Origin of the sequence: Actinoplanes utahensis, from assembly GCF_016862455.1 — a bacterium.
In the GTDB taxonomy this organism is placed as follows: Bacteria; Actinomycetota; Actinomycetes; order Mycobacteriales; family Micromonosporaceae; genus Actinoplanes; species Actinoplanes utahensis.
This window is the reverse complement of record NZ_BOMZ01000018.1, coordinates 1-56505: the sequence shown is the minus strand read 5'-3', so window position 1 is coordinate 56505 and position 56505 is coordinate 1. Positions and strand designations below refer to the sequence as shown.

The window sequence follows — 56505 nt, the reverse complement described above, 5'->3', positions numbered from 1 at the left end:
TTCTCCACCACGTCGTGCTCGCGGGCGTTGACCGTGTGGGTCGCCCCGAACCCGCGTGCCCACTCCAGTTTCCGGTCGTCGGTGTCGATCGCGATGATCGTGGTGGCGCCGGCCAGGGCAGCCCCGGCCACCGCGCCGTCGCCGACCCCGCCGCAGCCGATCACCGCGACCGAGTCGCCGCGGGTCACCCCGCCGGTGTTGATCGCGGCGCCGATCCCGGCCATCACACCGCAGCCGAGCAGGCCGACCGCGGCGGCCCGGGCCGACGGGTCGACCTTCGTGCACTGGCCGGCGTGCACCAGCGTCTTCTCCACGAACGCGCCGACGCCCAGGGCCGGGGACAGCTCGGTGCCGTCCTCCAGGGTCATCCTCTGGGTGGCGTTGTGGGTGGCGAAGCAGTACCACGGCTTTCCACGCAGGCAGGCCCGGCAGTTGCCGCAGACCGCCCGCCAGTTGAGCACCACGAAGTCGCCGGGCGCCACGTCCGTGACGCCGTCGCCGACCGCCTCGACCACGCCGGCCGCCTCGTGGCCGAGCAGGAACGGGAAGTCGTCGTTGATCCCGCCCTCGCGATAGTGCAGGTCGGTGTGGCAGACCCCGCAGGCCTGCACCTTGACGACCGCCTCGCCCGGCCCCGGGTCGGGCACCACGATGGTGGCCACCTCGACCGGCTTGCCCTTCTCCCGGGCGATCACGCCCCGCACCCGCTGACTCATCCGCGCACACCTCTCCTCGACGAAGACGACCGGTCCAGTGCGGACAACCCTGCCACCTCCACCGGTGAATCCAGGAGGGCTTCGGCGACTTTCGCGAGTTGCCGGGCCTGCGCGCGGGTCAGCCGGTCGAAGATCAGCTGCTGAACGGCCTCGGCGTGGCCGGGCGCCGACTCCACCACCTTGGCCCAGCCCTCGTCGGTGAGCACGGCGATCTGGACCCGCCCGTCGGCGGCGTCGCGCTCCCGCCGCACCCAGCCCTTCTCCTCCAGCCGGGCCACCACGTGGGAGAGCCGGGACAGCGACGCGCAGGCACGTTTCGCCAGCTTGCTCATGGCCAGGCGGCGGTCCGGGCGCTCGGAGAGGGACATCAGCACCAGGTATCCCATGTGGGTGAGACCGGAGTCGCGCTGCAGTTGCGCCTCGAGCGCGGCCGGGACCCGGACGAGCACCTCGACCACCTGCCGCCAGATGTGCTGTTGCTCATCGGTCAACCAGCGCGGCTCGTCCATGCTGGCAGGTTAGTGGCGATCCATGACCGTGGTGAGGACCGGACGGCCGAGATCCCCCGCACGGCATCACGGATAGGTGCTCGATTCGATCGACTTCCGTGAACTTCGCCGGGTAGGCTGTCCCAGGACCTCAACCCCGACACGACGCCGGAACCGGCTGGCTGGGGGGCCTCGGCCGGTTCCGGCGTCGTGTACCTGGGTGACTCGCTCACTGAGCGGGCGGCTCGTCCTTGCCCGCCTCCTCGAGAGCGTCGGCTTCTTCCTTCGTCTTGTGCACGGCGCCGTCGGCGTGCTCCGGCGGGCCGTAAACGGTGTAGAGGACCAGCGGGTTGGGTCCCTCGTTGATGAAGTTGTGCTTGCGGCCGGCCGGCACGACCACCAGGTCGCCCTGCACGACCTTGCGGGTCTGCCCGGAGACGACCGCCTTGCCGATCCCGCTGACGAAGGTGAGGATCTGGTCCACCTCGTGGACCTCCTCACCGATCTCGCCACCCGGCGGGACGGTCATGATGACGAGCTGGGTGTGCTTCCCGGTCCAGAGCACACGGCGGAAGTCGGGGCTCTGCTCAGCGACAGTGGCAATCGTGAAGTGCTCCATGGCTTTGGACCGTACCCAGGTCAGGCCTTTCGCAACCGGCCCGGGACGACAGGCGACGGACGGCCGATGAGATAGCCCTGCACGTAGTCGACGCCCAGCTCGCGCAGCATCCGCAGAGTGGGCTCGTCCTGCACGAACTCGGCGACGGTGTGTATCCCGTACGCCTGGCAGACCTGCACCAGCGCCCGCACCAGCACCTGGTCCTGCGGGTTGTCGACGAGGTCCACCACGTACTCCCCGTCGATCTTGACGAGGTCGATCGGGAAGAGCCGCAGGTAGCGGAAGGACGCGTAGCCGGAGCCGAAGTCGTCCAGCGCCAGGCCGCAGCCGAGGTCACGGACCCGGTCGGCGAATCGCCGCGCCTCGCTCAGGTTGCCGATCAGCGCCGTCTCGGTGATCTCGAAGGTGAGCTGCGCCGGATCCACCCGGTAGCGGTCCAGCAGCTTCTCCACCTCGTTGGTCAGCCGCGGGTCGCCGACCGACCGGCCGGAGAGGTTGACCTGCAGGCAGAGGCCGGGTTGTTCGGCGGCGAGCCGCATGGCCCGCTCCACCACCCAGAGGTCGATGTCGAAGATCGCGTCGAGGCGTTCGGCGGTGTCCAGCACCTGGATCGGCGACTGCGGCCCGTCGGTCTCGTCGAGCACCCGCAGCAACAGCTCGTGCCGGGTCACCCGGTTGGTCTGCAACTCCAGGATCGGCTGCGCGTAGAGGGTGAACCGGTCGGTGCCGAGCGCGTCGGCGACCCGGCTGCGGTAGGAGCCCTGCCGGTCCCGGACCGGCACCGGATGCGCGACCAGGGTCATCGGGCGGTCCGCCTCCCGGGACTGCCGCCAGGCCTGCTCGGCGTCGATCAGCAGGCCGTGGCTGCCGGCCTCGGCGTCGCGCTCGAACCGGACCAGGCCGCCCCACACCCGGACGTGCCCGCTCAGCACGGTGACGAGGGCACGGGCCTGCTCGCGGGCGGCGCGCCAGGTGGTCCGGGCGAGCAGGACGGCGATCTCGTTCGGGCCGACCCGGCCGATCAGGTGCTCCGGGCGGGCGCTCTCCTCGATCAGGTGGGCGGTGTGGTGCAGGAGATCGGCGTTACGCTCCGGGCGTACCCCCTCGGCGGTGTCTCCGGCCTGAACCCGGACCACCAGGAGCGCGCCGCCCGCGCCGCGCAACGCCCGGTCGATCTCGTCGGCGAACCGCGCGCGGGTCAGCAGACCGGTCGCCGGGTCCGGCTCGATCAGGGAGGCCTGCACGGTCTCGCCGCGCCGGGTGAGCCGGGCCGACTCGCGGCGGGCCCGCTCGCGGGCCGAGACGTCGCGGACCGTGCCGCGGATCCCGCACACCGCGCCGTCCGGGCCGTCCATCGGCTCCAGGGTGCAGTCGATGTCGAACCAGCCGCCGTCGGCACGCATCAGCCGGACCGTGGTGTGCACGGTGCGCCGGCTGGTCCAGGCCTCGGTGATGGCGCCCAGCGCCTTGGCGTGGTCGTCGCGGTGCACGTGCCGGGAGAGGATCTGGCGGGTCTTGCCCTTCTCCTCGGCTTCGCGGCCGACCATCGCCGACATCGCGGCGGACCAGACGATCTGATCGCCGGCGGCGGTGTACGTGAACCACGCGGCCCGGTCGTCGGCGGGCTGCCGGGGTTCGGGAAGGCTCTGCGGCGGCGCCGGCGTCCAGCGTTCCCGTTCGTCGGGCACCGTCATCCCCCGCCACCTCCCCCCGTGCGCACGGCCGCTCCCGTCGACGCCACCAAGACCCCTCACCTATTACGACCTGTCACCAGGCCGTGGTAACAGTGGACGTAGGCGTCAAAGTTTTGACGTATCCGCCGGGCAAGGCCGGGAGCAGGGAATTATCGCCCATCCAGAGTAATGAAACAACCGAATGGATGACCTCGTTCCCTTACATTTCCGCCGAAAACCCCGACCCCTTCCATGACAGACTGTCACTACGAGTGTCTGTTACGGAACCTTCCGCAGTCCCCTACCCGCTCCCCGCCGCCCACATGCACCCACCGCGTTCACCGATGCGCGCTGCGTGACTCTCAGGCCGGGCTGATCTGCAGCTCATCGATGCGCTGCCAGACCGGCCGCATCGCCACCTCCGGTTCCCGCGCGAAGACGCTGCCCCGGATCCGCACGAAGACACAGTTGCCGACCCGTTCCAGCACCGCCTGCCGGCGTACGTCGCTCTCCCACTGCTCCGGCCCCTGATAGGCGTCGCCGTCACACTCGATCGCCAGGCGCCTGCCGTCCGGCGCGTTCAGCACGAAATCGATCCGGTAGCCGCCGATCCGGAACTGCGGGATCGGCCGGTACCCCCGGCCCACCAGCGCCTTCAACACCGCACGCTCGAAGTCGGTCTCGCACGGCGCGCCGGTGTCGGCCGCGGCGGCCTCCCCGGGCAGATCGATGGCGTACGCCAGCAGCCGCCCCCGCGCGTCGTCGGCCGGCAGCGCGCCCGGCCGCACCGAGTGGAAGATCCAGAGCTGGTCCCGGGCCCGCGACGCCGCCACGTTGATCCGCCGGTGGTAGTCCCGCTTGGTGAACGCCGCGATCCGCGGATCCCGCTCCGACACCACCATCGAGACCAGCACCACGTCCCGCTCGTCGCCCTGGAACGTGTAGGCGTCGCCGACCCGCAGCCGCCGCGCCTGGATCTCGTCCTCCCCGATCGCCTCGCGGATCTGCTCCAGCAGCCAGGCCGCCTGCCCGCTGCTGCTGAGCAGGCTGATCACGCCGAGGGTCCGGGCGTCGTACCGCGGATCCGCCACGATCTTGGTGATCCGCTCGACGAGCGCCGCGGCCTCCTCCAGGTTCACGTCGCCGTACCCGGCCAGCGGCTGGCGCACCCCGTCCGGGCAGTGCACGGTCTGGATCGGCGGCAGGGCCGGCCGGTCCGCCCGCAACGGCCGGATCCGGCCGTCGTAGTAGTGCCGCGACGAGAACTCGATGATCTGCGGCACACAGCGGAAATGCTCGGTCAGCAGGATCCGCTCCGGGGAACGGCGAACCGCGTGGTCGTACAGCGACGACTCCGGATCGAAGTGCTCGGCCGACGGCACCCCGGTCAGATGCCGCCGGATCAGGCCGTCCACCGAGCCGACGAACCCGAGTTGCGGGCCGATCTGCTGGTCGTCGCCGACCACCACGGCCCGTTCGGCGAGCGAGAGCACCGGCAGCGCGAACAGATCCGCCTGCGACGCCTCGTCGACGATCACCACGTCGAACGTCGCGCCCCCGGCGAACTGCTCGATCGCCCGGTCCACCGACATGACCCACACCGGCACGGCGGTGACCGCCGACTCCATCGCCCGCTGGGCGTGCGCCTGCCAGGCCGCGGCGCCCCGCCCGGTGCCCTTGCCGATCTTGCGGAGCGCAGTGGTCCAGTCGGCCAGCGCGGCCCGGCGCCGGTCGTCGAGCGCCCGGGACACCTCCAGCCACGCCGACGCCACCACCAGCTCACCGGTCAGCCGGCGGATCCGGTCCCGGGCCCGCTCGACCCGCCGGGCCAGCACCGCCGGGTCGACGTCACCGACCACACCGTCGAACCAGGTCTGCGCCCGTCGCCACTCCCACGCCTCCAGACACGCCTGGCCGGAGACCACCGGATGCTCGCCGTTCGCGATGAGCGCCGCCCATTCCGGCGCGGCCACCGCCAGCCGGTGGTAGGCGGCGTCGAACCGCAGCACGTCCGGCTGCAACAGCACCAGCCGGCGCACCTCGGCGATCCGCTCGTCCCAGTCGTCCAGGGTCCGCCACGCCTCGGCCAGCTCCGGCCAGGCCGCTACCCGCTCGGTGACCGCCCGTTCCACCGCCTCGGCCTTGTCCAGGGCGAACATCTCGGTCGCGGCGTCCAGCGCCTCGGCCGCGGCGGCCAGCGCGGCGGCGTCGACGGCCAGTTCGTGCTGCGGCATCAGCGCCGTGATCCGGCGGGCCAGCGGCGGCCACCGGTTCAGATCGAAGTCCAGCGACTGGGTCGCCTCGGCGAGCAGCGCACCGGCCCAGATCTCCGGATCACCCCGGCCGCCCGGCGGCTCCGGGATCGCCAGCCGCTCGACCCACTCGAACCACGACTCGCCGAGCCGGCTCCGCGCCTGCGACCGCTTGACGGCCTTCACCGCGAGATCGACATCAGCGGTGGTACGCAACGGCTCGCCGTCCACCCGCACCTCGTCGGCCAGCCGGTACAGCCCGGACTGCAGCAACCGGCTCAGGCTCTTACCCGCCTCGAACCGCTGCCGGACCTCCGCCAGCCGGGTGAGCAGCAGTTTCGGCTCGGCCAGAATGTGCTCCGGAACCGTGATCCGGTGCCCGGACACCTCCCGGGTCAGCGTCGCCAGCTCGGCGAACAACGTCTCGGTCGCGACCACCTGGTCGTTCCAGAGCGTGCGCCAGTGCGGATCGTCGAGCAGCCGGCCCAACCGGTCGGTCCAGGTGCCCTCCCGCCGGCGGACCCAGGCCACCGCGTCGCGGAGCTCGGTCAACAGCTCGGACATGCCGGGGCGGCGCTCCGCCCGTACCGCCGCGAGATCGACGCCCTGGTCGGTGAGCCGCGACAGGCGCGCCTCCGCCTCCGCCGCCGTCTCCCGGGAAGCCGCGGCAGCGGCGGCATCCGGAAGGTCGGAGATCTCCGGCAACGGCCGCATCGCCGCCGCGCGGTCCTCCGACGTCAGCCGGACCGCGAGTTTCAGCAGGGTGGTGAACTCCTCGATGGTCAACGGCGGCGGACCGGCGACCGGATCCGGGATGCCGCCGTGCGCCGCGGCACGCTCGCGCAACCACGCGCCCACCTCGGCGGGCAGAAGAGCGACACCACCGATCTGGTACGTCTGAGCCTCGCTCTCGGCGATCAGCCGCAGTCCCGCCATCGCGGCGGCGAGCTCCCGCTCCGCCTCCTCCAGGTTCCGGGTCAGCCGATCCACCCGGCGCTCCTCGGCCACCCGGTCCAGCGTCGCCGCCCGGTCCGACAGCTCCCGCGCCGCCAGCTGCAACTGCACCAGCTGATCGGTGGTGCGGCCCAGCACCGCCAGGCAGAGCGGCTGAACCTCCTCCGGCAGGCCGTCGCGCAGCACCCGCAGCGGCTCCTCCTTCTGCGCCACCACCAGAACCCGCTTCCCGTTCGCCATCAGATGACAGATCAGGTTGCGGATCGTGTGCGTCTTGCCCGTGCCGGGCGGCCCCTGCACGGCGACGTTGCGGTGATGGGCCAGGCGGCGGGCGATCGACTCCTGCGCCTCGTTCGTCGGCAGCGGCATGAGCAGCCGCTCCCCCACCCGTTCCCAGGTCTCCGGGCGGTCGTCGGGCATCCGCAGGCGGCTCGGCTCGTGCGCCACCACGGCGGCGAGCGCGCCGACACCACCGGGCGAGCCCTCGGTCAGGCGGTCCCGCATGTTCTCCAGGAAGCCCCGGAGATGGCGCTGCTTCGGGCGGGCGAAGAGCACCCCCACATCTCTTATGTACGCCTCCGCGCCCCTGGCCTCCGCGTCCGGTTTCGCGGCGGCGCCGGTGATCACCGTCCGGTCGAAGCCGAGCCTCGTCAGGGCGCGTTCGAACAGCTCTCGGCGGTCGGCGTCGTTCCACAGGTCGATCTCGAGCGTGCCGCCCGGGCCGGTCAGGCTCGTCAGCTGGGCCAGGTACCGCTCGTCCAGGCCGGTCAGGGCCTCGATCTGCAGACGGGACGGGCCGGCCGGGGAGACCGAGATCAGGGCGCGGTCCGCGTCGTACTCGATCAGGACCGGGGTGGCGACCAGCGGGTACCGCACCCGGTTGCCGTCGACCACGGTCTCCAGCAGGCCGTGGCCCCAGACCAGCTCGGTGGTGGCGGCGGCCATGTCCAGCTGGTGCATCCGGTCGAAGAGGCGGCGGTGCAGCTCACGAGTCTGCTCGGTGGCGGCGGTGAGCTCGGACCACGGCCGCCACACCTCCTCCCGCCAGGCGTCGAACTCCGCGTCACCGGCTTCTTCTCCAGGCGCGCTCGCCGCGCCTTTCCCAGCCGCTGCCTCACCCTTCCCAGCCGCCGCCTCGCCTTTTTCGGCCGCTGCCTCGCCCTTCCCAGCCGCCGCCTCGCCTTTTTCGGCCGCGGTCACCTGGCTTTTTTCGGCCGCGGGCTCCTCGGATGCGGTCACCTCGCCACGCAGGCGGCGGCGCAGGCCGGCGGGGACCGCCACCGGGCCGGGCATCTCGGGGCGGCCGACCCGCAGCCAGGAGGCGCCGTCGGCGGCCGGACCGGCCTGGCAGTCGGCGTGCCGGGGCAGCGCATGCAGCCACTGGGCGTCGGACGGCACGGTCCGCGCCGGGCGGTCCATCTGGGCTCGCACCGCCAGCAGATAGTCGGCGACCGCCACGGCCCGATCCCGGATCGTCGTGGGCGATTCCCGCTGCTCGGCCATCCGCAGAAGTCTAGGCCCTGGTGAGCGGATCATTCTCGGGGCGCGGCCATGGGTCCCAGGGGCGGCGGATCGACTTAAGGAGCCGCTAAGGTGACGCCCGCTTATCTTGAAATCGAGCGTCATTGGGGAAGCACGTGAACCAGGACTGGGCGGAACGCGACGGGAACGGGCATTACTGGCCCGGGCAACCGCCGCTCATTCCGGCGTCGTTCTACCCGACACCGGCTGACCCGCTGGTCAGCCCGAACTACGAGGGCTGGTGGCGGCGCAGCGTCACCCTGGCCGCGCGGATCTGGAAGCCGTCACTGGTCCTGCACGCGATCCTGGTCCTGCCGACCCTCGCCCTGACCGTCCCGGCCGACGCGTACTTCACCGCGGAGAACGAGCGGCTCCAGGCCACCGCGGTTCGCGGCGCCACCACCGCCGGGTTCGCCCCGCTCGTCGAACTGTTCCAGGCGTACCTCGTCCTGCTGGCGGCCCTCCTGGCCAGCGCCCTGGTGTCGGCGATCGCCACGGCGATCGCCGTGCGGCTGGTCGTCCTCGCCGCCACCGGTCAGCCGGTCAGCCTGCGGGCCGCCGCCGGCTACGGGCTCCGCCGCACCCATGCGGTACTCGGCTGGGGCCTCCTCGGCGGGCTGCTGACCGGGGCGTCCGTGCTGCTGTGCGTCCTGCCGGTCTTCTACGTCGCCGCGGTGCTGACCGTCCTGACCGTCGTCGTCACCCTCGAACCGGGGTCCGGGATCGGCCGCTGCTTCGCCATCTTCCACGCCGACTTCGGCACGTCCGTCGCCCGCGTCGCCACCATCTTCGGCATCACCGTGGCCGCCGCGGTCGGCCTCGGCCTGGCCGGCGCGGTCCTGACGACCGCCCTCGGCACGACCGGCGGCCTCGCCGTCGCCACCCTGATGGACGGCGCCTTCACCTTGGCCGCCGGCATCATCCTGCCCCCGATGCTGGTCACCGCATACGCGGACATGCGCGCCCGCCTGGAACCGTTCTCCACCGCGTACCTGGCCCCACCACCCCACTGACACCGCCTGTCACCTCCGGTCCGCCGCACTTCTCAAAACCGCTTCCCGGTACGGGCCACGCAGGTCCCGTGCCTCCCCGCGGCTGCGGCGGGCGTCCCCTCCCGATCGTCCCCCGGTGCCACTCCTGCAGGCCCGTCCCGGTCAACCCCGGCTGGGTGTGTGTGGTTCGGCCGCCATGCCCCGCCCGAACTCCACACGCCGAACCGGGGTCGGGCCCCTCGGACGGGTCCACGGAGACGGGCCGGCCCGAGGGGCCGGCCCGTCTCGTCTCCCCGTCAGGGGAACTGCATGCGTCGTGGGCGGGGGATCACGGGAGGCGGCAACGGCAGATCGTCGAGATGGCTCCAGCTCAGGGTGCCGTTGTCAGTGGACTTGATCTCGCCGAGGCAGGCGCGGAGCAGGCCCAGGTTGGGGGCGCCCGCATAGCCCGCGATGACCACCTCGGGTTTCGGAACGATCCGGGCGATCGCGCCGCAGATCTTCGCGACCTCGCGCTCGTCGACCGCGTCGAGCGGAAGCGGAGACTCGACCGGGGAACGGCGCCACGGCGGGCCGAACCGGCGGAGCAACTCCCGGGCGAGCCGGCCGAACGAACGGCCGACCTCGGCGTCCCGCATGGACATCCGGGCCGACTGCCCGTAGCACCAGGGCACGATCACATGGCCGTTGATCAGCACCAGCTGATAGACCGAGCGCGGCACACTGATGATCTCGGCTCCCGGCAGTGTGCCGAGGAAGAGCACGAGCTCCTCGTACGGCAACGACCATCGGGGATTCCCCAGCACACGTTCCATGGTCTGGGTCATGGCCGGGTGAGCGTGGACCTCGCGATCGATCGCCGTGCTCAATGCTTCCGGCACGCGGGTCCACAGTTCGTCGGCGACCTTGTCGCCGAACTGCTCGATCAGCCAATCGCTCGGACCGACGAGAACGTCTGGACGCATTCCTCACCACCACCGTCCGTGATGCCGACGTCACTGCTGGCTAGAAGAGTTGCACTTCCAATGATCGACTGGAAGGGGCAACAACGAGATCACAAATACAACCATGAATGAATGGGAACTTGTGGATCAATCCATGGCCACAACGATGGGGCGGCGGGCTCTCGGACCGCGAAACATGCAACTTGCGCATCGCGGCCCTCGCGCAACTTGCACGGCCGTTTCGCTATTCGCCGGTACCGGATATTCAACCGGAGAGTTATTTCCAAGTGGTGACACCGAGGCAAACAGCGCAGCACGCAGCGTGATCAACTCCAGTCTCACCTGCGATGCGAGACGCCGAATGATCACCGCCCCACCACCCGGGCCCCACTCCGCAGAGGGCGCAAACAATTGCAGTACGCGCGTCCCGTTTCCAGAACGGCCGCCGAAGCGTCCACAGCTGATCAATGGCCCCGACGGGACAGGTCGGGAGTGTCGGATACCCGTCAGTTCCCGAATGCTGTGCGCGCCCACCCGCGCAAGCGCTCTCCAGCCCACCGCTGGTCACGCCGAGACCCGGAAACCAGACCGCACACCCGCCCGCCGGGCCGACTGTCCAGGGTCCGACAACACGGACAGTCACTGTCCGAGAGGCGAAGATCAATGGGACACCCGATTCGTCCCGTTCACGGCAATCGTCTTCGCTCCCCGTACCAGCAATAATCCAAACCTACGCGACGATAGTTTCCGGGAAATCGCCGAATACCGCTCCAGATCGATTCCGGCCCCACGACCGAAACGTATTCTTCCCGCCGCAATCAATCACCGGAGCCGGCCAGTGACGCCGGCTGGAATCGCGACCACACCCGCCGATGCTCGGCATAGGGAGTGACGCCTTCGGGAAACCAGAGCAGCCCCGTCTCGCGGGCCGCGACACCGACCAGGAAGTCGAAACCGCGCACCAGCGCGACCGGCACCGGTGAGATCCCGGCCAGCTCGGTGAAGAATCCCCGTGCCTCGGCGAGCCGGCGCCCACGGCCGGCGCCGGTCACCCCGAGGTCGAGCACCAGCGGGAAGACGTCCAGGAACGACGGCTCCTCCGGATCGGCCAGGTCGTTGCGGCGCAGCTCGCCGCCCATCGCGCCGCCCTCGGGCGACGGACGGCTCAGATAGGTCTCCCCGCGCTCACCCCGGATCACCGTCATGCCGACCGGGCCGGCGATCTCGGCGGCGAACGCCGGCGGGCTGCTCCGGGACAGGAAGTAGACGTGCTCTAGATCGGACACGACGTCAGCGCCTCCTAAGGCAACTCCAGCATTGTCCCATCGGCCAGGATCACCCGGACATGCTCGGGCATGTCCGAACCGTGCTGCCGGGCCTGGCCCGCGGCCCGGGCGAACCCCTGCCGGGCCACCTCCTCGGTCAGGCCGGACGGCCGCCCGTCGATCACCACGTCACCGCCGCCGTGCTTGCCGACCTGCCCACCCGCGGTCAGGATGTTCGCCCGGACACTGCCGCTGGAGGCGCTCTCCAGGGTCTTGAACTCGGTGACCACCCCGGGATCGTCCGGCCCGGCACGGACCATGGCGTCCGGGTTGGACAGCCCGGTCACGTCGTCGACCCGGCGGCGCGGGTGCACCATCCTCCCCTCGGCGGCGAGCACGTCGGCGATCGCCCGCTCCTTGTCCACGAACAGGCCCTCGGCGTCCTCGACCCCGGACCGGAAGTCACCGCCCAGCGGCCGCCGCTCCGAACCCGCGTCGAAGTCCCGAGCCGGTGCGGCCGCGCTCCTCCCCTCCCGGTCCCCAGCCGGGTCGCTCCCTCTGCCGGTATCCCCACCCGGGTCGCTCCTTCCGCCGTTCTCCCCGCCCGGCCGGCTCGCGGCTCTCCGGGCGCCGTCCACCAGTCCGTTCAGCTCGTCGCTGCGGGAGAGCAGCCGGCGGACGCTGTCGACCAGCGCTTTCAACCAGTCGCTGATCCGCGCTGCCCACGCCGTACAGAGGGTGGTGACCTGCCCGATCACCACTGGCAGCGCCAGCCCGCGGGTGGCGGCGACCTCCGCCGCGTAGACGACCAGCCGGGCCACCACCGTGGCGATCGCGTCCCGGACCATCAACCGGACCGCGCCGACCAGGCCGCCGGCGCCCTCGGCGATCGCCGCCACGACCCCGGCCGCGGCACCGAGCATCCGGAGCTCGGCCTCCCGATCGGCGGCCCACACCCGGTACGCCCCCGCGGCCGCCCCGCTCCAGCCGGCGACCTCCGACCGCACCGCGACGGCCAGCCCGTCCGCCTCAGCCGTCAGCGCCGCGGCCACATCGTTCCAGGTCCGCACATGTGCGGTGATCCGGGCAGCGTCCCCGGCCAGCCAGTCCAGCGCCGCGGCGAACGGCTCCACCTGCTCCAGCAGCCAGGCGATCCCGAACTGCAGCAGACTGCCGAACGGATCCACCGCCAGCACCAGGCCGTCGAGCGCGCCGCCCGCCCCGGCGAGCGTCGCGTCGACCCACTCCCGGCTGCGGACCGCGGTGTGGATCTCCCGCACGTCCTCCAGCACGGCGACCCCGGCCCCCGGGCTCGGCCCGGACCGGACCGGCTCGGCGACCAGCGGGTTGTCCGGGGCCGTCATCGCCGGCCCGGAATGGCCTGGAAGGCGTCGGCGCGGCGCTGGTCGGACGCGGCGTACCCCTCGGCGGTGGCCCGCAGCCGGGCGCCGGTGTCGTCCAGGCTCGCCGCCGCGGCCTCGATCGCGGCGATCAGCGTGTCCTGCAGCGCGCCGAGGACGGTGGGGACCATCGCGCACAACCGGCCGTACGAGTCCGGCCCGGCACGCACCGCCCGCCCGGCCCGGCCGGCCTGGGCGACCCGGTCAGCGGCGGTCTCGACGGTGCCCGCATGCGTCACCAGGTCGGGATGACGGACCCCGACCGGCTCAGCCACGACCACGGCCGTCCGGGAGGAGGCGGGCCGCGTACGTCTCGATGATCGCTCGTCCGGTCGCGGAATCCGCGCCCACCGTCGCCGCCGTCGCGGCGGTGACCGACGCGATCATCGCGGTCCGGGCCGCCCGCAGGGTCGCCACGATCTCCCGGGCGGTGACGGCCGCGGGACGCTGCCGGACGCCCTCGGCCAGGTCGAGGGCGATCAGGTCGCCGCCGGCCGAGACCGTGACGGCGACCAGGCCGTCGGGACTTCGCACGGTCTCACTCAGCCGGGCCAGGCGGATGGAGAGGGCGCGGGCGAGGCCGGCCCGCTCCTCGATGACGCTGCGCCACTCGTCGATCAGTCGCTGTGCCTCACGTAGTTCTCGCCCGTCGAACATCGACATTCCTCCATCGGTGATGGGTTCGCGGCCGAAGGTAGCCAGTGATGCGCGAAGGCGGCGGGCGGCCTGTGGACAACTCGGCGCTGTGGATGACGGCCATCCCTTGCCCCGGTGGTGTCAGGGGTGCGGGATAACGTGCCGGGGTGGGTTCCAACGCGCACGTCAGCCCGGCCGAGGAGGCCGCGACCGTCATCGCCGCCGTCCTGGCCGACCTCGCCGGCGGCGACCATCGCGGGGTGGTGGTCGACTCCCCACCCGGCGCCGGCAAGTCGACCCTGGTGGTGCGCGCGGCCGGCGAGCTGGCCGCGTCCGGCGATCCTCTGATGATCGTCGCGCAGACGAACGAGCAGGTGGACGACCTGATCGATCGTCTGGCCGCCCGCTCGCCGGAGATCACCGTGGGCCGGCTGTCAGCCGTCGACTACGAGCCTTCAGCACGGGTCCGGGCGCATCCCGCCTGCCGGGTGGCGGCGAAGGTGGGTGACCTCGGGTCACCCGCGGTCACCATCGGCACGGCCGCGAAGTGGGCCACCGTCACCGAGGGCACCTGGCCGTGGGCGATCGTCGACGAGGCGTACCAGATGCGCTCCGACGCGTTGCTGCGTGTGGCGCCACGCTTCGAGCGGGCGCTGTTCGTCGGCGACCCCGGCCAGCTCGACCCGTTCTCGACCGTGGAGGTGGACCGGTGGATCGGGCTCTCCTGGGATCCGATGCAGAGCGCGGTGGCCGTGCTGCTGCGGCACAACCCGGATCTGCCGGTGCATCGGCTGCCGGTCTCCTGGCGGCTGCCCGCGTCGGCGGCGCCGGTCGTGGCCGAGGCGTTCTACCCGTTCACCGGGTTCCGGTCGGGCACCGGGCCGGGCGACCGCACCCTCGCCTTCGAGCAGCCCGCCCGCGACGCGCTCGACGCCGTGCTGGACACCGCGGCGGCGACCGGCTGGGGGCTGCACGAGCTGGCCGAGCGGTTCACCGTGCGGACCGACGCGGAGGCCGCCGCCGCCTGCGCCACCCTTGCCGCACGTGCCCTGACCAGGGAGGCGGTCGCCACCTCCGAGTCCGGGACGGGCCCGCTCACCCCGGAGCGGATCGCCATCGGCGCCGCGCACCGCGACCAGGTCGCGGTGATCCGGTCGCTGCTGCCGCCGGAGGCCGCCGAGGTCACCGTCGACACCGCCAACCGGCTGCAGGGCCGGGAGTACGACCTGACCGTGGTGCTGCATCCGCTCTCCGGACGGCGTGACGCCACCGCCTTCCACCTGGAGTCCGGGCGGCTCTGCGTGCTCACCTCACGACACCGGCACGCCTGCGTGATGGTGGCCCGGGCGGGCATCGCCGAACTGCTCGACGCGCATCCGTCCACCGAGCCGATGCACCTCAACGTGCCGGTGCGGTTCCCGGACGGATGGGAGGCGAACCAATCGATGCTCGCTCATCTGTACCGACGGTGACGCTAACGTTGATGAATGAACGACCGGGCATATCACCCGATCCTGCGGCCCCGGCGGGGCGAGCTGACCGCGCTCGCGCACCTGTCGGCCGAGGAGATCGGCCGGGTCACGCCCATCATCGAGCTGGAACCGGCAGCGAGCATCCTGCCGCTGGTGCGGGAGCTGCGGCCGCGGACACCGGAGATCGCCGTCGACTTCGGTCACATCCCCGAGCCGGCGGGCGATCCGGAAGGGCTCGCCGAACGGCTGGCGGGGCTCGGGTTCACGATGATTCCGGTGCTCCGGCCGTACGAGAGCGGATCTCGCCTCCTCGCCCACGGCCATGCCGCACGGATGCATCAACGCCGCGCCCTGCTGCGGTTGCGCCCACATGCGGACGCCGGGAATCCGGCGGAGGCCGACACCGTCATCGACCGGATGCTGCGCGCCGCCAAACTCGATTCCGATGACGTCGACCTGCTGATCGACCTGGCCGAGACGGCCTGCCGGGCGCACGCCACCGAGGTGCTGGAACGGGCGCGGCGGGTGCTGCGGTGGGCGCGGGCCGCGCCGTGGCGCTCGGTGAGCATCGCTTCCGGCGCGATGCCGCCGAACCTCGACGATCTCCCGACGGACCGGCCGGTGCCGGTGGACCGGCTGGACGCACGGGTGTGGGCACGGCTCGGCGCACCCGGCGTCGGATACGCGGACTACGGGGTCACCTCGCCGGTGCGGAGGTACGGGGTTCAGAACCACCGGCAACTGCCGACGCTGCGCTACACCACCGACGACGAGTGGTGGATCTACCGCTGGGCGCGGCGCGGCGGCCGCAGCGACGACCGCTGCCACGACCTGTGCCGGGCCCTGGTGACCTCGCCCCGATGGCCCGCGGCCGGCGCGCGGTTCTCCTGGGGCGACGCCGAGATCGCGAAACGTGCCAGGACCGCGCGGGGCGCCGGGAGTTCCGCCAGCTGGATCGCATGGAGCACCTCGCACCACATCGCGCACGTCGTGCGGAGCCTGCCGGAGCCCTGAAAAGTGTCGTACGGTTGTTCTAATGTCGCTTACGGCTGCCCTGGCGTACGCCCGGCACGGCATCCCCGTCCTGCCGGTGCACACGCCTGACCTGGGTGGCGCCTGTTCCTGCGACAGAGGAGCCCGATGCGAGCGTCCCGGCAAACACCCCCGGCTCCGGCACGGCCTGACCGAGGCGTCGACCGATCCCCATCAGATCCGGCTGTGGTGGACCTTCTGGCCCCGGGCCAACGTGGGGCTGCGCACCGGCGTGGTGATGGATGTGGCCGACGTGGACTCGCCGGAGGGCTGGCGCGGGCTGCGCCACGTGCTCGGCGGCGACACCCCGGCCGGCCCGCAGGTGCGCACCGGCAGTGGCGGGCGGCATCTGTGGTTCCGCCCGACGGGTTACGGCAATCGCGTCCGCCTGCTACCCGGCGTGGACTGGCGCGGAGCGGGGGGCTACGTGCTGGCCCCGCCGTCGAGACACGCCAGCGGCGCGGTCTACCACTGGATCCGGCGGCCCGCGGTGACCCTGCCACCCGGTCCGCCACGGCTGCGGGAGCTGATCGCGGGCCCGCCGCCCCCGCCCGCGGGAGGCCCCGCCCGCACCCTGACCCATCCGGACCGTTACGCGGAGGCGGCTCTCGACGCCGAGGTCGGCCGGGTGGCCCGCGCCGTCGAAGGCACCAGGAACGACACGCTGAACCGGGCGGCGTTCGCGCTCGGCAGGCTGGTCGGCGCGGGCCTGCTCGACGAGGCGGAGGTGCGGTGGGAGCTGACGGCTGCGGCGCTGCAGGCGGGGCTGGGGTGGTCGGAGATCCGCGGCACCCTCCGGTCCGGCCTGACGGCCGGCCGCCGGCAGCCCTTCCACACCCCTCCCCCACACGCCGCCTGAGCCGCCGGCCATGCACGCCCACCCCGGCCGGCTCTCAGTGCACCGCCTGAGCCGCCGGCCATGCACGCCCACCCCGGCCACCCCCGGCTGGCTCAGTGTTGTCTCGAGCGCCTTGAGACAGCAGCCACGACCAGCCGGACAAAACCGCAACCGGCCGGGAGCCGCCGCACGTCGGGAGCCGCCGTAGCAGTACCAGCCGCTCGCGGCCTGCACCGTCGTGCTTCCCGCACATGGTTGATCGGGCGGCGCACGGAGCGCTCGGAGACCGGCACGTGGAAGCAGGGGGCTCGGAGCCGTGATCAGCGGGTGGGCTCGTGCGGGACTTGTCGTCCGTTCGGGCGCGGGAAACGGATGATCGGGCCTCCGGGAGAACGGGCTGATCGCCGGTAACCTGGCGAGCGGAACGGCCGGGGGGCGATGTGCTTCAGTGGGACGTGATCGGCGGCGCTGACCGCGATGTGCTCACCGACCCGCTGCGTCTGCGGTCGGTGCGGCGGATCGTCGGTGGCCCGCTGCCCGACGACGCGTTCGACCGGGTGGCGATGCTGGTTCGCACGCTCGTCGACGCGCCGATGGGTGCGGTCTGCCTGGTCGATGCCGAACGGCAGGTGCTGGCCGGTCAGGCCGGGGTTCCTGATCCGCTGGCCTCGGCACGGGAGATGCCGCTCACCCACTCGTTCAGCCGGCACGTCGTCGCGGCCGGCGCCATGCAGATCATTTCGGATGTGCGCACCGACCCGCGGATGCGGGACAACCCGGCGATCCACGAGGTCGGGGCCATCGCGTACGCGGGTGCGCCCATCACCGACCCGGACGGGCTGGTCGTCGGCACTCTCTGCGCCATCGACCAGGAGCCCCGGGTCTGGACGCCGAGTGAGATCGCCCTGCTCAGCGAATTGGCCGAGGTCTGCTCGTCGGAGGTGTGCCTGCGGATCGCCCGGGCCGCCGCGGAGGAGGACCGCCGGGCCGCGGAGGACGCCCGCCGGGCCGCGGAGGACGCCCGCCGGGCCGCGGAGGACGCCCGCCGGGCAGCCGAGTCGGCACACCACCAGCTCGAGCTACTCGCTCAGCTCACCGAGTCGCTGGCCGCGACGATGGACGTGGACGAGGCGATGCGCCGGCTCTGCCGGATCGCCACGGCCGCTCTCGCCGACTGGTGCGTGGTCGCGGTCGCCGAGGGGCCGGCCGGTTCGGCCCGGGTCGCGGTCGCCGACGGACCGGCCGGTTCGGCCCGGGTCACGGCCGCGCACCGCGATCCGGCCCGGGCCGGCGACATGGAACGACTCACCGCGACGGCCACCGGTTCCCGGGCCGACCTGCGGGCGATGATGCTCGCCGTCCGTCGGGCCGGCCGCACGGTACGCACCTCGAACGGCGACGCCGACCTGCGGAGCCGGATCTCCGACGCCGACCTGGCCGCGATCACCGCCCGAGCCGGATTCGGAGCGTCGATGATCGTCCCGATCGTCTCGCCGGTGCGACGGCGCCCGCTCGGGGCTCTTCTGCTGGTCAAACGACCGGAACGGGAGGCGTTCACCGCCTCCGAGGAGTGGACGGCGGCGGAGATCGGCCGCCGGGCCGGCCTGGCCGTGGAGAACAGCCGCCTCTATCGGGAGCAGCGGCATATGGCCGAGGTTCTGCAGCGCAGCCTGCTCACCGAACTACCGGCCATCCCCGGGATCGAGCTGCACGCCCGGTACCTGCCGGCGCAGGACGGCGCGGCCGTCGGCGGCGACTGGTACGACGCCTTCGCGCAGCCGGACGGCAGCGTCATGGTCGCGGTCGGCGACGTCTCCGGTCACGACATCGAGGCCGCGGCCGGCATGGGACAGTTGCGCAATCTCGTGCGCGGCGACGCCTACGGTCGCAACGACGAGCCCGGCGAACTGCTCACCGCCCTCGACCAGGCGCTCTTCGGCCTGCGGGTGGGGGCGTCCGCGACCATGGTGCTGGCCCGGGTGCGGCGGTCCCGGGCCGGGTACACGGTCGGTTTCGCCAACGCCGGGCATCCGCCGCCGCTGCTGCTCCTGCCGGACGGCAGCGTCGAGGTCTGGTGGGTTCAGCCGGAGCCGCTGCTGGGGCTGCTCCCGTACGAGCCACGTACCACCACGCAACGTCACGTCCCACCGGGCTCGACGCTGGTCCTCTACACCGACGGCCTGGTGGAGGATCGCGAGCAGCTCATCGACGACGGTATCGCCCGGCTCTCGGCAGTCCTGGGCGACGCCGCGGGCCGCCCCACCGACGACCTGTGCAACCACCTGCTGGCGGCGGCCCCACGCCGCAGCGACGACATCGCTCTCCTCCTCATCCACCTGACCTGAACCGGATCGCCACGACGACCTTCGATCCCACCCCGTCGCGATCCTGCACGAAGCCTTTGGATCGAAGATCAGGTTCGAGTGTCCGTGTCGGACGGGTGCGCCGGGGAGACGGGATCAGCGGCGAACGCCGGCTCGACGCTGACAACCGAATCCCGGACCGCGGCGAGATCGCCGCCGAGAGCCGGATCGACCGCGGCCCCGGCCGGCGAGACAGCGGAGTCCGGATCCGCGACGGGGACGGCCAGGAGAGCAGCGGCTTCCGGCTCTGCTGTGGAGACGGCCGGAGGCGAAGCGCCGTCCGGAGCGAGGACGGGGACGGGCGGAGGCGAAGCGGCGTCCGGAGCGAGGACGGGGACGGCCGGAGGCGAAGCGGCGTCCGGAGCGAGGACGGGCGGAGGCGAGGAGGCGTCCGGTTCGGCGGTGGGGGCGGCCTGGTCCGGGGGCGGGTCGTAGGTCGGGGGGCCGCCGTGGGTCCAGGGGGTTTCGGCGGGGTCGGGGAGACTGCCACCGGGGCGGTACGCCTCGCTGAGGGTGGTCAGGATCAGGCGTTCGCCGACGGTCGGGACGCTGCCCGGCTCGGCGACGAGTCTGCGGCCCATTCCGCCGGACAGTTCGAGGAGGACATCGTGGCCGTCGCCGGCCGGGTTGATCGAGATCACCCGGGCTTTCTGGGACGGGCGGGACGGGGAGGTCAGGGAGGTTCCGGGTTCCACGCGTACCGGCTCGGTGGTGTGGACCATGATCCGGGGCCGCAGGACCGGCCGTTTGCCGCTGTCGTCGACGCGGTCCGGATTGGCGAGGGTCACGACGCCGGCGAAGGCAGCGCCGGACAGCCGGTATTCGGCCAGGACCAGGGGGTCGTCGAAAGCGCGCTGGACGGCGTACCGGGCGGCCGCGTTCTCCAGTCGTTGCAGGCGTGCGGCGGCGGCGACCGCGCCGTCCCGGCGGGGTTGGGGCGGGCCGCCTTCGGCGAGGTTCTGGGCGAAGGCGGTGAAGGCGTCCCGGTCGGTGTCCCAGCGCAGCGGCACCCGGTCGCCGGCGGGGAGGCGGCGGAGCAGGGCGAGGGTACGCCACATCCGCTCCCATGTCGGCAGGAGCAGGTCGTGCAGCACCCGGGGTAGCGCCGGGTCGGAGCGTTCGATCAGCGGGGCGAGGACCCGGTTGTCGAAGTCGGGGTCGGTGGCGGGGCCGGCGACCGGGCCGTTCTCGGCTTCACGGGCGGCTTCGGCACCGGATTCGATCCAGGCGAGCTGGACTGCGAACTGGGCGTCCTCGGCGCTGCTCTGGCCGGTCACCCAGTGCAGTCCGAGCGCCTGTATCGCGTTGACCAGCAACGATGATCCGGGGACTTCGGCGCTGTTGGCGAAGAACGTCAGCCAGCGGCCGAGCAGCGGGACCGCGGGCGGCACCGGGTGCTCGCCGTCGATCTTGAGGAAGCGGGTGGAGCGGCCGAAGAGCCGCAGGAAGTCGGCGCCGCCCGGGTTGGGCACCCAGATCTGCGGGGCGTCGACGTAACGCTGCCGCACGTCCTTGCCCCGGTCGATCGGCACGTCCTCGGTGTCGGTGGCGAACGAGTCGAGGTACGGGACGAGGAGGCCGGCGAGGTCGGCGGCGAAAGTGAAACGGTCGTCCCGGTTCCGCGGCTGCGCCACCGTGAGCAACCGGGGCCGGGCCGGGTCGGTGCCGGCCATCGCGGCCAGCGGCGCGTTCGCCTCCCCTGCCATGGTCAGCGGGATCAACACCATCGGGTGGTCATGAAGGTGCAGGTGGCGGACGGTGGCGACGGGCTGCGCGCGGCCCGCGACGACGGCCTGCGCCCGCGCCAGCGCGGTCAGAGTGCTCACGACACCACCAACGAGCGCGAGCGGCGGCGGGAAGACGCGCGCGAGCGGCCGAGGGAAGACGCGCGCGGGGGACCGCAGGAAGACGAGCGCGAGCGGCCGGACGAGGGCGGGCCGGGGAGAGAGGGCCACGCGGTGGGCGTACCGGGAAGGGGTTTCAAGAAAGGGCCTCGGACCGCAACCGCAACGCTGCCTGGAGCACCGCCGCGGCCTCGGTCTGCTCTTCCGAGGGCGCCATCCGCCCTTCGGCGAGGGCCAGCACCTCCTCGACCGATTCGATGCCGCCGAGGGCTTCCCGGACGGTCCGGCCGAGCGCGCCCGTGCTGCCGGCCGCCTCGCTGCGGCAGTAGACGGAGAGTTCGCAGGCGGACAGGCACTCCGGGGCGTAGCGGGCCTCGATGTGACCGAGTGCGGACACCAGTTCGGACGGTTCGAGGGCCAGGTCGAAGGTGAGGCCGGCGGGCAGCGCGTCGACCAGGGTGGTGACGCTGGCGAGGCGGGACAGCTGGCGCCGCAGGGTGGAGAGCTGTTTGCGCACGTCGAGGACGACGGCGACGGGCTGGAAGCTGAAGTTGCGCGGGCAGACCAGTACGACCTCGTGGCTGACCAGGGACGGATCGTGGCCGAGCCGGGTGAGGAGGGCGCGCAGGGCGAGCACGTAGACGGCGGCCTGCACGGCGGCGGCGGACACCTTGGCGCTCTCCGCCTGGTCGTCGATGATCGCGAAGGATTTGATCTCGACGACCTGGAGGCGGCCGTGGTGGGCGTACGCGATCAGGTCGGGTTCGAGGTAGACGGTCTGACCGGCGATGTCGAGGGTGAGCAGGGGGTGGTCGATCAGGGCGGCCCGCGCTCCGGCGAGCAGGTCGGCGGTCCGGGCGGACCGGTCGCCGAGGGTGCCGTCGCTGTCCTCGCCGAGGTCGGTGTAGTCGAGGTCGTCCCGCACGTCGAGGACGGACCGCAGCAGGGCGCAGTCGTCGGCTTTGAGCATGGCCTCGAAGGCGTTGCCGCGGGACAGGGCGAACCGGGACTGCCCGAAGCTGCCGGGGAACCCGATCCGCTCGGCGAGTCCGGTCTTGTCGACGCCTGCCGCGTCGAGGACGGCCCGGCGGTTGCAGCCGGGATTGCCGGTGAGCGCGGCGATGGTCCGCGCGTTGTGGCGCTTGGCCCGCCCGGAGCCGCGCAACTGGTCCAGCCTGCTGCTCTGTGACATAGGGAATCGACTTTAGATCTTCCACCGAGCTGCGGCAATTCACCCACGAGAGGTGAATAAATCGCACATATCAGACACAAACCCGTCTACGCGCTACGTTCGGGACATGCCGAAGGCCATCTGGAACGACGAAGTGATCGCCGAGAGCGAAGACACGGTGGTGCTCGAGGGCAATCACTACTTCCCTCGCGCCAGCGTCCGCGGGGACGTGCTCGTCCCGTCGGAGACGCACACCGTCTGCCCCTGGAAGGGCAAGGCGTCCTACTACTCGCTGCGGGCGGACGGGCACACCGCGCCGGACGCGGCCTGGTTCTACCCGGATCCGAAACCGGATGCCTCCGCGGTCCGCGACCGGGTCGCGTTCCGCAGAGACGTCCTGATCCAGGCCTGACGACACCGGGGGCCCGCTCACGTGATGCGTGGACGGGCCTCCTCGATCGTCTTGACCTCGAGATAATCCAGCATGTCCCGCTGCTCCGCCGGCTCCAGCGCGGCGAACGCCGCGTACGCCTCCTGCCGCGCGTGTGCCGTCTGCGCCGCCAGCAGCGCGATGATCGCCTGCCAGGCCAGCGACACCCGGTCGAAGAGCCGCGCCTGCCGCAGCGACGTGAGCCGCGACAGCATCGCCACCTTGGTCGCCGCGTCGTCGTCCAGCGCGACCCGGTCGCAGAGCTCGAACAGAGCCTTCCCCCGATAGGGGTGCTCCGACTCGATCATCCGGGCCAATTCGGCGTTGCCCATCCGGTCGACCGGCGGGGCCGGCCCTCGGCGCGGCAGCGACGCCCCGGTCTCACCGGGCACGACTGTCGCGCCCACTCTCGAACCCGTTGCCCGGCGCCTGGTGCGGCAGCGTCGGAGTGTGGTTGAAAGTCGGGAACTCCGGCGCCGGCATCACCGGCTCCTCGACGTCGACCGACTGCACGTCCTCGCCGCCAGCGACCGTCCGTTCACCATCCAGCACGTTTCGTCCTCCGTTACCGACTCGCCGTGATGAAGTCCCATGAGATCACGCCCGCGCAAACCCCGCGAGCACCCGCTTTGGTGACTCCCGGTGGTCACCCGACCCGACGACCGCCGTAACCTTCAGGCAACGGATCGATGGGTACGAGCGGACCCGAGGAGGTAGCGGTGCACGCGGACCCGGACGGCGACGAGCCCGAGGAGTGGCGCTCCGTGATGATCGACCTCTCCGCCGTCCCTCTCCCGGACCTCGTCGAGCAGGACGGCTCGGCCCTGGTCCGCGCCGTTCGCCGGGTCACCGGTGACGCCGCGCCCGGCGAGCCGATCGCCGGCTTCAACTCCGCGCTGTGACGGAGATGACCGTACAGCCCTTCCGGCTCGGTGACACCGCCTTCGCCAGGCTCGGCGCCGGACGGCCCGACGGGGACACCCTCGGCGCGTTGCGCCGGGCCGAGCACAGCCGGTCACTGCTTCTCCTACGGGAGGTGCGCCGCCAGGTTTCCGACACCCCTGCGTGGTACGCCGCCCAGCTGGCCACCGCCCCCGAAGAGGCGGCACGCTGGGTCACCGATCCGATGACCGCCCTGTGGGCCGCCCACTGTCTGCGGTCCGGCCCGTGCGACCCCGGCCCGCGCGGCCCGCACGTGCTGACCGTGACCCGAAACGGCCTGCCGCTGACGGTCCGGCTGGAGGACACCGACCCGATCCGGTCGCGGCTCGGCCTCACGCCCGCTCCCCCGCTGGCCGCCGACCAGGCCCGCCGCTGGCACGAGCTCCTGGACCGGGCGTGGGAGCTGCTGGCCGGCCGGCACCGCCCGGCCGCCGAGGTCCTGGCCGCCGTGCTGCGGGTGATCGTCCCGGTGCTGCCGGATCCGGTCGCCGAGGGCATCAGCGCCACCTCGGCGGAGGCGTTCGGGGCGGTCGCGCTGTCCGCGCCGGCCACCCCGGACGCGCTGGCCGCCGGGCTGCTCCACGAGACCCAGCACAGCATCCTGAACGCCACCCACCTGCTCTTCCCGCTCGTCGAGCCGGATGGTCCGCCGGGTTACTCGCCGTGGCGCGACGATCCGCGGCCGGCGTTCGGGGTGCTGCACGGGGCGTACGCCTATCTCGCGGTGACCCGGTTCCGCCGGTCCGCGCCGGGGGCCGCGGCGGCGTTCGAGTTCGCCCGCTGGCGCGGCGCGGTAGCGGAGGCGGCCGAAGCGCTACTCACCGGCGGGGAGCTGACCCCGGCCGGGACCCGGTTCGTCACAGCGCTGCGCGACGAGGTGACGCCGTGGCTGGACGAGCCGGTCGACCCGGCGATCCAGCGGCTGGCCGACCTGGCGAACGCCGACCACCGGGCCCGCTGGCGGCTGCGCAACCTCGCCGTCGACGACGCGGACACGGCCCGGCTGGTGGCTGCCTGGGACGCCGGCTCGGAGCCGCCGGAGATCACCCCGGTGCTGGTGCCGGGCGGCGGGCGGGCGCTGGAGAACAGCCCCCGGCTGCCGCTGATCCGGGCGGTGCTGCACGGGTCGAAGCCCGGGGACGGCGCGGATGCCGCCACGGTGCGCGGCGACGACAGGGCCGCTCTCCCGGCGTACGAGAAAGGTCGTGACTGGGGTGGCCTCGCCCTCGTCTCTCCGCATCCGGCCCTGCGACGCCGGCCGGAAGTGGTGCGCGCCGCCGCCACCGCTCTTCCGCAAGCGCCGCTGAACGCCCTGGCCGCCTGGCTGTCCTGACCGAACCCCGGCTGATTCCCACGGCTGCCTCGGCTTCCCGGAGACAGCAGTGAGGAGCAGCCGCCCGGACAGCTGTCGCGGCGCCCGGAGACAGCGGTGAGAACCGGCGGCCCGGATAGCTCAACCACGACCGGCCGGGACCGATCTGACTCCCCGGAGGTGGATCGTGGGCCGCAACGCTCTCTGGGACCGGGTACGGATCGTCGTCGACGACACCGTGACGCTCGCGTCGCTGGTACTGCTCGCCTGGCCGGTGGCTGATCCCGGACAGCCCTGGGGGCTGACCGGCCGCATCATGCCCCTGCTGGCGGCATTGTGTCTGGGTCTGGCGGTGGTGCTGCTGGACACCCGCCGCGGCGTGCTGCGGCTGGTGACGGTGGCGGCGGCGCTGCTCGTGGTCGCCATCCGGCACCTGAGCGGTGATCTGGCTCCGGGCGCGCTCTGGCTGCTGCTGCTGATCGGGGCCGCCGGGCTGCTGCGGCAGTTCCTGGGCAGCCGGATCGACCCGGACCGGAACCGGCAGCAGACGCTGCTGGCACAGCAGGCCTTCCGGGACCCGCTGACCGGGATCGGCAACCGGCGGATGTTCGTCGAGTACGCCGAGGAGGTTCTCGCCGAACCGTCCCGGACCAAGACCGCGGTGATCGTGGTGGACCTGGACGGGCTGAAGGATGTGAACGACGTCCTCGGCCATGCGACCGGCGACGAGCTGCTGCGTGCCGCGGCCGATCGGCTGTCGGTGAACGTGCGGGCCAACGACACCGTCGCCCGCCTGGACGGTGACGAGTTCGTGGTGCTGTTGCCCGGCCTGGAGGACGAGCAGGCCGCGGTCGCGGTGGCCGAGCGGGTGCTCACCGAGCTGCACCGTCCACTGCAGGTGGGCGGGATGGAGCTGAACATGCGGGCCAGCGCCGGGGTGGCGATCACCGACGGCGGCGACGGGCTGGACGGGGTGCTGAGGCGCGCCGACCAGGCCCTGATCCGGGCCAAGCGGGACGGCGGCGGGGTCGCCCGCCGGTTCGACCCGGTCCTGTTCGCGAAGGCCGAGCAGCGCCGCCTGGCCGAGCAGGATCTGCTGCGCGGCCTGGAGGCCGGTGAGTTCGAGGTGCACTACCAGCCGATCGTCGACCTGAACCAGGGTGGCATCACCGTCGGTGTGGAGGCGCTGGTCCGCTGGCGTCATCCGGAGAAGGGCCTGGTCCCGCCGGCGCTGTTCCTGGAGCTGGCCGAGCAGCTGGGCCAGGTGCCCCGGCTCGGCGGCTGGGTCCTGGAGGAGGCCTGCCGGCAGGCGCTGACCTGGCAGGGCCGGTTCCCGGGCTTCGAGATGAACGTCAACCTGTCCGCCTCGCAGCTGAGCAACCCTCGCCTCGTGGACGAGGTGCGGGAGGTGTTGCAGCGGACCGGGCTGCCGCCCCAGGACCTGGTGCTGGAGCTGACCGAGTCGGTGGCGCTCACCGATCTGGTGGAGTCGGCCCGGGTGCTGAGCGCGCTGAAGGACCTGGGCGTACGGATCGCCCTGGACGACTTCGGCACCGGGTTCTCGTCGCTCAGCCACCTCAGCACCCTGCCGGTGGACGTCGTCAAGATCGACCGCTCGTTCGTGCAGGCGATGCCGGAGACCGGCGGCGCCTCGGTGGCCGAGGCGGTGCTGCACATCGCGCGCACCTTCAACCTGTCGCCGGTGGCCGAGGGCGTCGAGGACGAGGGCCAGGCGGAACGGCTCAAGGAGCTGGCCTGCGGCCGCGCGCAGGGGTACCACTTCGCCCGGCCGATGCCGGCGGTCGACGTGACCGAGCTGCTCGACAAGCAGTCGGCGCAGGTCTGGTAGGCGGGTCCTACAGCGGCGGCAGATCCACCTCGGTCTCGAGTCGCTGCTCGGCGGCGGTCACCCGAAACACCGGGTGACCGTCGCCGAACACTTTCACCAGCCCGTCCAGCGCCTGCTGCCGGGCCGCCTCGTCGCCGCCGGTGAGCGCCAGGTTCCAGGCGCAGGCCGCGGTGTCCGGATGGTCGGCGCCGCGGACCGCGCGGGACCGGCGCAGCGTGTCGGCGGCCAGTTCGCGGGCCTGCTGGGCCTCGCCGGCCGCGGCGAGATCGGCGGCGAGCCCGTTGGCGCAGCTCAGCGTGAACGGGTGATCCGATCCGACACTGCGCCGCAGACCGCTCAGCACCTCCTGGTCGATGGTCCGCGCCTCGGTGGTCCGGCCGGACGCCCGGACCACCCCGGCCAGCCCGGCCGACGCGACCAGGGTGAACGGGTGCTCGTCGCCGAGCACCGCGTGGTACCTGATGACGGCGCGTTCCAGCAGCTCGTGGGCTGCGTCGAGGTCGCCGTCGGCGAGGGCGCAGTTGGCGGCCGACACCGCCGCCGCCAGGGTGTCCACGCTCAGATCACCGAACCGCTGCCGGTAGACGGCCAGGTTCGCCTCGGCCAGGGCACGGGCCGCCGGATCGCCACGGCGGCGGGCGACCATCGCGGCGCACCGCCCGGCCCACAGCGCGAACGGGTGGTCGTCGTCTCCGGGGCAGGCCGCCAGCACCTCGGCCGCCCCGGCGTAGTCGCCCAGCCCGAACAGGTCGAAACCCAGCTCGGCACGGGACGCCACGATCTCCGGGTGCCCGTCCACGAAGATCGCCTGCCGGTGCCGCAGCACCTGCTCGTCGAGGGTCCGCGCGCCCCGGAAGTCGCCGAGCAGCCGCAGGTCGGCGGCGAGGTTGTTGGCGCAGCGCAGCGCGGTCGGGTAGCTCTCCCCGAAGAGACGCCGGTAGCGCACCAGGTTGTCGGCGTCGAGCTGCCGGGCCTGCCCGAAGTGGCCCTGCATCCGCAGGTCGCCGCCGACACTGTTGGCGGTGGCCAGGGTCGCCTCGTCGTCGGCGCCGACCACCTCCCGCTGGGTGCGCAGGGTCTGCAGGTTCAGGCTCCGGGCGTCGGCGTTGCGGCCGACCGCCCGCAACGCGTTGGCCAGGTGGAACGAGGCCAGCAGGGTCTGCTCGGCGGACTCGCCCAGGGCGTCGCGCCAGCGGGCCACCGCCGAGCTCGCCAGGTCGCGGCTGGAGTCGTAGTCGCCGCGGGCGTAGTGGAACCGGATGCAGTTGATCACCAGCTGGCGGACCTCCTCGGCGTCGCCGCCGAGCAGATCGGAGTGGATCAGGTGCGGGGCCAGCTCGGTGTACCGGTACCAGCCGGCCGGGTCGTCGGGGTCGCCCGGGTCGGCGGCGGCCAGCATGCCCCGCACCGTCCGCAGCAGCTCCGCGTGCCGTTCCGAGCTGAGCTCCTGACCGAACATGCCCCGGATCAGCGGGTGCACGGTGAGCCGCTCGCCGGCCGGGTCCAGCTCGGCCAGGCCGTACCGCCCGATCCGGCGCATCGCGGCCCGCAACCGGCGCTCCACCCGGACGGTCCGGGCCAGCTCCGGATCCAGCGGCAGGGTCCGCGCCGCCCACAGCAGCCGCCACGAGATCGGGGCGCTGGCCAGGAACGTGCACAGCTCCAGCAGCACCCGGTCGGCCGGGGAGTCGGCGCCGAGCGCCTCCGCGGCCAGGCCCCACGCCACCCGGACCGGGGTCGGGAACGCCAGCTCGCCGGAGCGGCGCTCGAAGTCCGCCAGGTAACCGGCGACCGGGCGGCCGGTGGCGTCGCGGACCGCGGCGGCCAGGTCGAGGGCCATCGGCACGTCGCCCAGCCGCTCGGCGAGCCGCTCGGCGTCGCCGATGGACAGCTCGGGCGCACGGGACCGCAGCAGGTCCACGCTGTCCGCCCGGTCGAAGACCGGCACCGGCAGCGACTGCGCGACCTCGGCGGTCCATCGTGGGTTGCGGCTGGTCACCAGCACGTGCCCGGCGCCGGACGGCAGGTAGGGGGTGATGTCCTCGGGACGGTTCGCGTTCTCGAAGACGACCAGCCAGTTGCGGAACGGCTCGCCGCGGCTCAGCGCGTCGCGGACGGCGCCGAGGGTCCGGTTGAGATCACGGGCCTCGGGCAGGCCGAGCCGCTGGGCCAGACCCGCGAGCGCCGCACGGGTTCCCGCGGTCTGTTCGGCGGGTATCCACCAGATCAAGTCGTACGATGCGGCATGGCGGTGGGCGTACTCCACCGCCAGCTGGGTACGCCCGGTGCCGCCGAGCTGATGCTCAGGGCTCGGCAGCAGCACCACCGGGCCGTTGCCGAGCATGTCGCGCACCCGCGCCAGGAGGTCCTCTCGGCCTGCGAAGCGCGGGTTGCGCGGCGGCACACCACCACGGATCGGCATGCCGATTACCGTACGTGGAACGTTGGCCACAGAAAAGGAGGCCCGGTGACGGACGAGAGCGGCACGACCACTCTGGAGCTGGACGGGGAGATCGACATCCTCACCGTCGAGCAGGTTCGGGTGGCGCTGGGCGAGGCCGTCGCCGCCCGGCCCCGGCGCATCGTGGTGAACATGGCGGGGGTGTCGTTCATCGACTCGACCGGGCTGGGCGCGCTGATCTCCGGTTTCCAGCGCGCCCGTGACCAGGGGATCGGCTTCCAGCTGGCGCATCCGTCCGCTCAGGTGCGGCAGATCCTGGTGCTGAGCGGTCTCCTGGAGGTCGTCCCGGTCACGCCGTGACGAGTCTCAAAGGCAGGCGCTTGCCGGCATAGAGCATCAGGCTCAGGATCGCCCCGAGGATCGCCAGCCCGCCGGCCACGTACCAGGCCAGGTCGTAGTCGCCGAACCGATCCCGGACCAGGCCGGCGGCGGTCGCGGCGGCCGCCGCGCCGAACTGGTGCGAGGCGAAGACCCAGCCGAAGACGATCGGCCCGGCCGCGCCGAAGTACTCCCGGCACAGCGTCACGGTCGGCGGCACGGTGGCCACCCAGTCCAGCCCGTAGAACAGGATGAAGATCAGCATGCTGGGGTGCGCGGTGGCCGCGAACAGCGACGGCAGCACCAGCAGCGACAGCCCGCGCAGCACGTAGTAGGCGCCGAGCAGGAGCCGGCTGTCCACCCGGTCGGTCAGCCAGCCGGAGGCGATGGTGCCGACCACGTCGAAGACGCCGACCAGCGCGAGCAGGGTCGCCGCGGTGGTCGGCGGCATCCCGTGATCGTGCGCGGCCGGGATGAAATGCGTCCCGACCAGCCCGTTCGTCGTCGCCCCGCAGATCGCGAACCCGCCCGCGAGCAGCCAGAACGCCCTGGTCCTCGCGGCGTCGCGGAGCGCGCGCAGGGCGTTTGCGGCCGCGCCCCCGGCCGGCTTCGCCGGCGCCTCGATCTCGGTGCCTCCGAGGGCCGGCACGTTCAGGTCCGCCGGGTGGTCGCGGAGGCGCCAGAAGATGAGGGGTACGACGGCGAGCGCGGCCACCGACACCGTGAGCGCCGCCGTCCGCCAGCCGTCCGACTCCACGATCCGGGACAGCACCGGCAGGAAGATCAGGTTGCCGGTCGCCCCGGCCGCGGTCAGCACCCCGGTGACCAGACCGCGGTGCTTGACGAACCAGCGCCCGGTGATCGTCGCGACGAAGCCCAGCGCGAGCGAGCCGGTGCCGAGCCCGACCAGCACCCCCCAGCAGAGCACGAGTTGCCAGCTCTCGGTCATCCACAGGGTGAGCCCGGAGCCGGCCGAGACCAGCAGCAGCGCGCCCATCGCGACCCGGCGGACGCCGAACTTGTTCATCAGGGCCGCGGCGAACGGCGCGGTCAGGCCGTAGAGCAGCAGGTTGACCGAGACGGCGGCGGAGATGGTACCGAGCGACCAGCCGAACTCGTCGTGCAGCGGCTGGAGCATGACGGAGGGGGTGGCCCGGAAGCCGGCGGCGCCGAGCAGGGCGATGAAGGCGACCGCGGCGACGAGCCAGGCGGGATGCATGCGTCTCACACCTTCTGATCCTGGTGCGTGCGGGGACCGCGAGCGAGTGGCCGGGAGGCCATCATGCGCAAGAATCGGGCCATGGAGAAGCATCGGATCGCGATCCTCGTCCTGGACGGTCTCGTCCCGTTCGATCTCGGCACCCCCACGCAGGTGTTCCTCTCGGCGCGGGACGAGAGCGGGCAGCGGCTCTACCGGGTCAAGGTCTGCGGGACCGGCCCGGTCCACGCCGAGTCCGGTTTCACCCTGACCCCCGACCACGACCTGTCCGAGCTCGGCCGGGCGGACACGGTGATCGTTCCGGGGATCCACCAGGGCGGCCCGGTCACCGACGGCACCCTGCCCGGCGAGGTGCGGGACGCGCTGGTGGCCGCCGCCGCACGGGGCGCCCGGATCGTCTCCATCTGCACCGGGGCGTCGGTGCTGGCCGCGGCCGGGCTGCTGGACGGGCGGCCGGCTGCCACCCACTGGGCCTGGGCACCCGTCATCGGTGGCCTCTATCCCCAGGTCAAATGGGATTTCGACGTGCTCTTCGTGGACGACGGCGACATCCTCACCTCGGCCGGGGTCGGCGCCGGGGTCGATCTCTGCCTGCACATCGTGCGCTCCGACCACGGTGCGGCGGTCGCCAACCGGACGGCCCGGCGCTGCGTGGTCCCACCGTGGCGGGACGGCGGCCAGGCGCAGTACATCGAGCGGCCGGTGCCGGCCGCCGACGGCGCGGGCACCGAGCCGACCCGGGCGTGGGTGCTCGACCGGCTGGCCGAGCCGGTCACCCTGGAGGAGATGGCCGGGCACGCCCGGATGAGCGTGCGGACGTTCACCAGGCACTTCCGGGACGAGACCGGGCTCAGCCCTCGGCAGTGGCTGCTGCGCCAGCGCGTCGAGCACGCCCGGATCCTGCTCGAGTCGACCGACCTGGCGGTGGAGGCGGTGGCCCGGCGGGCGGGGCTGGGCAGCGCGACCGCCCTGCGCCAGCACATGCACGCGACCATCGGGGTGGCGCCTACGGCGTACCGCCGCACCTTCCGCCATTGATCTTCCCCTGGCTCAGATCGGGGCGGATTCGTCCGATGGATCACTGAGATCTCTTTTCCGCCCCCGGCCGAGGATTCCATGGACCAGACCTTCCGCCCGCTGCTCGACGCCCTCAAGCAGATCGGCGTGGACGCTGACGCGGTCGACCGGGCGGCCGCGGAGGCCCAGCGCAGTGGCCGATCGATCCGCGCTGTCCTGATCAACGACCAGGTCGTCACCGAGGAGCAGCTCACCCAGGCGGCCGCGGCCGCGTTCGGGTTCAACACCCTGGACCTGGTCGGGTTCACCCCCGATCCGACCGCCCTGAAACGGATCCCGCTGCCGGTCGTGCTCCGGCACCGGGTCCTCGGCCTGGCCATCAACGGCGACGAGCTGGTGGTCGGGGTGACCGACCCGGCCGACGTGGTGGCGCTGGACGACGTGCGCGCGGCCACCGGCATGACCATCCGGCCGGTGGTGGTGGCCCGCGGCGAGGTCCGCCGGATCATCGAACGGCTCCAGCGCGAGGGCGCCGACCTGGCCGACCTGGCCGACGAGTCGGGCGCCGACCAGGCCGGCATGTCGGCGCAGGCCACCAGCGCCGACGACGCCCCGATCGTGCGGTACGTGAACAGCCTGATCGAGCAGGCGGTCATGAACCGCGCCTCCGACCTGCACCTGGAGCCGACCGAGGACGACATGCGGGTCCGGTACCGGATCGACGGCGTGCTGCACGAGGTGGACCTGGTCCCGCGCGGCGTGATGGCGGCGCTGATCTCCCGCATCAAGATCATGTCCGGGGTCGACATCACCGAGAAGCGGATCCCGCAGAACGGCCGGATCACCGCCATGATCCGGGACCGTACGGTCGACCTGCGTACCGCCACCCTGCCCACGGTCTGGGGCGAGAAGATCGTGCTCCGCGTCCTGGACACCGGCGGCATCGACCTCGACCTGGCCAAACTCGGCTTCACCGAGCACAACCTGCAGCGGTTCAGCGCCTCGTTCAGCAAGCCGCACGGGATGGTGCTGGTGACCGGCCCGACCGGTTCCGGCAAGTCGACCACGCTGTACGCCACCCTCGGCAAGATCAGTCGGCCGGAGGTCAACGTGATCACGGTCGAGGACCCGGTCGAGTACCGGCTGCGCGGCATCAACCAGGTGCAGGTCAACGCGAAGGCCGGGCTCACCTTCGCGGCGGTTCTGCCGGCGATTCTGCGTACCGACCCGGATGTGGTCCTGATCGGTGAGATCCGGGACGGCAACACCGCGCAGATCGCCGTCGAGGCCGCCCTCACCGGCCACCTCCTGCTCTCCACGCTGCACACCAACGACGCCCCCGGCGCGGTCACCCGTCTCACCGAGATGGGCATCGAGCCGTTCCTGGTCGGCTCGTCGCTGGACTGCGTGCTCGCCCAGCGGCTGGCCAGGCGGATCTGCGACTGGTGCAAGGAGCCGTACCACCCGACCGAGGAGGAGATCCTCGGCGCCAACTGGCCGCTGCAGGACCTGCCCTTCCCGGACGTGCTCTACAAGCCGGTGGGCTGCCGTAACTGCGCGAACACCGGTTACAAGGGCCGGATCGCGGTGCACGAGGTGATGCCGGTGAGCCCGGAGATCGAGACGCTGACGATCAAACGGGCCTCGGCCGGTGAGATCCGCGAGGTCGCCCTCGCCCAGGGGATGTACGACCTGCGCACCGACGGCCTGGTCAAAGCCGTCGGCGGGCTCACCTCGCTGCGGGAGGTCTCCCGGATCGCGGTGTGACTGCACCGGTACGGCTACCAGCGCACCGGTTCCGCTACTAAATCCGTTCCCCGCGATGCCGAATCAACAAGCGTCGGAGAGAAACACACCGAAAAGCCGGGGAGAGCAGATGGACACGCTCCAGCACGACGTACGCGAGGCGGGCTCCGCCGGTACCGCGGACGATCTGGACGTGCTCGACCAGCTGCTGGTGACCCTGGTCGAGTCGGGCGGCTCCGACCTGCACCTGACGGTCGGCTCCCCGCCGATGATGCGGGTGCACGGCGCGCTGCGGCCGGTGCCCGGTTACGGCAAGCTGAACACCTCCGACACCGAGCTGCTGGCCCGCGCGGCCGTCACCCCCGCGCAGTGGGAGACGTTCCTCGTCGAGCAGGAGATGGACTTCGCGCACAGCATCGTCGGCGTCTCCCGGTTCCGCGGGAACCTCTACCGGCAGCGCACCTCGTGCGGGGCGGTCTTCCGGTCGATCCCGCACAAGATCAAGCCGCTGGACGAGCTGGGCATGCCGGAGTCGGTGTCCCGTTTCGCCCACCTGCCGCGTGGTCTGGTGCTGGTGACCGGCCCGACCGGCTCCGGCAAGACCACCACCCTCGCGTCCCTGCTCGACCTGGCCAACCGCAGCCGCGCCGACCACATCATCACCATCGAGGACCCGATCGAGTTCCTCCACCCGCACAAGCGCTGCGTGGTGAACCAGCGTGAGGTCGGCTCGGACACCGGGACCTTCGCCACGGCGCTCAAGCACGCGCTGCGGCAGGACCCGGACATCATCCTGGTCGGCGAGCTGCGGGACCTGGAGACCACGGCCACGGCGCTGACCGCGGCCGAGACCGGTCACCTGGTGATGGCGACCCTGCACACGCAGAGCGCCACCCAGACCATCGACCGGGTCATCGACATCTTCCCGCCGCACCAGCAGCTGCAGATCCGCGCCCAGCTGGCCGCCAGCCTGCAGGGCGTGATCACGCAGGCGCTGGCTCCGACAGCCGACGGAAAGGGGCGTGCGGTGATCTGCGAGATCCTCACCTGCACCCCGGCGATCCGCAGCCTCATCCGGGAGGGCAAGACCCACCAGATCCCGTCCTTCATGCAGGCCGGCGGCAGCGAGGGCATGCTCGCCTTCGACCAGCACCTGGCCGAGAAGATCCGGGACGGCAAGGTCGACATGGCGACCGCGCTGGAGATCTGCCACTCGGCCGAGGAACTCAAGCGCCTCGTTGGCCGGGTGTGATCCGATGGCCACCACCAAGACCTTCCACTACGAGGCGCTCGACGCCACGGGCAAGAAGACCAAGGGGACCATCGAGGCCCCCAACGAGGCCGCCGCCACCCACATGCTGCGGACCCAGGGCTCGGTGCCGCTCGGCGTCATCGAGTCCGGGCAGGGCCTCCAGCGCGACATCAAGATCCCCGGGCTGGGGAACCGTGTCAAGCTGAAGGACCTGGCCGTCTTCGCACGGCAGTTCGCCACGATGACCGCTTCCGGCATGTCGCTGCTGCGGTCGCTGTCGATCCTGGAGGAGCAGACCTCCTCGGCGCCGCTGAAGAAGGCGATCGCCGAGGTGCGCACCGACGTGGCCGGCGGTGGCGGGCTCTCGGCGTCGATGGCCAAGCACGACCGGGTCTTCCCGCGCCTGATGATCGCCATGATCCGGGCCGGTGAGACCGGCGGCATGATCGACCAGGCCCTGGAGCAGATCTCCGAGAGCCTGGAGAAGGACACCGCGCTCCGCGGCAAGATCAAGGGCGCGCTCACCTATCCGGCGATCGTGCTGGGCTTCACCTTCGTCATGATCGCCGGTGTCCTGATCTACATCGTCCCGATCTTCGAGGCGATGTTCAAAAGTCTCGGCGGCGAACTGCCGGCGATCACCCAGTTCCTGGTCACCACCAGCCACAACATGGGCTGGATCGGGCCGCTGGTGATCGGCGTCAGCGTCACCGTCAGCGTGCTCTACAAACGGCAGATACGCGTCAGTGAGCAGTTCCGGCTCCGGGTCGACAAGATCAAGATCGGTCTGCCGGTCTTCGGTCCGCTGCTCCGCAAGCTCGCCATGAGCCGGTTCTCCCGCAACCTCGGCCTGCTCCTGAACGTCGGCGTTCCGGTCATGCAGGCGCTCTCCGTGGTCGGCGAGACCACCGGCAACGAGGTCATCAACGCCGCCATGAAGGACGTCCAGGCGACGGTCCGGGACGGCAACCCGATGTCCTCGGCACTCCGTAACCACCCGATCTTCCCCGCGATGGTCACTCAGATGATCGAAGTGGGCGAGGAAAGCGGTCAGATCAGTCAGATGCTCGACAAGGTTGCCGACTTCTACGACCGGGAGGTCGACGAAGCCGCCGAGTCACTGACCGCCTCGATCGAACCCATCATGGTGCTCGTCATGGGCACCGTGGTCGGCGGCATGGTCATCTGCCTTTACCTGCCGATGTTCACGATCTACCAGAACATCCAGGGCTGACGGTCCGCGACGACGCACCGCCACCCTTCCCGGCCGACTCCCGACGGCCGTAGCACCACCCGGGCGCCCGAGCCCGGTCACCCATCCCCGCACCACCCCTATGCCCATGGAGGCAACCCGAATGCGTATGCAGGACATCATCGCCCGACTCCGCGCCGGCAAGAAGAACGACGAGGGCTTCACCCTGATCGAGCTTCTGGTCGTGGTCGTCATCATCGGCGTCCTGGTCGCGATCGCTGTGCCGGTGTACCTGAACTACCGGCAGGGTGCTGCCGACAAGTCGGCTCAGTCGGACGTGCGCGGCGCCATCAGCGCCATCGAGCAGTTCTACACCGAGAACGGCAACAAGTACCCGACCACCAAGCTGACCGAGGACAACGCGGACGGCAACAAGCCGTCGCTGAAGATGTCGACCGCCGCGGACGCCAAGGTGATCACCCTGTCCGACAAGACCGAGCTCACCTACGTTCCCGGCACCGGCGCGGACCTCGGCACCTACAAGATCTGCGCGACCAACTCCGGTGGCAGCGGCAAGGTCTACCTGTACGACAGCAAGGCCGGCGGCTCGGTCAAGGAGGCCGCGGCCGGTGTGAAGGTCGACAACTGCGCGGTCTGACATACGGCTCTCGGGTGGCGCCGCTCCCGGCGCCACCCGAACCCATCCCCTGACGAACCCGAGGAGGAGCCCACCGTGCCCGAAGCCCTGCTGATCGGCATCGTGGCCCTCCTCGGGCTCGCCATCGGCTCCTTCCTGAACGTCGTGATCCACCGGGTGCCCCGCGACGAGTCGCTGGTCGCACCCGGTTCGCACTGCCCGGAGTGCGGCAACCCGGTCCGGGCCCGGCACAACGTGCCGGTGCTCGGCTGGCTGATGCTGCGCGGCCGGTGCGCCGACTGCGGCACCCGGATCAGCGCCCGCTACCCGTTGGTCGAGGCCGGCACCGCGATCCTCTTCGCGGCCGTCGCGGCCCGCTTCGGCTGGTCCTGGGAACTGCCGGCCTACCTCTACCTGGCCGCGATCGCGATCGCCCTGGCGATGATCGACCTGGACGTGATGCGGCTTCCCGACAAGATCGTGCTTCCCTCGTACGGCGTCGCGGCCGCCCTGCTCGTCCCGGTCTCGCTGACCGCCGGCGACCCGGCCGACCTGCTCCGCGGCCTGACCGCCGCCGTCGTCCTCTACGTGCTCTACCGGGTGCTCGCCGTCTGGGGCATGGGCGGCGGAGACGTGAAGCTGGCCCCGCTGCTCGGCTTCTACCTCGGCTGGCTCGGCTGGAGCGCGGTCGCGGTCGGCGCCTTCGCCGGATTCCTGCTCGGCGGTCTGGTCGGCGGCGCTCTCCTGGCGTCGAAGCCGGCGAGCCGCAAGAGCCGGATTCCGTTCGGCCCGTACATGCTGGCCGGCGCCTTCCTGGCGGTCTTCGCCGCCGCGCCGCTCGCCGACTGGTACACCAACTTGCTACTTCCCGCCACTTAAGCGCCGACGTCAACTACCGATCAAGAACAGGCGGATCCCGCCTGCGCGGGCACACTCGTAGAGGAAGGAAACCGATGGCTGGCTCACCGCCGATCGGGCTCGACATCGGCTCGTCCTCCATCCGGGCGGTCGAGGTCCGGCGCAACAAGGACGACTACACACTGATCAACTTCGGCCAGTTCCCGCTCGAGGCGGGCACCGTGGTCGCCGGCGTGGTGCAGCACCCGGGCGCCGTCACCGCCGCCCTCAAGCAGCTCTGGACGGCCAGCAAGTTCGGCACCAAGCGGGTCCGCCTGGCGGTCACCAACCCGCAGCTGGTGGTCCGCGAGACGTCGATCGCCAACCTGCCGGCCAGCCAGATGCGCCAGGCCCTGCCGTTCCAGGTCAAGGAGCAGCTCCCGCTCGCGGTCGAACGCTCGCTGCTGGACTTCTACCCGCTCGAGCAGCCCGGTGACAGCCCGACCGTCCGCGGCCTGCTGATCGCCATGCCCAAGGAAGCGGTCCTCACCCTGGTTCAGGCCGTCGAGAAGGCCGGCCTCAAGGTCTCCGGCGTCGACCTCGCCTCGTTCGCCATGCTGCGTGCCGCCTCCCGGCTGGACGCCCAGGTCGAGGCGATCGTCGACATCGGCGCCAACATCACCAGCGTGGTGGTGCACGCGGACGGCGAGCCGCTGTTCGTGCGTACCCTGCCCCGCGGCGGCACCGAGATCACCGAGAACATCGCCACCCGGCTGGGCCTGCCGGCCATCGAGGCCGAGGCGCTGAAGTGCCGGTACGGCCTGCACGGCGACGGCAACCCGGACACCGTGGCGGCCCTGGTCGACGCGGTCCGCCCGCTCGCCAGCGAGCTGCGCAGCTCGTTCACCTACCTGGCCTCCGGCGAGCGGCAGAAGCAGGTCACCCGGATCTCGCTGTGCGGCGGCAGCGCTCTCATGCCCGGCCTCGCCGAGCACCTGCAGGAGCAGCTCGGCGTCGCGGTGATGTACGCCGACAGCGCCGCCCGTCTCCGCGACACCCGCAAGGCCCGGGAACGCGGTTTCGACAGTTTCGTGCCATCGGCCGCGGTGTCGATCGGCCTCACCCTCGGAGCGGCCTGATGACCACCACCGCCCTGATGCCCGTGGATCCCTCGGTGTCGCCGCAACAGGCGGCCCGGATCCTCACCATCCGCGCCGACCTGCTGCCCCCGGAGATCCGGGACGGCCGGCGGGCCGTGCGGACCCGCTCGTTGATCGTGTTCCTGCTGGTCGCCACGCTGGGCGCGCTCGGCGCCTGGTACTGGCAGGCGACGGTCGCCAAGCAGGACGCCGAGGAGACGTACAACGAGACGTTCGCGACGCTCACCGACATCCGCGCCGCGCAGAAGACCAAGGAGCTGAAGGCGCTGGTCCAGTACCAGGACGGCGACGAGGCGCTGAGCGCCGAGCTGACCTCGGTCCTCGCCAAGGACCTCTCCTGGACCAACCTGATCAACCTGCTCGGCGACCGCGCCACCGACACCAGGGTGTCCCTCTCCGAGATGAGCGCCTCGCTCATCGAGACGGGCGCCGAGACCACCGACACCAGCAAGATCGGCGAGCTGACCCTCACCGGTTCCGCCGAGAACAAGAAGGTCGTCGCGGACTTCGTCAACGAGCTGGGCGAACTGGAGGACCTCGCGAACCCGTTCGTGACGAGCGTGACCACCGAGGCCGACGGCGTCTCGTTCACCCTCTCCGTCACGATCACCGACAAGGCGCTCTGCGGGCGCTTCGCCAAGAGCTGCCCGAGCGGAGGCAAGTGATGAGGAACGCACGCCGGATCGACCAGCTCTGGCTCTTCGGCGGCCTGGCCCTGGTGATCGTGTTCGTGCTGGGCGGCTGGTTCATGGTGATCAAGCCGCAGCACACCGCCCGCGACACCGTCAACTCGGACATCGCCGACACCGAGGTCCAACTGGCCACCGAACGCAAGAAGCTGGCTGAGCTCAAGGCGGACCAGAAGAAGGTGGCCTCCTACAAGGCCGCCCTGGTCAGTGCGCAGAAGGCTCTGCCGTACGGGACGACGACCAACAAGATCCCGGAGTTCCTCAAGCAGCTGCAGACCCTCGGCGCCACGTACCAGGTCGAGGTCAGCGGGTACGGCGCCTCGGCGCCGCAGGTCTCCGAGACCGTGCCGACCGTCACCGAACTGCCGATGACCCTGAACGTCGAGGGCAAGGTCGAGAACATCACCCGCTTCCTGAAACACCTGCAGACCGTGCAGCCCCGGGCCGTCCTGATCGAGAACGCGCGGCTCGCCACCGGCGACGCCGGCTGGGACCTGTCGCTGTCCCTCACCGCCTTCATCACCTCGACCGAGACCATGACCGTCGGCTCGTGACCCGTACCCCTCGGCTCGTGACCCGTACCCCTCGGCTCGTGACCCGTACCCCGAAAGCCCCTGCTCCGTTCGGAGCGGGGGCTTCTCGGTTCTCCAGCGCAACCGGACAGCAACCGGACGGCACTGATGGCCCCGCCGTCCCCGCCGATCGTCAGGACGTCCACGAGAAGGGAACCCCCATGAACCAGAACCTGATCCTGATCGCTGACGACGACAACGACGTGCGTGACATGCTCACCGTCTCGCTGGAGGCGGCCGGCTACCGGGCGCTCGGCGCCAAGGACGGCAACACCGCCGCCCGCATCCTCACCGTCGCGAAGCCGATCGGGATGATCACCGACGTGCGGATGCCGGCCATGAACGGCATGGAGCTGTGCCAGCTGGCCCGGACGAACCCGGAGATCCGTGACATGGCGATCCTGATGGTCTCCGGCAACGGCCACGCCTACGACGTCGACGCCGGCCTGGAGGCGGGCGCCGACGGTTACGTCACCAAGCCGCTCACCCCGAAGGCCGTGGTCGCCAGGCTTCAGGAGGTCATCGGGCAGCGGAAGCCGGGCGGGCGCTCCTGATCCGTACCGCCGCCGGGACACAGCGGATCGCTGTGCGATTCCTATGTATCCGCGCCAACCTCTCGCATTCCCCCGAAACCATCGATATCGTTACGCACGGTCCGCGCCGTTCCCCCCGTAGCGGCGCGGGCCACCCATCACCCGTGCGCTCTTCCGCAGCCGCAGCCTCACTCCCCTGAGTGACGGGAATCTTACTTTGCGTCATCGACGGTGGTCCCTGGATACTTGAGGCCCCGCTTTGAGGTGACCCGGATGACGTTTCCTGAGACGCTGACCCGCCTTCGCGAGGCGCACGGCCTCAACAAGAAACAACTGGCCCGGCTGATCGGCTTCGACCCGTCCTATGTCAGTCACATGGAGAGCGGCCGCCATCGCCCGACCTACGAGTTCGCCGTCCGGGCCGACACGGTCCTGCACGCCGAGGGCACACTGGTCTCCGCGTTCCTCGGCACCGCCGACGACCCGGCGGCCGCGGTTCCCGCCGACCGCCGGTCCCTGCCCGGCATCTCACCGGGCCTGGTGGTCCATCACGAACGGGCCGAGCTGTCCCGCAACGACAGCGGCTTCTATCTGATCGCCATCCAGCGAGAGATCCACAACAGCTCGCAGCAGCCGGTGACCCGGTTCCCGGTGCACATCGAGGTCGACGTCTATCCGGCCGACCCGCGCCGCTCCCGGCTCTTCTACCGGGACAACCCGGTCACCCTGGACGAGCTCGACTTCCGCGCCGCCTTCAACGGCGAGCCGACCCGCTGGGACCTGGTCCGCGACCGAGACGCGTACAAGAAACTGCATGTCCGCTTCGAACCGCACGGCATGCTCACGCCGCTCTACCCCGGCGAGTCCGCCATGATCGAGACCCGGTACCGAGTGCCCTGCACGAAATGGGGCGACTGGTTCGAGCGCGAGATCCGCTGGCCCACCGAGCACCTGTCCGTCTCGATCGGCTTCCCGGAGCGCCTCGGCGTCCGGCTGACCGCCCACGAGGTGACCTGGGGCGGCGACCGCGCCCTGCCGACCCGCATCGTCTCCCGCGTCGCCGGCGGCATGCGCTACTACGACTGGAGCACCACCCGCCCCGCCCTCACCAACCAGTACCGCTTCGCCTGGCAACTCGGCTCCCGCCAGTCCGCCGCCTCGGAGTAAAGCATAGGTGTCGCCCCGGTCCACCCCGCTTCTAGTCGAGGCTGACCGCTCTCAGGCTGGTCCTCGTTGCCGTGTAGATGAACGGCCCGGGCTTCGTCAGTAGTTGCGTGATGGCGCGCCACTGAATCATGACGATCTCGAGCTGTTCGAACGTACCGCGAGCATCGGGCCCCGAGAGGGCAACCATCCGTGCGCCGCTCTCGCGGACGGCGATGATCTCCCCTCGGTGCTCCTGGATGCGCCGATCACGGGTGATGATCAGCCACCGGTTCTGTGCCGCGACAGGGATCCATTCAGTGTCCTTCGCGGCTGGGGTGAGAACCGGACACGGCGGGCGCTCCCGCTTGTGGATCACTATTCCTGGATCGCCCGGAAACGTCACATCCGGGCGAAGCGCAGCCAGTACGTGGGCGAGACCGAGGAGATCGGCATCCAGGTAGAAGCTGACCTCGGCCGGCTTGACCCGGCTCACGCTGCCTTTTGGGCGCTCTGCGCGTTCTCGTACGCCAGCGCCCACCTCACGTCAGCGACATCAAGCCGGTAGATTTCGGCGATCGTCTCGACATCCTCGCCGACATCGCTCTGCTCCCAGATCACTTCGGTGCTGATGCCCTTGATCGACGGCTTACCGAAGCGCACGTCCGGGTCTATGCGAACAGGTGACAACGGATTGTGGTCCGGCCGGTAGGCAACCGGCACGTCGCCATCCCATTCGACTCGCTGGACGAACGCCTCGCCCGGCGGAGTCAGCATCGTCTGATCATTGATGACCGACACGAGATAGAACTCGACGCCCAGCTTGGCCGACGTCTGAGCGTCATAGACCAGGTTGCGGCCGGAAACGAGCGGTCGGCGATCAGCCAGCGGGTACGGGACGCCGAACCGCTCGCGTAGCTCGTCGATGAACTTCCGCAGCTCGGTCATCTGGACGTTGAGGTTGCGGTAAGCGCTGAGCCAGCCGGCCTCGACGAACTCTGCCCAGGTGACCACGCGACGACCCAGTGGTTCCTGCCTGATGATCGGCTTGTAGGACTTGCCGCGACGGGTTCCGCCTTCGAGCCAGTAGTGCAGCGTTGACTGCGGAACCCCGAGCAGCCTCGCAGCCAGGGCTTCTGTGTACATCTCTCGGTCCAGGACGCTAGCCACGCGACCATCCTCGCATCACGGTCTCGGCGGCGCGCTCCGTCGTTCAGGCGTCATGCGGTCAGAGATCTCCACGGGCGCGGCGCGTGCTGGACTGCGGCCGCACGCGTCAACTTGTCCAGGAAGGCCGCCCTGAAGCGTGCCGGCATCTCACCGGAGATGGACCTACGGCACACCGGGAGCACCTGGTCGGCACAGAACGGTGCCACACTCCGCGATCTGATGGCTGGATGGGCCACTCCTGCACTCGGGCAGCCCTGATCTATCAGCACGCCGACCGGGAACGTGATCAAGCCATCGCCGGCGCCCTGGACACGTTGATCATCGAGGCTCGGAAGCAGGCCGAGCAGTGATCTGACACGGATCCGGCACAAACGAAAACGCCCGGACCGAAGCCCGGGCGTTTTGCAAGGGTGGAGCTGAGGGGACTCGAACCCCATTACCGCTCCTGGTTGGCAGGTCGTCATGCCGCCTGACCTGCTGATACACGCTTGATCTTCCCAATCCTTTCTAAACCTTCCCCGCTGGATTCCCCTACGGTTTCCCCTACCGCCCCTGCAGGTCGTCATCCATCTGGCGACCGTAGACGGCCCGTACGACATCGTGCCCCGCCCTGTGGACAACCACGGGGCGGGGCGCTTCGTCGTGTCCGGGGTCAGGACGACATCAGCTCGATGGCCGTCGCCTTGATCACGATCTTCGCCTTCGACGACGTGGTCTGCACCAGCTCCGTCTTGATGTCGTAACGCGAGTCGGTGATCTCGAAGTTGCCGATCACCGGCCCGTCCTCGACCCCGCTCATCTCGTACGTCACCCGCCACACCGACCCGGTCGGCACTCGTGCGCCTTCCCACCCCAGATCGATCTCGACCTCGAGGTTGCAGCCAGCCGAGCCGTAGCACTTCTTGCTGAGAATCTTCGGGGTCAGCTTCACCGCCGACAGCGGCGGCGTCGCAACCGGCGCCGGGTCGGTCGCGGTCGGCGCAACCGGGGTGGTGACGGTCGGCTCGAGCACGACCGCGGCGGCCTGCTCGGCGCGGGACGGCTCTCGGTCGCCGAGCATCAGGAACACCGCGACGCCCGCTGTCACGACGGCCATGGCGGCCAGCCCGATCCACAGCCACAACCGGGACCGCGGTGCCGGCGGTGGCGAGCCGACGGGCGGATACGGCGTCTGGGGATACGAGGGTGGCGGGTAGGACACGTTCGGCTCCCGGGCGGCATTGGGGTGGCGGTGTGCCGTGACCTAGGGTGCGACGGCCATGCAAGAGCAGAATGCTGGCGGCCCGGTGCAGCCAGTGTTGACGGACGAATGTCGTGGATCTCGATCCGTTCGGGCTACCCCTCGCATTTCGCTATGACCGCGGCGACCAGTTGGCGAGCCTCCTGCCCGTACACCGCCTCGGCACGCAGCCTCTCGAACATCGCCACGTACCGCCCGATCTCCTGCGGCCGTGTGACCTTGATGCCCGCGGTGGGTGTCTCCAGAGCAACCGCATTCTGGTCGAAGATCCAGAATCCCACGCTGGCGATCGCGAACCTCTGAGCGTCTGCCGGGATGATCCCGACCGACACGAACGGCAGCCGCATCATGTCGAGCAGGTGGCGCAGCTGGGCGGCGTGCTCCTCCAGCGTTCCCCGCCGAGTATGGATCACCTGCTCACCGAGGACGGCCACGATCCGTTTCGCCGGCGTGAGCGCTACGGCGGTGCGGTCGGCCTTCATCGCGACGGTCTCGTCGGAGTCGTCTGGCGAGTCGAGGAAGTCGTACCACCACCGGAGCATGGCCCGGATATAGGCCTCGGTCTGGAAAATTCCCGGCATGACAAGCGGCTCGTGGATTCGGAACGTCGTGGTGGCCTGGTAGGTGGCGATGGAGTGGAGATCGCCCAGACGCCGCAAACCTGCGCGGGCCTGCCGCGACCATTCCAGGTAGGCGGATTCGATCGATTGGGCTGTGGCCAGCAGGTCGGGTAGCTGGTCCTCGGCGCCGCACGCCGTGCACCAGTCGATGAGGTTTCGCTCGGTCGGCGGTTGGCCGCCGTTCTCGATTCGGCTCGCCCGGGTGAAGTGCATTGAGGTGGAGGCGGCCAGCTCCTTCAGCGTGAGGCCGGCCGCCTTCCTCATGACCCGCAGGCGCGCGCCGAGTTCCTTGCGCGACTGGTGGACGGAGCTACTCGGGTCGGTGCTCATCGGGTTTCGTCAGGCCCCAGACGTTCTCGAATGCTGTCACGCAAGTTTGAACGATCCGGGGGTCGTCGGTGATCTCGAACGCAGCATTCAGCCCGGTACCCGCGTAGTGCAGAAACAGGGCTTTCTCGTTGTCGAACACGTAGAAGTCGCCCGAGCCGGGCAGCAGGACGTCTACGAGCCGTGAACGGCTGACGTACCGGATGTCTTCACCGGCGTCGGTGAACATCTGGACGTGGCTGCGGGTCCACCGCTGGTATGCGCTCAGCGGCTCGGACACGATGCGGGCGCGGCGGCAGGTTCGGCCGGCGGCCCGGTGGCCGCGCAGCATCTCCAGCCACCAGCCGAGCCAGGCGTAGTCGTCGGTCTCGCCGCGGGCCCACTTCGCCATGTGCGGCAGTTCCACCTCGGTGCCGTAGGCGTCGCGGGTCTCCAGGTGTACGAAGGAGTGTCGAATGCCGCGGCAGAGGTTGTTGAGGTCGTCGTAGGTGGCGGACTGCATCACGGCTGGTGCTGGAAGAAGGGGATGAGCCGGTCGGGGATTTCGACGCAGGATTCGCCTTTGGGGATGTTCATGGCGGCCAGGGCGTCGGGGTCGGTGACGACCCAGCCCTGTACCACCCAGGAGTCACGGTCGGTGCGGTAGAGGGTGGGCGAGCCGGAGGGTTCGGAGTTCGGGTCCTTGGCGATGAACTGGAGTTTCATGGTGCTCCTTTGTTCGTTCCGCGTGCTCCGTGACCCATAGTTGCGGACCGAATCCCCTTGGTCAATCTGCAAACTTCTGCAAACTGCTGGTAGTTGATCTTGTTGGCTCCGTAGCGTCCGATCAGCGACGGCGGGCCCCGGAATCGCAAACTGGACGCCCGCCGCCGCGCCTGAACGTGGCGGGCCGAGACGTGGAATGACCCGGCCCGCAGCCTGACTCTCCTCATCACGGGCAGGGAGACCCCCGATGCTGGCTGAGCACGATCACCACCTGCGCTGGCGCGAAGGCGTTGAAGCCGCTCACGCCTGGCGCGACGCAGAGCGGGAGCAAGCCGCCGAACACGACGCAGCCGTTCGCCGGATTCTGGATCAGGGAGCTGCGATTCCCGACCCTGCTGGCCAGCGGACAAAGCGCGCATGAAACCGCGCGACTTCCCGCCCGGCGTCGTCCTGCACGCGCCGCACTGCCCCGATGCGGGCGATGGCAACAAGGCGACCTTGCCGACCTTGAAGGCCATCGCCGACTATCCGAGCTTCCGCTGGTGCTTGTGCGGAAACCTCGATGACACCCCGCACGTTGTTGTCGAGGCCATCGACTACGGACTCCACCTGTACGAGCCGGCGCCTGGTGTGCCGCCGAGGGACGCCATCCGGCCGCTGTGCAAGACCTGCCGGGGCACTCACGGCCCGGCCACGTCCGGGGTCGTGGCGTCGTGAGTCCCTGGCCGATCCCAACGGTGGGCCCACGGGAGCTGCCGTGCGACGGCTGGGTCGATGTGTGGATCGACAGCGGCGCCGGCCCCGGCCACACCCGCCGCGTACGCACGTGCCGGCTCGAACTCGCGGCAGACCTGGACGACGGCCAGGGCACGAGCGCGTTCTACATGCTGTACCACCCGGCCCAGGCCGGAGATGATCCCCGTGGGTGAAGGGCGCAACGCCCCGTGGACGCTACGGCAGGTCGTCGAGTCTCCGGGCTACCCGCTTCCCGCCGGTACCGCACCGGATCGGTTCCTTCGACAGCTCGCTGACCTCATCCCCGACTGGCGGGTGCCGGAGTTTGAATCCGACGCGGGCGACATCTTCTTGGTCGCGATGGCGCCCGGCGGGTCGAGGCCCAGCATCTCCATCACTGTCGGTTTTCCCGGTGAGTCCGGGTATCGGGCCGTCGACGAGTGGCGGGTGACATGCGAGGGCGACGTGATCGTCGAGCTGCCGCTGACGCATGACGCGGGCCTGCTGGAGTTTGCGGCGGTGATCCGGGTGGCGCGTGCGATGGAGGTACTGCCGAGGTCGCCCATACCCGGAAAGGCGCCCATACCCGGAAAGGACAGTTCCGTGACCGTTGATCCAGTAGAAGCCGACCGCTGGGAGGCAAGATTCCGTCGATGGGTGATCGGGAACGTGCCGCCCTCCTACAGCGGACAGCTCGGCTTGGCCTTGATCCGGTCGGCCGTGGTCGACACCGAGATGACGGATGATCAGAAACTCGTCCGGATCAGGGCCATCCTCGGCGGGCTCGAACGAGTCCTTGGGGTGGACTTCTATCCGCCCCACGCCGACATGCGGCTGATGGAACAAGCCACCGGCCGGGATTCGGCCCGGCCGGGCGAAGAGAAGGAGCACGGCATGATCGTCGAGAGCAAGGGCATGACGCTCGACCTGAACGGCGCGAAGTGGCAGAAGAGCAGCCGGTCCGGCGCGGCCGGCCACTGCGTGGAGGCGGCGAACGCCGGGGAGGGCATCGCGGTACGCGACTCGAAGAACCCAGCCGGCGGCGTTCTGATCTTCACGTCGGCGGAGTGGGACGCGTTCCTGGCCGGCGCGAAGGACGGCGAGTTCGACCGGCAGGGCTGAGACCATGGCGTCCATCTGGCGGCTGTGGATGGTTCTGGGCAGCGTGGCCTGCGTGACCGGGGTTGATCAGCGCGACCGCATATGCGCTGTCCCCCGGTAGCCAGTACGACGGTCATGCTGCCGTGATGACGCTGATAGCCGCGGTGAGCGCGGCCGAGGAGCGGCGTTCAGCCACCACCAGGCCAAGCGGTGGACAGGCGAGGAGCACGACAGGTAGTCGTTCGCCAGGTCGGCGGCCGGGTCCAGATGGGCGGCCCGGCCGCCGACCTATCCGTCCTCAGCGTCGGGCAGCAGGTCGGGGCGGTGCTGGGCGATCCACACCTCGATGTCGGCGGCCCAGTAGATCCGTCCCATCTCCAGCTCATCGAGAGGGTCGGGCCAGTCTGGACGGTTCATGTAGACCTTGGCGCGGGTGCGGCCCATGCCAAGGCGGCGAGCGATCTCAGCCGCCCCCATGAGCCGTCCCGTGCGCATGGTGTCTGACGCTATGCGCACGCCCAGGGTCCACATGGACCCTGGCCACTTGGGCACTGTGCACTAGCGCAGTGCCCACTTGGCCCCTTGCACAGTGCAATATCAGTTCAAACTTACTCGATCAAGTGTACGAGATGACTCTCGACCGATCGGTTGATACGAATCAATCATGAGGGTTATATGCACGGGACGCGATGATGATATTGCAGAGAGTGCAGAATAGGATCTAGCAAGAGCCCTGCAAGTCCTGGGATGGAGAGCCCGGGACAGGCTTTCGGGGAGAACCATGCGCGACCAAGCAGTCATCTTCATCCCGCCCACCATCGAGCGTGACGGCCTCTACGCCCAGGAGTGCATGTCTTACGTGGTCGGCCGCGGATACAAGCTCTGCGCGATTTTTGGGGACTGGAACGACGTCGACCTCTTCCTCGGCCGCAACGGCGCCCGAGTAGTCGTCGTCGTGGCCCGCGCGGAACACCGCAGCGATCGGCCCGCTGAAATCGCCGGCGAACGGACCCAGGTCATCAAGCGCCGCAGCGCGGCGGTAGGACGCTGCACCGTCCCGACCTACTGCACCGACGCGCCGGACCCCGGCACCCGGCTGGCGGCGTATCGCGAGGGGTACGCCGATGGGTACGTGGACTGCTTGACGATCCGGGGGACGGACGAACCGCCTCTGCCGCCGGTGGATCCGAACCTCAACTGAGACCCGGTTCCCCTACCAGTCCCCTATAACGAATCAGGCCCGGTCGGAAGACCGGGCCTGAACTGTATCGCTACATAATTCTCAAGGGTGGAGCTGAGGGGACTCGAACCCCTGACCCCCACACTGCCAGTGTGGTGCGCTACCAGCTGCGCCACAGCCCCTTGCACTGCGTTCTTGCTGCGTCCCCGGTGTTTCCCCCGGGCACGCTGGAAATATTACACACCCCAGCGGGGGCCGTCGAAGGACCCCCCTCAGTTGAGGGAGACGTCCGGGGGGAAGTGGGCGACGGCCGCCAGGATGTCGCCCTGCCGACGCAGCACCATGGCCCACAGGTCGTCCGGGCGCTCCACGAACGGGTCGCCGGGGAGGGCGTCGAACACGAACCAGGAGCCGGCCTCGATCTCGTCCTCCAGCTGGCCGGCGGACCAGCCGGAATAGCCGGCGAACACGCGGATGCCGGTGACGCTCTCGCGCAGGCGCTCCGGGTCGGCGGACAGGTCGAGGGTGCCGAGCGCGCCGCTGACCGGGTGGAAGCCGGAGAGCCGCTTCTTCACGTCGGGTCTGGTGCGGGCCAGGCAGATGGCCGACTCCGGCTGCACCGGGCCGCCCTCGAAGAGGACCGCGGGGTCGCCGGCCAGCTCGCCCCAGTTGCCGAGGACCTCGGCGACCGGAACCTCGGTCGCGCGGTTGAGCACGACACCGAGTGCGCCGCCCGTCTCGTGGGCCACCAGCAGCACGACCGTACGGTCGAAGTTGGGGTCCTTGAGAGTGGGCGTGGCGACGAGCAGCTGACCGGTCATCGACTCCACCGACCGGCCTCCGATCCGCTGCTGCTCACCGAACACGTGATTACCGCCGTCCAGTCGACGTAGCCATGCTCAGCACATTAGCTTGGGTTTCCGCCCCCCGATAAGGTCTGTGCATGAACCCGCCACCTACGGCAGCAGAGATCGGCGTCATCGGCGGATCGGGGCTCTACGCGCTCCTCGACGATGCCACCGAGCATGTGGTCGACACTCCTTACGGCCCGCCGTCGGACCCGGTGACGGTGGCCGAGGTGGGCGGGCGCCGGGTGGCGTTCCTGCCGCGGCACGGCCGTGACCACCGCTTTCCGCCGCATCGGATTCCCTATCGGGCCAATCTGTGGGCGCTGCGTTCGCTGGGTGTGCGGCAGATCGTCGCGCCGTGCGCGGTCGGTGGCCTGCGCCCGGAGCTGGGTCCGGGCACGTTCGTGGTCCCGGATCAGCTGATCGATCGCACCAGCGGGCGGGAGCAGACGTTCTACGACTCGGGCGCGGTGCACGTGTCGTTCGCCGATCCCTACTGTCCGGCGGGCCGGGCGACGGTGCTGGATTCCGCCGCCCGGGTGAACGCGGTGGACGGCGGCACCATGGTCGTCGTGGAGGGGCCGCGGTTCTCCACCCGTGCCGAGTCCCGCTGGTTCGCCTCGATCGGCGGCACGATCGTGAACATGACCGGTCACCCGGAGGCGGTGCTGGCCCGGGAGCTGGCGCTCTGTTACACGGCGATCGCTCTGGTGACCGATCTGGACGCGGGCGTCGAGGGTGATCACGGCGTCACCCAGAAGGAGGTCTTCTCGGTCTTCTCCGGCAACACGGCCCGCCTGCGGGACGTGCTCCTCGACGCGGTCGCGAAGCTTCCGGCCGAGCGCACCTGTCCCTGCCCCGACGCCCTGACGGGCATCAAACTGCCTTTCGAGCTTCCCTGAGCGGTACGCCGTACCGAAAACGCCCGTGATCTCCCGGTTCATGACGGCCGTCACCTTCGGGGCGCAGAACGCCGGTGGACACCGCCCCCGTCGCCGGGGAAGATCCATGGTCGTTGAAGGGATCACCGGTGAATCGACTTCGTAGCGTGGGCGCCCGGACCGCGTCGGTGGCGCTGCTGTTGGCCGGCCTGGCCGGCGGCGTTCAACTGGCCGGGCGGCACGCCGACCGGGACCGCGCGGCCGACGACGCCGTGCGTGCCCGGATCGTCGCCCAGCAGCTCACCGTCGCCCGGAAGGCCAAGCACGTCGCCGACCGGGCCGCCCGCGCCGTGTCGCAGCAGACCGCCGAGCAGAAGGCCGCGGCCCTGACCCGGACCGACGCCGCGCACGCCCGTTCGCTGGACGCCGCGCAGAAGAAGGACACCGCGGAGCGCAAGGCCGCGGCGGAGAAGGCGGCGCGCACCGGCCCGGTCCCCTACACCGGCACGATCCCGGCCGCCTGCCAGTCCTTCAGCGGCAGCCGCGAGATCGGCTGCGCCCTGATGATCAAGTCTGGTTTCCCGTTCAGCGAGTTCTCCTGCCTGAACGAGCTCTGGGATCACGAGAGCGGCTGGAACTACAAGGCCGAGAACAAGTCGTCCGGCGCCTACGGCATCCCGCAGGCCCTTCCGGGCCGCAAGATGTCCTCGGCCGGCGACGATTGGGAGATCAGCCCCGCCACCCAGATCACCTGGGGCCTCGGCTACATCAAGGGCCGCTACGACTCCCCGTGCGGCGCCTGGAATCACTTCCAGGACGTCGGTTCCTACTGAGAACGTCCCGGGCTCGTGGTGAGCCCGGGACGTCCGGATCCGCGGGGTCAGCGGCCGGTGGGGTTCCAGCCGTCTGCGCCGGCCAGGTACTTCTCGGCGGTGTACTCGGCCGCTTGCTCGTCGGTGAGCTGCGGCCGCCGGTCGTTGACGGCGGTGCCGGCGCCGGTGTTGCCGTACTCGGAGAACCGGCCGTCGGTCCACAGGTTCGGGGACATGTCGGTCCACGGCGCCGTCGCCTTGACCGCCGCCGGCAGCGAGGTGTTCCGGATGGTCACCTGGCCGCGGGAGTTGTGGGTGACCCCGTTCTGCACCTGCGTCCCGTCGGTCCAGCCGCGCCAGGGCCGGCCCAGGTGGAAGGTCTGGGCGGGGGCGTTGCTGGTGATCGTGCTGTCGGTGATCAGGAAGCCGTACCGGTTCTGATCGGACGTGCTGGCCGCGGTGATGTAGCCGTTGTTGCTGGAGCTTCCGCGGTTCAGCGCGTGGATGGTGCACTTCTCGAAGACCGCGGTGCCGCGCCCGAAGATGAAGTCGACGTCACCCTCGATGTAGGAGTTCACGAAGTACGACCGGGCCACCGTGGAGGCGTTGCCGCTGTCGGCGAGCAGGGTGTCCTGGTTGCCGAGCAGCCGCACGTTGTCGAAGACGAGCCGGTCACCGGTGGTCTTGAGGGCGACCGCCTGCTCCGAGGAGGCGCCGGTCTCGACGAACGCGTTCTCCACGGTCACGTTCTTCACCGTCACGTTGTTACCCCGGACCAGCATGGTCTGGCTGTTGCCGGTGCCGAGTGCCACGCCGTTGACGACCGTCTTCGCCGCGTTGTCGTAGGTGATCACGACGTCGGCGGCGTTGCCGGTGGCGCCGACGATCTGCACGTGGTTCTTCGTGACGCTGACCAGTTCGCGGTAGACGCCGGCCTTGACCACGATGACGGTGGGCTTGGCGGCGGTTCCGGCGGCGGCCGCCGCGACCGCCGCGGCGATCGTGGTGTGGGTGCCGGTGCCGTCGGCCGCGACCAGGTGGTCGTACCGGGGCAGGACGACGCCGACCGGGGTGGCCTGGACCGTCGGCGACACCGTGGACTCGTTGCCGGACGTGTCGACCGCGGTGATCGAGTACGTGTAGGTGGTGCCGTTGACGGCGGTCCGGTCGGTGTAACCCGTGCCGGTGACCGGGCTGGTGGTGAGCGCCACCCCGTCCCGCTGGACGAGGTATCCGGCCAGGTCGCTCTCGGTGCTCGCGGCCCAGGACAGCGTCACCGCGGTGTCCCCGGCGGTCGCGGCCAGGCCGGTCGGCGCGGCGGGGGCGGTGGTGTCCGCGGGCGGCGGCGGCGCGGCCTCACCGGTCGGGTTCCAGTTGTCCGAGCCGGCCAGGTAGTTCCACTTGGTGTACTGGGCTGCCTGCGCCAGGGTGAGCTGCGGCCGGTCGGAGTTGACCGCCGCGCCGGCGCCGGAGTTGCCGTACTCGGCGAATCGCGCGTTCCGCCACGAGAACGTGGTGCTCATGTCGGTCCAGGGCGCGGCCTTGATCGCGGCCGGGAGCACGGTGTCCCGGATGACCACCTGGGCCACGGCGTTGGCGTCCCCGCTCGGCTGCCACGGGCGGCCCAGGTGGAAGGTGCCGGCCGGGGCGTCGCTCTCGATCACGCTGTCGGTGATCAGGTAGCCGTACGGCAGGCTCTTGTCGGTGCTGGCGGCCGTGACGTACCCGTTGTTGGACGTGCTGCCGCGGGTGGCGGCCTTGAGGGTGCTGCGGTCGAAGACCGCGGTGCCGCGGCCGAAGACGAAGTCGACGTCGCCCTCGATGTAGGAGTCGACGAAGTACGACCGGGCCAGCGCGCCGGCCTTCGGCGAGTCCACGTAGAGGGTGTCCTGGTCGCCGAGCAGCCGCACGTTGGTGAAGACCAGCCGGTCACCGGTGGTCTTGAGGGCGACCGCCTGCTCGGAGCCGGTGCCGGTCTCGGCGTAGGAGTTCTCGATCGTCAGGTTCCGGACGGTGACGTTGTTCGCCTTGATCAGGGCGGTGGCGCTGCCCGAGGTGCCGTAGGCGGTGCCGTCCGGCTTCGCCGTGCCGGCCGCGTTGCCGTAGCTGATCACCACGTCGGAGGCCACGCCGGTCGCGCCGACCAGGGTCACGTTCGGCTTGTCCACCGTGATCACCTCACGGTAGGTGCCGGGCCGGATCGCGATGACGTACGGCGTGGTCGCGCCCGCCGGGGCGGCCGCGAGCGCCGCCGCGACCGTGCGGTGGTCACCGGTGCCGTCCTGGGCGACTGTCACGTCGGCGCCCTCGACCGGGTCGTGCGTGGTCATCCGGGCGGCCGAGGCGGTCGCCGTGGCCGAGGGGTTGCCGGAGGTGTCGACCGCGGCGACGGTGTAGGCGTAGGTGACCCCGGCGACGGCGGTGGTGTCCTCGAAGCCGGAGACGGTGATCGGGGCGGGGGTCAGTGCGACGCCGTCCCGGTGCACCACGTACCCGGCGAGGTCGGCCTCGGCCTGGTCGGCCCAGTCCAGGGTGACCCCGGCGGCGGTGCCGGTCGCGGTCAGCGCGGAGGGTGCGGCGGGTGCGGTGACATCACGCGGGGCGGCGTACGCCGTACCCGACAGCGGCGACTCGTTGCCGGCCCGGTCCACCGCGGTGACCCGGTAGTAGGAGACGGCGTCCGCGGGCGCCGCCGCGTCGATGTACGCCGAGACGGTCACCGCCTCGGGGGTGAGCCGAACGTATTCGCCGTCCGCGGCCCCGGCCCGGTAGACCAGGTAACCGGTCAGGTCGGTCTCGGCCTGGTCGGCCCAGTCGAGGGTGACGCCGGTGGCCGAGCCGGCCGCGACCAGGCCGGCCGGGGCTGCGGGCGCGGTCACGTCGGCCGGCACGGCACGCGCCTCACCGGAGACCGGGGACTCGTTGCCGGTGGAGTCGACGGCGCTGATCGTGTAGGCGTACGTCGTCCCGTTGGTGACCGCGGTGTCGGTCCAGGTCGTCCCGGTGACCGTCACGACCGTCACGCCGTCCCGGTGGATCCGGTAGCCGGCCAGGTCGGACTCGCCGTTCGCGGTCCAGGTCAGCACCACCCGGGCGTCGCCGGCAGCGGCCGCCAGACCCTCCGGGGCGGCGGGCGGGGTCACGTCGGGCCGGGTGGCGGTGACCGTCGCCGAGCCGGACGCGTTGCCGCTCAGGTCGACCGCGACCACCTTGTAGGTGACCGCCGAGCCGGTCGGCCCGGTGGTGTCGGTGAACACGGAGCCGGTGATCGGGGCGCCGGTCAGCAGCGTGCCACCCCGGTAGACGCGGTAGCCGGCCAGGTCGGCCTCGCCGTTGTCGGCCCAGTCCAGGGTGACTCCGGCGGCGGTGCCGGTGGCGGCGAGCGCGGTGGGGGCGGCCGGAGCCACCTTGTCGAGCCGGGTGCCGGAGACGCTCACCGAGGCCGACTCGTTGCCGGTCTCGTCCACCGCGGTGATCCGGTAGTACGTCGGCAGGCCGGGGATCGCGGTGCTGTCGCTGTAGTCGGAGCCGGTCCGCGGCGCCGGGGTGAGCAGCGTGTAGACGCCGTCAGCCGTGGCCGACCGGTAGATCAGGTAACCGGCGAGGTCGGACTCGGAGTTCGACGACCAGTCCAGCTTGATCTTGGAGCTGTCGGCGCTGACCTTCAGCCCGGTGATCGCTGCGGGCGCGGCGACGTCCGGCAGGGTGGCGCTGGCCGCCGCGACACCCGAGACGTTGCCGCTGGTGTCGACGGCGGTGACCCGGTAATAGTGGACGACCCCGGGCTCGGCGGTGGTGTCGGCGAACTCGGAGGCCGTGATCGGGCCGCCGGTGAGCGCCTTGAACCCGCTGCCGGACTTGGTGGACCGCGAGACCAGGTAGCCGGCCAGGTCGGTCTCGGTGTTGCCGGCCCAGTCCAGGACGACGGCCCCGGCTCCGGCGGTGACGGTGAGGCCGGACGGCGCGGCGGGAGCAACGGTGTCCGGGCGGGTGGCGCTGACCGTGGCCGGGCCCGACTCGTTGCCACTCGCGTCGACCGCGATCACCCGGTAGAGGACGGGCAGCCCGGCGGGGGCGGTGCCGTCGGTGAACTCGGTGTCGTCGACCGGGTTCGCGGTGAGCCGCGCGTAGGAGCCGTCCGCGGCGGTGGCCCGGTAGACCAGGTAGCCGGCCAGGTCCTTCTCCGAGTTCGACGACCACTTCAGCTTGATCTTGCCGCTGCTGACGGTGGCCTTCAGCGAGCGCGGAGTGGCCGGCGCGGCGGTGTCCGGCCGGAGCGCGCTCACGCCGGCCACCACCGAGGTGTTGCCGCTGCGGTCCACCGCGCTGACCCGGTAGTAGGACACCGAACCGGCCGGGGCGGTCGTGTCGGTGAACTCCGAGGCGTCGACCGGGGTGGCGGTGAGCGGCTTGTAGGTGCCGCCGGAGCTGGTCGCGCGGGACACCACGTACCCCGCGAGGTCCGGCTCGGAGCCGTCGGCCCACTCCAGGGTGACCGCGGCGGCGGACCCGGTGGCCGTCAGGCCCTTCGGCGCGCTCGGCGCGACGGTGTCCTTGCGGGTGCCGCTCGCGCCGGCCGACGCCGACTCGTTCCCGGTCTTGTCGATCGCGGTGACCCGGTAGTACGAGACCACGCCGGCGGGCGCCGCATAGTCGCTGAACTCGGAACTGGTGAAGGGCGAGCTGGTCAGCCTGACGAACTCGCCGTCGGCAGCCGCGGCCCGGTAGACCAGGTAGCCGGCCAGGTCCTTCTCCGAGTTCGACGACCAGTCGAGCTTCACGCGACTCTTGTCCGCACTGGTCGCGAGGTTGCGCACCGGGTTCGGCGCGGCGGTGTCGGTCGCCGCTGCGACGGACGTCCCGCTGACGAGCACGCTGAGCGCGGTCATCGCGGTGATGGTCCGGATACGCGGAAGTCTACGCACGTGGATTCCTTAGGTAAGCCTGGAGTACCCAAAGAATCCCTATTTCAGCGCCGCAAAGAAAGGCCCGAATCGCCAAAATGCCGCAACTCACAGCAATAGTCACTCCATGCATTCGCGGCATTGCACTCCGCTGAAACCCCAGCTGGCAGCCCTGCCCGAAAGGACGATCGACCCCCACCGAAAAGATCAGCCAATGAACTTAACGAATCCCTGACCGACCCGACAATCCCATCGCGGGCCACCCCTTGACGGCCGCCTCAGCATTCACAGAACTCGCAGCCGCACCAGAGAGAAACAACCGCACCAGCGGCCACCGAGAGGAACCTCGTCAACAGAGCGAGGTGGGCGCGCACGGCCATGAGATGGCGGCAACCCGCGAATCGATGATTATCGAAACACAATCACAGAGAACCGGACGCGGCCACGAGAACCGCGACCGCAGCAGCCGGCCACTGCCCGCGAGACGACCACG

The 56505-nt window shown here is 70.8% G+C and carries 53 protein-coding genes, 1 tRNA gene and 1 pseudogene (1 of these 55 only partly in view); 29 read left to right on the top strand and 26 right to left on the bottom strand.

Features of this window, described 5'->3' with window-relative positions:
* From Aut01nite_RS05850 to Aut01nite_RS05830, 5 genes are all read right to left on the bottom strand, one after another.
* Nucleotides 1-716, bottom strand: the 5' portion of a protein-coding gene (locus Aut01nite_RS05850) for an S-(hydroxymethyl)mycothiol dehydrogenase (protein ID WP_043521943.1). 370 nt of this gene lie to the left of the window's left edge; 716 of the gene's 1086 nt are visible here — the first part of the coding sequence; its start codon is at nt 714-716; its stop codon lies off the left edge, out of view.
* Entirely contained in the window at nt 713-1225 is a 513-nt protein-coding gene (locus tag Aut01nite_RS05845; RefSeq protein WP_043521944.1) for a MarR family winged helix-turn-helix transcriptional regulator, read from the bottom strand. Before Aut01nite_RS05845 ends, Aut01nite_RS05850 begins: the two co-directional genes overlap by 4 nt.
* A gap of 208 nt (nt 1226-1433) precedes the next feature.
* Entirely contained in the window at nt 1434-1823 is a 390-nt protein-coding gene (locus tag Aut01nite_RS05840; RefSeq protein WP_043521945.1) for a cupin domain-containing protein, read from the bottom strand.
* Between the two features lie 20 nt (nt 1824-1843).
* Entirely contained in the window at nt 1844-3517 is a 1674-nt protein-coding gene (locus Aut01nite_RS05835) for an EAL domain-containing protein (RefSeq protein ID WP_043521947.1), read from the bottom strand.
* A 341-nt stretch (nt 3518-3858) separates the two neighbouring features.
* On the bottom strand, nt 3859-8205 hold the full coding sequence (locus tag Aut01nite_RS05830) for a PDDEXK-like endonuclease domain-containing protein (protein ID WP_043521948.1): 4347 nt from the start codon (nt 8203-8205) through the stop codon (nt 3859-3861).
* Nucleotides 8206-8327: 122 nt separating this feature from the next.
* Between Aut01nite_RS05830 and Aut01nite_RS05825 the strand changes: the two genes are divergently transcribed.
* Complete coding sequence (locus tag Aut01nite_RS05825) at nt 8328-9236, top strand: hypothetical protein (protein WP_152628458.1); 909 nt, start codon at nt 8328-8330, stop codon at nt 9234-9236.
* A gap of 275 nt (nt 9237-9511) precedes the next feature.
* On the opposite strand, the gene Aut01nite_RS05820 is transcribed toward Aut01nite_RS05825, so the two are convergent.
* From Aut01nite_RS05820 to Aut01nite_RS05800, 5 genes are all read right to left on the bottom strand, one after another.
* Complete coding sequence (locus tag Aut01nite_RS05820) at nt 9512-10180, bottom strand: hypothetical protein (RefSeq protein ID WP_043521951.1); 669 nt, start codon at nt 10178-10180, stop codon at nt 9512-9514.
* Nucleotides 10181-10977: 797 nt separating this feature from the next.
* Complete coding sequence (locus Aut01nite_RS05815; RefSeq protein WP_043521953.1) at nt 10978-11445, bottom strand: hypothetical protein; 468 nt, start codon at nt 11443-11445, stop codon at nt 10978-10980.
* 14 nt (nt 11446-11459) lie between these two features.
* The gene (locus Aut01nite_RS05810) at nt 11460-12788 is read right to left on the bottom strand and encodes a hypothetical protein (RefSeq protein WP_052163127.1); all 1329 of its coding nucleotides are present in this window, start codon (nt 12786-12788) and stop codon (nt 11460-11462) included.
* Nucleotides 12785-13099: a type VII secretion target gene (locus Aut01nite_RS05805; RefSeq protein WP_043522202.1), complete on the bottom strand. Its 315-nt coding sequence runs from the start codon at nt 13097-13099 to the stop codon at nt 12785-12787. The genes Aut01nite_RS05810 and Aut01nite_RS05805 overlap by 4 nt, the downstream gene beginning before the upstream one ends.
* Entirely contained in the window at nt 13092-13481 is a 390-nt protein-coding gene (locus Aut01nite_RS05800; RefSeq protein ID WP_043522203.1) for a hypothetical protein, read from the bottom strand. Before Aut01nite_RS05800 ends, Aut01nite_RS05805 begins: the two co-directional genes overlap by 8 nt.
* Nucleotides 13482-13627: 146 nt before the next feature.
* On the opposite strand from Aut01nite_RS05800, the gene Aut01nite_RS05795 reads away from it, so the two are divergent.
* From Aut01nite_RS05795 to Aut01nite_RS05780, 4 genes are all read left to right on the top strand, one after another.
* Nucleotides 13628-14932, top strand: coding sequence for an AAA family ATPase (locus tag Aut01nite_RS05795; RefSeq protein ID WP_043521954.1), 1305 nt, complete (start codon nt 13628-13630; stop codon nt 14930-14932).
* Between the two features lie 15 nt (nt 14933-14947).
* Nucleotides 14948-15946, top strand: coding sequence for a beta family protein (locus tag Aut01nite_RS05790; RefSeq protein ID WP_083998462.1), 999 nt, complete (start codon nt 14948-14950; stop codon nt 15944-15946).
* 22 nt (nt 15947-15968) lie between these two features.
* Complete coding sequence (locus Aut01nite_RS05785; RefSeq protein ID WP_043521956.1) at nt 15969-16823, top strand: bifunctional DNA primase/polymerase; 855 nt, start codon at nt 15969-15971, stop codon at nt 16821-16823.
* Nucleotides 16824-17242: 419 nt separating this feature from the next.
* The gene (locus Aut01nite_RS05780) at nt 17243-19147 is read left to right on the top strand and encodes a SpoIIE family protein phosphatase (RefSeq protein ID WP_052163129.1); all 1905 of its coding nucleotides are present in this window, start codon (nt 17243-17245) and stop codon (nt 19145-19147) included.
* Between the two features lie 440 nt (nt 19148-19587).
* Here the strand turns inward: Aut01nite_RS05780 and Aut01nite_RS05775 are convergent.
* Nucleotides 19588-20991 (bottom strand): annotated as a pseudogene (locus Aut01nite_RS05775) (hypothetical protein); the annotation flags it as partial.
* Between the two features lie 154 nt (nt 20992-21145).
* Nucleotides 21146-22201 carry a hypothetical protein gene (locus Aut01nite_RS05770; RefSeq protein WP_043521957.1) on the bottom strand — a complete coding sequence of 352 codons (1056 nt, stop codon included), beginning with the start codon at nt 22199-22201 and terminating at the stop codon, nt 21146-21148.
* 106 nt (nt 22202-22307) lie between these two features.
* On the opposite strand from Aut01nite_RS05770, the gene Aut01nite_RS05765 reads away from it, so the two are divergent.
* A complete protein-coding gene (locus tag Aut01nite_RS05765) occupies nt 22308-22592 on the top strand; it encodes a DUF427 domain-containing protein (protein ID WP_043521958.1) in 285 nt (94 codons plus the stop codon).
* 17 nt (nt 22593-22609) lie between these two features.
* On the opposite strand, the gene Aut01nite_RS05760 is transcribed toward Aut01nite_RS05765, so the two are convergent.
* Together Aut01nite_RS05760 and Aut01nite_RS05755 are read right to left on the bottom strand one after the other, a co-directional pair.
* Nucleotides 22610-23017 carry a hypothetical protein gene (locus tag Aut01nite_RS05760; protein WP_236642484.1) on the bottom strand — a complete coding sequence of 136 codons (408 nt, stop codon included), beginning with the start codon at nt 23015-23017 and terminating at the stop codon, nt 22610-22612.
* Nucleotides 22992-23162 carry a hypothetical protein gene (locus Aut01nite_RS05755; RefSeq protein WP_161790573.1) on the bottom strand — a complete coding sequence of 57 codons (171 nt, stop codon included), beginning with the start codon at nt 23160-23162 and terminating at the stop codon, nt 22992-22994. The genes Aut01nite_RS05760 and Aut01nite_RS05755 overlap by 26 nt, the downstream gene beginning before the upstream one ends.
* 167 nt (nt 23163-23329) lie before the next feature.
* Here Aut01nite_RS05755 and fxsA point away from each other — a divergent pair, with 167 nt between their 5' ends.
* The 3 genes from fxsA (at nt 23330) to Aut01nite_RS05740 (ending at nt 26713) form a co-directional block, all read left to right on the top strand.
* The gene (fxsA, locus tag Aut01nite_RS05750; protein ID WP_236642485.1) at nt 23330-23512 is read left to right on the top strand and encodes an FxSxx-COOH cyclophane-containing RiPP peptide; all 183 of its coding nucleotides are present in this window, start codon (nt 23330-23332) and stop codon (nt 23510-23512) included.
* Nucleotides 23513-23517: 5 nt separating this feature from the next.
* Nucleotides 23518-24885, top strand: coding sequence for an aKG-HExxH-type peptide beta-hydroxylase (locus tag Aut01nite_RS05745; protein ID WP_043522209.1), 1368 nt, complete (start codon nt 23518-23520; stop codon nt 24883-24885).
* A 166-nt stretch (nt 24886-25051) separates the two neighbouring features.
* The gene (locus Aut01nite_RS05740) at nt 25052-26713 is read left to right on the top strand and encodes a putative bifunctional diguanylate cyclase/phosphodiesterase (protein ID WP_043521962.1); all 1662 of its coding nucleotides are present in this window, start codon (nt 25052-25054) and stop codon (nt 26711-26713) included.
* 7 nt (nt 26714-26720) lie between these two features.
* Here the strand turns inward: Aut01nite_RS05740 and fxsT are convergent, their stop codons facing one another.
* Nucleotides 26721-29135 (bottom strand): FxSxx-COOH system tetratricopeptide repeat protein, encoded by a 2415-nt coding sequence (gene fxsT, locus Aut01nite_RS05735; protein ID WP_043521963.1) that lies wholly within the window; start codon nt 29133-29135, stop codon nt 26721-26723.
* A gap of 45 nt (nt 29136-29180) precedes the next feature.
* On the opposite strand from fxsT, the gene Aut01nite_RS05730 reads away from it, so the two are divergent.
* A complete protein-coding gene (locus Aut01nite_RS05730) occupies nt 29181-29474 on the top strand; it encodes an STAS domain-containing protein (protein WP_043521964.1) in 294 nt (97 codons plus the stop codon).
* Here the strand turns inward: Aut01nite_RS05730 and Aut01nite_RS05725 are convergent.
* Nucleotides 29464-30711 (bottom strand): MFS transporter, encoded by a 1248-nt coding sequence (locus Aut01nite_RS05725; RefSeq protein WP_043521965.1) that lies wholly within the window; start codon nt 30709-30711, stop codon nt 29464-29466. The genes Aut01nite_RS05730 and Aut01nite_RS05725 overlap by 11 nt on opposite strands.
* 63 nt (nt 30712-30774) lie before the next feature.
* On the opposite strand from Aut01nite_RS05725, the gene Aut01nite_RS05720 reads away from it, so the two are divergent.
* The 11 genes from Aut01nite_RS05720 to Aut01nite_RS05670 all read left to right on the top strand — a co-directional run bounded on the left by Aut01nite_RS05720 (nt 30775) and on the right by Aut01nite_RS05670 (nt 41513).
* Nucleotides 30775-31749: a GlxA family transcriptional regulator gene (locus Aut01nite_RS05720; protein ID WP_043521967.1), complete on the top strand. Its 975-nt coding sequence runs from the start codon at nt 30775-30777 to the stop codon at nt 31747-31749.
* 78 nt (nt 31750-31827) lie between these two features.
* Nucleotides 31828-33495: a GspE/PulE family protein gene (locus tag Aut01nite_RS05715; protein WP_043521968.1), complete on the top strand. Its 1668-nt coding sequence runs from the start codon at nt 31828-31830 to the stop codon at nt 33493-33495.
* 109 nt (nt 33496-33604) lie between these two features.
* Nucleotides 33605-34726, top strand: coding sequence for a type IV pilus twitching motility protein PilT (locus Aut01nite_RS05710; RefSeq protein WP_043521969.1), 1122 nt, complete (start codon nt 33605-33607; stop codon nt 34724-34726).
* A 4-nt stretch (nt 34727-34730) separates the two neighbouring features.
* The gene (locus Aut01nite_RS05705; RefSeq protein ID WP_043521971.1) at nt 34731-35960 is read left to right on the top strand and encodes a type II secretion system F family protein; all 1230 of its coding nucleotides are present in this window, start codon (nt 34731-34733) and stop codon (nt 35958-35960) included.
* A 127-nt stretch (nt 35961-36087) separates the two neighbouring features.
* Nucleotides 36088-36576: a type II secretion system protein gene (locus Aut01nite_RS05700; RefSeq protein WP_043521973.1), complete on the top strand. Its 489-nt coding sequence runs from the start codon at nt 36088-36090 to the stop codon at nt 36574-36576.
* 75 nt (nt 36577-36651) lie between these two features.
* On the top strand, nt 36652-37434 hold the full coding sequence (locus Aut01nite_RS05695) for a prepilin peptidase (protein ID WP_043521975.1): 783 nt from the start codon (nt 36652-36654) through the stop codon (nt 37432-37434).
* 74 nt (nt 37435-37508) lie between these two features.
* The gene (gene pilM / locus Aut01nite_RS05690; RefSeq protein WP_043521977.1) at nt 37509-38531 is read left to right on the top strand and encodes a type IV pilus assembly protein PilM; all 1023 of its coding nucleotides are present in this window, start codon (nt 37509-37511) and stop codon (nt 38529-38531) included.
* Nucleotides 38531-39217, top strand: coding sequence for a PilN domain-containing protein (locus tag Aut01nite_RS05685; RefSeq protein WP_043521978.1), 687 nt, complete (start codon nt 38531-38533; stop codon nt 39215-39217). The genes pilM and Aut01nite_RS05685 overlap by 1 nt, the downstream gene beginning before the upstream one ends.
* Nucleotides 39217-39795 (top strand): type 4a pilus biogenesis protein PilO, encoded by a 579-nt coding sequence (locus tag Aut01nite_RS05680; protein ID WP_043521980.1) that lies wholly within the window; start codon nt 39217-39219, stop codon nt 39793-39795. The genes Aut01nite_RS05685 and Aut01nite_RS05680 overlap by 1 nt, the downstream gene beginning before the upstream one ends.
* Nucleotides 39796-39974: 179 nt before the next feature.
* Nucleotides 39975-40367 carry a response regulator gene (locus Aut01nite_RS05675; RefSeq protein ID WP_043521981.1) on the top strand — a complete coding sequence of 131 codons (393 nt, stop codon included), beginning with the start codon at nt 39975-39977 and terminating at the stop codon, nt 40365-40367.
* 252 nt (nt 40368-40619) lie between these two features.
* Nucleotides 40620-41513, top strand: coding sequence for a helix-turn-helix domain-containing protein (locus tag Aut01nite_RS05670; protein ID WP_063958707.1), 894 nt, complete (start codon nt 40620-40622; stop codon nt 41511-41513).
* Between the two features lie 31 nt (nt 41514-41544).
* Here Aut01nite_RS05670 and Aut01nite_RS05665 read toward each other — a convergent pair whose 3' ends face one another.
* Both Aut01nite_RS05665 and Aut01nite_RS05660 read right to left on the bottom strand, forming a co-directional pair.
* On the bottom strand, nt 41545-41985 hold the full coding sequence (locus Aut01nite_RS05665; RefSeq protein ID WP_043521985.1) for a PIN-like domain-containing protein: 441 nt from the start codon (nt 41983-41985) through the stop codon (nt 41545-41547).
* Nucleotides 41982-42659 (bottom strand): DUF433 domain-containing protein, encoded by a 678-nt coding sequence (locus Aut01nite_RS05660; RefSeq protein WP_052163130.1) that lies wholly within the window; start codon nt 42657-42659, stop codon nt 41982-41984. Before Aut01nite_RS05660 ends, Aut01nite_RS05665 begins: the two co-directional genes overlap by 4 nt.
* 227 nt (nt 42660-42886) lie before the next feature.
* Here Aut01nite_RS05660 and Aut01nite_RS05655 point away from each other — a divergent pair, with 227 nt between their 5' ends.
* Nucleotides 42887-43009: a hypothetical protein gene (locus Aut01nite_RS05655; protein WP_043521987.1), complete on the top strand. Its 123-nt coding sequence runs from the start codon at nt 42887-42889 to the stop codon at nt 43007-43009.
* 302 nt (nt 43010-43311) lie between these two features.
* Here the strand turns inward: Aut01nite_RS05655 and Aut01nite_RS05650 are convergent, their stop codons facing one another.
* The 4 genes from Aut01nite_RS05650 to Aut01nite_RS05635 all read right to left on the bottom strand — a co-directional run bounded on the left by Aut01nite_RS05650 (nt 43312) and on the right by Aut01nite_RS05635 (nt 45551).
* The gene (locus tag Aut01nite_RS05650) at nt 43312-43755 is read right to left on the bottom strand and encodes a hypothetical protein (protein WP_043521989.1); all 444 of its coding nucleotides are present in this window, start codon (nt 43753-43755) and stop codon (nt 43312-43314) included.
* Between the two features lie 239 nt (nt 43756-43994).
* Nucleotides 43995-44849 carry a helix-turn-helix domain-containing protein gene (locus Aut01nite_RS05645; RefSeq protein ID WP_043521991.1) on the bottom strand — a complete coding sequence of 285 codons (855 nt, stop codon included), beginning with the start codon at nt 44847-44849 and terminating at the stop codon, nt 43995-43997.
* Nucleotides 44830-45348, bottom strand: a complete 519-nt coding sequence (locus Aut01nite_RS05640) for a DUF6879 family protein (RefSeq protein ID WP_043521994.1) — start codon at nt 45346-45348, stop codon at nt 44830-44832. Before Aut01nite_RS05640 ends, Aut01nite_RS05645 begins: the two co-directional genes overlap by 20 nt.
* The gene (locus Aut01nite_RS05635; protein ID WP_043521995.1) at nt 45348-45551 is read right to left on the bottom strand and encodes a hypothetical protein; all 204 of its coding nucleotides are present in this window, start codon (nt 45549-45551) and stop codon (nt 45348-45350) included. The genes Aut01nite_RS05640 and Aut01nite_RS05635 overlap by 1 nt, the downstream gene beginning before the upstream one ends.
* Nucleotides 45552-45798: 247 nt before the next feature.
* Here Aut01nite_RS05635 and Aut01nite_RS05630 point away from each other — a divergent pair, with 247 nt between their 5' ends.
* From Aut01nite_RS05630 to Aut01nite_RS44585, 4 genes are read left to right on the top strand one after another with little or no spacing between them, the layout of a single operon-like run.
* Entirely contained in the window at nt 45799-45972 is a 174-nt protein-coding gene (locus Aut01nite_RS05630; RefSeq protein ID WP_161790574.1) for a hypothetical protein, read from the top strand.
* The gene (locus tag Aut01nite_RS05625; RefSeq protein ID WP_043521997.1) at nt 45969-46268 is read left to right on the top strand and encodes a hypothetical protein; all 300 of its coding nucleotides are present in this window, start codon (nt 45969-45971) and stop codon (nt 46266-46268) included. Before Aut01nite_RS05630 ends, Aut01nite_RS05625 begins: the two co-directional genes overlap by 4 nt.
* Before the next feature lie 20 nt (nt 46269-46288).
* Nucleotides 46289-46480: a hypothetical protein gene (locus Aut01nite_RS05620; protein ID WP_043521998.1), complete on the top strand. Its 192-nt coding sequence runs from the start codon at nt 46289-46291 to the stop codon at nt 46478-46480.
* Complete coding sequence (locus Aut01nite_RS44585; RefSeq protein ID WP_307837465.1) at nt 46473-47408, top strand: DUF397 domain-containing protein; 936 nt, start codon at nt 46473-46475, stop codon at nt 47406-47408. Before Aut01nite_RS05620 ends, Aut01nite_RS44585 begins: the two co-directional genes overlap by 8 nt.
* 267 nt (nt 47409-47675) lie before the next feature.
* Here the strand turns inward: Aut01nite_RS44585 and Aut01nite_RS05610 are convergent, their stop codons facing one another.
* Entirely contained in the window at nt 47676-47903 is a 228-nt protein-coding gene (locus Aut01nite_RS05610; RefSeq protein WP_239124594.1) for a DNA-binding protein, read from the bottom strand.
* 265 nt (nt 47904-48168) lie between these two features.
* Here Aut01nite_RS05610 and Aut01nite_RS05605 point away from each other — a divergent pair, with 265 nt between their 5' ends.
* Entirely contained in the window at nt 48169-48588 is a 420-nt protein-coding gene (locus Aut01nite_RS05605) for a hypothetical protein (RefSeq protein ID WP_043522000.1), read from the top strand.
* Nucleotides 48589-48676: 88 nt separating this feature from the next.
* On the opposite strand, the gene Aut01nite_RS05600 is transcribed toward Aut01nite_RS05605, so the two are convergent.
* Nucleotides 48677-48749 (bottom strand) — tRNA-Ala (locus Aut01nite_RS05600).
* Nucleotides 48750-48839: 90 nt separating this feature from the next.
* Entirely contained in the window at nt 48840-49388 is a 549-nt protein-coding gene (locus Aut01nite_RS05595; RefSeq protein WP_173476632.1) for a YqgE/AlgH family protein, read from the bottom strand.
* A gap of 122 nt (nt 49389-49510) precedes the next feature.
* On the opposite strand from Aut01nite_RS05595, the gene Aut01nite_RS05590 reads away from it, so the two are divergent.
* Both Aut01nite_RS05590 and Aut01nite_RS05585 read left to right on the top strand, forming a co-directional pair.
* Nucleotides 49511-50317, top strand: a complete 807-nt coding sequence (locus Aut01nite_RS05590; protein WP_043522004.1) for an S-methyl-5'-thioadenosine phosphorylase — start codon at nt 49511-49513, stop codon at nt 50315-50317.
* A 128-nt stretch (nt 50318-50445) separates the two neighbouring features.
* A complete protein-coding gene (locus Aut01nite_RS05585; RefSeq protein ID WP_043522005.1) occupies nt 50446-51129 on the top strand; it encodes an aggregation-promoting factor C-terminal-like domain-containing protein in 684 nt (227 codons plus the stop codon).
* Nucleotides 51130-51176: 47 nt separating this feature from the next.
* Here the strand turns inward: Aut01nite_RS05585 and Aut01nite_RS44215 are convergent, their stop codons facing one another.
* Nucleotides 51177-56033, bottom strand: a complete 4857-nt coding sequence (locus Aut01nite_RS44215) for a pectinesterase family protein (RefSeq protein ID WP_201775419.1) — start codon at nt 56031-56033, stop codon at nt 51177-51179.
* Between the last annotated feature and the right edge of the window lie 472 nt (nt 56034-56505).

Bases quoted from the DNA above. Each gene is read 5' to 3' on its own strand.
- Aut01nite_RS05770 (WP_043521957.1), bottom strand. From the start codon at position 22,201: ATGTCACAGAGCAGCAGGCTGGACCAGTTGCGCGGCTCCGGGCGGGCC.
- Aut01nite_RS05820 (WP_043521951.1), bottom strand. From the start codon at position 10,180: ATGCGTCCAGACGTTCTCGTCGGTCCGAGCGATTGGCTGATCGAGCAG.
- Aut01nite_RS05710 (WP_043521969.1), top strand. From the start codon at position 33,605: ATGGACACGCTCCAGCACGACGTACGCGAGGCGGGCTCCGCCGGTACC.
- fxsT (WP_043521963.1), bottom strand. From the start codon at position 29,135: ATGCCGATCCGTGGTGGTGTGCCGCCGCGCAACCCGCGCTTCGCAGGC.
- Aut01nite_RS05645 (WP_043521991.1), bottom strand. From the start codon at position 44,849: ATGAGCACCGACCCGAGTAGCTCCGTCCACCAGTCGCGCAAGGAACTC.
- Aut01nite_RS05840 (WP_043521945.1), bottom strand. From the start codon at position 1,823: ATGGAGCACTTCACGATTGCCACTGTCGCTGAGCAGAGCCCCGACTTC.
- Aut01nite_RS05685 (WP_043521978.1), top strand. From the start codon at position 38,531: ATGACCACCACCGCCCTGATGCCCGTGGATCCCTCGGTGTCGCCGCAA.
- Aut01nite_RS05630 (WP_161790574.1), top strand. From the start codon at position 45,799: ATGCTGGCTGAGCACGATCACCACCTGCGCTGGCGCGAAGGCGTTGAA.
- Aut01nite_RS05655 (WP_043521987.1), top strand. From the start codon at position 42,887: ATGGGCCACTCCTGCACTCGGGCAGCCCTGATCTATCAGCACGCCGAC.
- Aut01nite_RS05680 (WP_043521980.1), top strand. From the start codon at position 39,217: ATGAGGAACGCACGCCGGATCGACCAGCTCTGGCTCTTCGGCGGCCTG.
- Aut01nite_RS05830 (WP_043521948.1), bottom strand. From the start codon at position 8,205: ATGGCCGAGCAGCGGGAATCGCCCACGACGATCCGGGATCGGGCCGTG.
- Aut01nite_RS05785 (WP_043521956.1), top strand. From the start codon at position 15,969: ATGTCGCTTACGGCTGCCCTGGCGTACGCCCGGCACGGCATCCCCGTC.
- Aut01nite_RS05765 (WP_043521958.1), top strand. From the start codon at position 22,308: ATGCCGAAGGCCATCTGGAACGACGAAGTGATCGCCGAGAGCGAAGAC.
- Aut01nite_RS05635 (WP_043521995.1), bottom strand. From the start codon at position 45,551: ATGAAACTCCAGTTCATCGCCAAGGACCCGAACTCCGAACCCTCCGGC.
- Aut01nite_RS05800 (WP_043522203.1), bottom strand. From the start codon at position 13,481: ATGTTCGACGGGCGAGAACTACGTGAGGCACAGCGACTGATCGACGAG.
- Aut01nite_RS05640 (WP_043521994.1), bottom strand. From the start codon at position 45,348: ATGCAGTCCGCCACCTACGACGACCTCAACAACCTCTGCCGCGGCATT.
- Aut01nite_RS05650 (WP_043521989.1), bottom strand. From the start codon at position 43,755: ATGGCCGTCGTGACAGCGGGCGTCGCGGTGTTCCTGATGCTCGGCGAC.
- Aut01nite_RS05595 (WP_173476632.1), bottom strand. From the start codon at position 49,388: ATGACCGGTCAGCTGCTCGTCGCCACGCCCACTCTCAAGGACCCCAAC.
- Aut01nite_RS05670 (WP_063958707.1), top strand. From the start codon at position 40,620: ATGACGTTTCCTGAGACGCTGACCCGCCTTCGCGAGGCGCACGGCCTC.
- Aut01nite_RS05675 (WP_043521981.1), top strand. From the start codon at position 39,975: ATGAACCAGAACCTGATCCTGATCGCTGACGACGACAACGACGTGCGT.
- Aut01nite_RS05700 (WP_043521973.1), top strand. From the start codon at position 36,088: ATGCAGGACATCATCGCCCGACTCCGCGCCGGCAAGAAGAACGACGAG.
- Aut01nite_RS05745 (WP_043522209.1), top strand. From the start codon at position 23,518: ATGACCGTACAGCCCTTCCGGCTCGGTGACACCGCCTTCGCCAGGCTC.
- Aut01nite_RS05725 (WP_043521965.1), bottom strand. From the start codon at position 30,711: ATGCATCCCGCCTGGCTCGTCGCCGCGGTCGCCTTCATCGCCCTGCTC.
- Aut01nite_RS05705 (WP_043521971.1), top strand. From the start codon at position 34,731: ATGGCCACCACCAAGACCTTCCACTACGAGGCGCTCGACGCCACGGGC.
- Aut01nite_RS05835 (WP_043521947.1), bottom strand. From the start codon at position 3,517: ATGACGGTGCCCGACGAACGGGAACGCTGGACGCCGGCGCCGCCGCAG.
- Aut01nite_RS05590 (WP_043522004.1), top strand. From the start codon at position 49,511: ATGAACCCGCCACCTACGGCAGCAGAGATCGGCGTCATCGGCGGATCG.
- Aut01nite_RS05845 (WP_043521944.1), bottom strand. From the start codon at position 1,225: ATGGACGAGCCGCGCTGGTTGACCGATGAGCAACAGCACATCTGGCGG.
- Aut01nite_RS05810 (WP_052163127.1), bottom strand. From the start codon at position 12,788: ATGACGGCCCCGGACAACCCGCTGGTCGCCGAGCCGGTCCGGTCCGGG.
- Aut01nite_RS05720 (WP_043521967.1), top strand. From the start codon at position 30,775: ATGCGCAAGAATCGGGCCATGGAGAAGCATCGGATCGCGATCCTCGTC.
- Aut01nite_RS05715 (WP_043521968.1), top strand. From the start codon at position 31,828: ATGGACCAGACCTTCCGCCCGCTGCTCGACGCCCTCAAGCAGATCGGC.
- Aut01nite_RS05605 (WP_043522000.1), top strand. From the start codon at position 48,169: ATGCGCGACCAAGCAGTCATCTTCATCCCGCCCACCATCGAGCGTGAC.
- Aut01nite_RS05625 (WP_043521997.1), top strand. From the start codon at position 45,969: ATGAAACCGCGCGACTTCCCGCCCGGCGTCGTCCTGCACGCGCCGCAC.
- pilM (WP_043521977.1), top strand. From the start codon at position 37,509: ATGGCTGGCTCACCGCCGATCGGGCTCGACATCGGCTCGTCCTCCATC.
- Aut01nite_RS05790 (WP_083998462.1), top strand. From the start codon at position 14,948: ATGAACGACCGGGCATATCACCCGATCCTGCGGCCCCGGCGGGGCGAG.